The organism is Pseudoalteromonas denitrificans DSM 6059, from assembly GCF_900112265.1.
Taxonomy (GTDB): domain Bacteria; phylum Pseudomonadota; class Gammaproteobacteria; order Enterobacterales; family Alteromonadaceae; genus Pseudoalteromonas; species Pseudoalteromonas denitrificans.
The window spans coordinates 1-47,708 of sequence record NZ_FOLO01000044.1; the positions used below are offsets into that span (position 1 = coordinate 1).

40 protein-coding genes and 1 tRNA gene are annotated in these 47,708 nt (G+C 35.6%); 25 read left to right on the plus strand and 16 right to left on the minus strand.

The genetic code is table 11. The features are described from left to right. On the plus strand, window positions 1–328 hold a 328-nt coding region (locus tag BM088_RS19810; protein ID WP_143085119.1), incomplete at its 5' end, for a transposase. A 215-nt stretch (window positions 329–543) separates the two neighbouring features. Here BM088_RS19810 and cysB read toward each other — a convergent pair. Further along, window positions 544–1,521, minus strand: coding sequence for an HTH-type transcriptional regulator CysB (cysB, locus tag BM088_RS19815; protein WP_091988792.1), 978 nt, complete (start codon window positions 1,519–1,521; stop codon window positions 544–546). A 156-nt stretch (window positions 1,522–1,677) separates the two neighbouring features. On the opposite strand from cysB, the gene BM088_RS19820 reads away from it, so the two are divergent. The 3 genes from BM088_RS19820 (at window position 1,678) to BM088_RS19830 (ending at window position 4,835) form a co-directional block, all read left to right on the plus strand. Further along, a complete protein-coding gene (locus tag BM088_RS19820; protein WP_091988795.1) occupies window positions 1,678–3,288 on the plus strand; it encodes a tetratricopeptide repeat-containing response regulator in 1,611 nt (536 codons plus the stop codon). Beyond that, window positions 3,288–3,971 carry a sensor histidine kinase gene (locus tag BM088_RS19825; RefSeq protein ID WP_091988798.1) on the plus strand — a complete coding sequence of 228 codons (684 nt, stop codon included), beginning with the start codon at window positions 3,288–3,290 and terminating at the stop codon, window positions 3,969–3,971. The genes BM088_RS19820 and BM088_RS19825 overlap by 1 nt, the downstream gene beginning before the upstream one ends. 99 nt (window positions 3,972–4,070) lie before the next feature. Next, complete coding sequence (locus BM088_RS19830; RefSeq protein WP_091988801.1) at window positions 4,071–4,835, plus strand: hypothetical protein; 765 nt, start codon at window positions 4,071–4,073, stop codon at window positions 4,833–4,835. A 336-nt stretch (window positions 4,836–5,171) separates the two neighbouring features. Here the strand turns inward: BM088_RS19830 and topA are convergent, their stop codons facing one another. Then, on the minus strand, window positions 5,172–7,850 hold the full coding sequence (gene topA, locus BM088_RS19835; RefSeq protein ID WP_091988804.1) for a type I DNA topoisomerase: 2,679 nt from the start codon (window positions 7,848–7,850) through the stop codon (window positions 5,172–5,174). Window positions 7,851–8,099: 249 nt separating this feature from the next. After that, complete coding sequence (locus BM088_RS19840; protein WP_091988807.1) at window positions 8,100–12,308, minus strand: beta strand repeat-containing protein; 4,209 nt, start codon at window positions 12,306–12,308, stop codon at window positions 8,100–8,102. A 192-nt stretch (window positions 12,309–12,500) separates the two neighbouring features. On the opposite strand from BM088_RS19840, the gene BM088_RS19845 reads away from it, so the two are divergent. After that, the gene (locus BM088_RS19845; RefSeq protein WP_091988810.1) at window positions 12,501–13,844 is read left to right on the plus strand and encodes a dicarboxylate/amino acid:cation symporter; all 1,344 of its coding nucleotides are present in this window, start codon (window positions 12,501–12,503) and stop codon (window positions 13,842–13,844) included. 69 nt (window positions 13,845–13,913) lie between these two features. Here the strand turns inward: BM088_RS19845 and sohB are convergent, their stop codons facing one another. Next, on the minus strand, window positions 13,914–14,933 hold the full coding sequence (gene sohB, locus BM088_RS19850) for a protease SohB (protein WP_091988813.1): 1,020 nt from the start codon (window positions 14,931–14,933) through the stop codon (window positions 13,914–13,916). Between the two features lie 102 nt (window positions 14,934–15,035). Continuing rightward, the gene (locus BM088_RS19855) at window positions 15,036–17,558 is read right to left on the minus strand and encodes a VolA/Pla-1 family phospholipase (protein WP_091988816.1); all 2,523 of its coding nucleotides are present in this window, start codon (window positions 17,556–17,558) and stop codon (window positions 15,036–15,038) included. Between the two features lie 244 nt (window positions 17,559–17,802). On the opposite strand from BM088_RS19855, the gene BM088_RS19860 reads away from it, so the two are divergent. Continuing rightward, window positions 17,803–18,540: a YciK family oxidoreductase gene (locus BM088_RS19860; RefSeq protein WP_091988819.1), complete on the plus strand. Its 738-nt coding sequence runs from the start codon at window positions 17,803–17,805 to the stop codon at window positions 18,538–18,540. Window positions 18,541–18,643: 103 nt separating this feature from the next. Here the strand turns inward: BM088_RS19860 and rluB are convergent, their stop codons facing one another. The 5 genes from rluB to rnm form a co-directional block, all read right to left on the minus strand. Next, entirely contained in the window at window positions 18,644–19,531 is an 888-nt protein-coding gene (gene rluB, locus BM088_RS19865; RefSeq protein WP_091988821.1) for a 23S rRNA pseudouridine(2605) synthase RluB, read from the minus strand. Window positions 19,532–19,615: 84 nt separating this feature from the next. After that, window positions 19,616–20,185: an SMC-Scp complex subunit ScpB gene (scpB, locus tag BM088_RS19870; protein WP_091988824.1), complete on the minus strand. Its 570-nt coding sequence runs from the start codon at window positions 20,183–20,185 to the stop codon at window positions 19,616–19,618. Window positions 20,186–20,259: 74 nt separating this feature from the next. Next, a complete protein-coding gene (locus BM088_RS19875; RefSeq protein ID WP_091988898.1) occupies window positions 20,260–21,003 on the minus strand; it encodes a segregation and condensation protein A in 744 nt (247 codons plus the stop codon). 50 nt (window positions 21,004–21,053) lie between these two features. Then, window positions 21,054–21,674: an L-threonylcarbamoyladenylate synthase gene (locus BM088_RS19880; protein WP_091988827.1), complete on the minus strand. Its 621-nt coding sequence runs from the start codon at window positions 21,672–21,674 to the stop codon at window positions 21,054–21,056. A 53-nt stretch (window positions 21,675–21,727) separates the two neighbouring features. Beyond that, window positions 21,728–22,561 (minus strand): RNase RNM, encoded by an 834-nt coding sequence (rnm, locus tag BM088_RS19885; RefSeq protein WP_091988830.1) that lies wholly within the window; start codon window positions 22,559–22,561, stop codon window positions 21,728–21,730. A gap of 417 nt (window positions 22,562–22,978) precedes the next feature. On the opposite strand from rnm, the gene BM088_RS19890 reads away from it, so the two are divergent. The 7 genes from BM088_RS19890 (at window position 22,979) to BM088_RS19920 (ending at window position 30,714) form a co-directional block, all read left to right on the plus strand. Further along, window positions 22,979–24,562 carry an anthranilate synthase component 1 gene (locus tag BM088_RS19890; protein ID WP_091988834.1) on the plus strand — a complete coding sequence of 528 codons (1,584 nt, stop codon included), beginning with the start codon at window positions 22,979–22,981 and terminating at the stop codon, window positions 24,560–24,562. Beyond that, complete coding sequence (locus BM088_RS19895; protein ID WP_091988837.1) at window positions 24,555–25,178, plus strand: aminodeoxychorismate/anthranilate synthase component II; 624 nt, start codon at window positions 24,555–24,557, stop codon at window positions 25,176–25,178. Before BM088_RS19890 ends, BM088_RS19895 begins: the two co-directional genes overlap by 8 nt. Then, on the plus strand, window positions 25,175–26,197 hold the full coding sequence (trpD, locus tag BM088_RS19900; RefSeq protein ID WP_091988839.1) for an anthranilate phosphoribosyltransferase: 1,023 nt from the start codon (window positions 25,175–25,177) through the stop codon (window positions 26,195–26,197). Before BM088_RS19895 ends, trpD begins: the two co-directional genes overlap by 4 nt. Before the next feature lies 1 nt (window position 26,198). Further along, window positions 26,199–27,572, plus strand: a complete 1,374-nt coding sequence (trpCF, locus tag BM088_RS19905; RefSeq protein WP_091988842.1) for a bifunctional indole-3-glycerol-phosphate synthase TrpC/phosphoribosylanthranilate isomerase TrpF — start codon at window positions 26,199–26,201, stop codon at window positions 27,570–27,572. Window positions 27,573–27,637: 65 nt separating this feature from the next. Further along, window positions 27,638–28,846: a tryptophan synthase subunit beta gene (gene trpB, locus BM088_RS19910; RefSeq protein ID WP_281247182.1), complete on the plus strand. Its 1,209-nt coding sequence runs from the start codon at window positions 27,638–27,640 to the stop codon at window positions 28,844–28,846. Continuing rightward, the gene (trpA, locus tag BM088_RS19915; protein WP_425439327.1) at window positions 28,843–29,658 is read left to right on the plus strand and encodes a tryptophan synthase subunit alpha; all 816 of its coding nucleotides are present in this window, start codon (window positions 28,843–28,845) and stop codon (window positions 29,656–29,658) included. Before trpB ends, trpA begins: the two co-directional genes overlap by 4 nt. 270 nt (window positions 29,659–29,928) lie before the next feature. Then, the gene (locus BM088_RS19920; protein WP_091988847.1) at window positions 29,929–30,714 is read left to right on the plus strand and encodes an esterase/lipase family protein; all 786 of its coding nucleotides are present in this window, start codon (window positions 29,929–29,931) and stop codon (window positions 30,712–30,714) included. Between the two features lie 16 nt (window positions 30,715–30,730). On the opposite strand, the gene BM088_RS19925 is transcribed toward BM088_RS19920, so the two are convergent. Beyond that, window positions 30,731–31,663, minus strand: coding sequence for a 1-aminocyclopropane-1-carboxylate deaminase (locus BM088_RS19925; protein ID WP_091988850.1), 933 nt, complete (start codon window positions 31,661–31,663; stop codon window positions 30,731–30,733). A gap of 184 nt (window positions 31,664–31,847) precedes the next feature. On the opposite strand from BM088_RS19925, the gene BM088_RS19930 reads away from it, so the two are divergent. Then, a complete protein-coding gene (locus BM088_RS19930; RefSeq protein WP_091988853.1) occupies window positions 31,848–32,426 on the plus strand; it encodes an inner membrane-spanning protein YciB in 579 nt (192 codons plus the stop codon). Window positions 32,427–32,533: 107 nt separating this feature from the next. On the opposite strand, the gene BM088_RS19935 is transcribed toward BM088_RS19930, so the two are convergent. Then, window positions 32,534–33,469 (minus strand): LysR family transcriptional regulator, encoded by a 936-nt coding sequence (locus BM088_RS19935; RefSeq protein ID WP_091988856.1) that lies wholly within the window; start codon window positions 33,467–33,469, stop codon window positions 32,534–32,536. A gap of 126 nt (window positions 33,470–33,595) precedes the next feature. On the opposite strand from BM088_RS19935, the gene BM088_RS19940 reads away from it, so the two are divergent. Both BM088_RS19940 and BM088_RS19945 read left to right on the plus strand, forming a co-directional pair. Beyond that, window positions 33,596–34,621: a zinc-binding alcohol dehydrogenase family protein gene (locus tag BM088_RS19940; RefSeq protein ID WP_091988859.1), complete on the plus strand. Its 1,026-nt coding sequence runs from the start codon at window positions 33,596–33,598 to the stop codon at window positions 34,619–34,621. Between the two features lie 190 nt (window positions 34,622–34,811). Then, on the plus strand, window positions 34,812–35,102 hold the full coding sequence (locus BM088_RS19945; RefSeq protein ID WP_091988862.1) for a putative quinol monooxygenase: 291 nt from the start codon (window positions 34,812–34,814) through the stop codon (window positions 35,100–35,102). 183 nt (window positions 35,103–35,285) lie between these two features. Here the strand turns inward: BM088_RS19945 and BM088_RS19950 are convergent, their stop codons facing one another. After that, window positions 35,286–36,707 (minus strand): sodium-dependent transporter, encoded by a 1,422-nt coding sequence (locus tag BM088_RS19950; RefSeq protein ID WP_091988865.1) that lies wholly within the window; start codon window positions 36,705–36,707, stop codon window positions 35,286–35,288. Window positions 36,708–36,868: 161 nt separating this feature from the next. Between BM088_RS19950 and BM088_RS19955 the strand changes: the two genes are divergently transcribed. The 5 genes from BM088_RS19955 to BM088_RS19975 all read left to right on the plus strand — a co-directional run bounded on the left by BM088_RS19955 (window position 36,869) and on the right by BM088_RS19975 (window position 40,054). Continuing rightward, entirely contained in the window at window positions 36,869–37,168 is a 300-nt protein-coding gene (locus BM088_RS19955) for a YciI family protein (RefSeq protein ID WP_091988868.1), read from the plus strand. 235 nt (window positions 37,169–37,403) lie between these two features. Continuing rightward, on the plus strand, window positions 37,404–37,661 hold the full coding sequence (locus tag BM088_RS19960) for a PepSY domain-containing protein (RefSeq protein WP_091988871.1): 258 nt from the start codon (window positions 37,404–37,406) through the stop codon (window positions 37,659–37,661). Then, window positions 37,661–38,335, plus strand: coding sequence for a response regulator transcription factor (locus BM088_RS19965; RefSeq protein WP_091988874.1), 675 nt, complete (start codon window positions 37,661–37,663; stop codon window positions 38,333–38,335). The genes BM088_RS19960 and BM088_RS19965 overlap by 1 nt, the downstream gene beginning before the upstream one ends. After that, the gene (locus tag BM088_RS19970; protein ID WP_091988877.1) at window positions 38,329–39,675 is read left to right on the plus strand and encodes an ATP-binding protein; all 1,347 of its coding nucleotides are present in this window, start codon (window positions 38,329–38,331) and stop codon (window positions 39,673–39,675) included. Before BM088_RS19965 ends, BM088_RS19970 begins: the two co-directional genes overlap by 7 nt. Beyond that, window positions 39,647–40,054 (plus strand): hypothetical protein, encoded by a 408-nt coding sequence (locus BM088_RS19975; protein ID WP_091988880.1) that lies wholly within the window; start codon window positions 39,647–39,649, stop codon window positions 40,052–40,054. The genes BM088_RS19970 and BM088_RS19975 overlap by 29 nt, the downstream gene beginning before the upstream one ends. A 37-nt stretch (window positions 40,055–40,091) precedes the next feature. Here the strand turns inward: BM088_RS19975 and BM088_RS19980 are convergent, their stop codons facing one another. Continuing rightward, window positions 40,092–41,120 (minus strand): AI-2E family transporter, encoded by a 1,029-nt coding sequence (locus BM088_RS19980; protein WP_091988883.1) that lies wholly within the window; start codon window positions 41,118–41,120, stop codon window positions 40,092–40,094. 180 nt (window positions 41,121–41,300) lie between these two features. Between BM088_RS19980 and BM088_RS19985 the strand changes: the two genes are divergently transcribed. Beyond that, window positions 41,301–42,203 carry a TIGR01777 family oxidoreductase gene (locus BM088_RS19985; protein ID WP_091988886.1) on the plus strand — a complete coding sequence of 301 codons (903 nt, stop codon included), beginning with the start codon at window positions 41,301–41,303 and terminating at the stop codon, window positions 42,201–42,203. Here the strand turns inward: BM088_RS19985 and BM088_RS19990 are convergent. Together BM088_RS19990 and BM088_RS19995 are read right to left on the minus strand one after the other, a co-directional pair. Continuing rightward, entirely contained in the window at window positions 42,186–44,693 is a 2,508-nt protein-coding gene (locus BM088_RS19990; RefSeq protein WP_091988904.1) for an ABC transporter permease, read from the minus strand. The genes BM088_RS19985 and BM088_RS19990 overlap by 18 nt on opposite strands. 19 nt (window positions 44,694–44,712) lie before the next feature. After that, window positions 44,713–45,447: an ABC transporter ATP-binding protein gene (locus tag BM088_RS19995; RefSeq protein ID WP_091988889.1), complete on the minus strand. Its 735-nt coding sequence runs from the start codon at window positions 45,445–45,447 to the stop codon at window positions 44,713–44,715. On the opposite strand from BM088_RS19995, the gene BM088_RS20000 reads away from it, so the two are divergent. From BM088_RS20000 to BM088_RS20010, 3 genes are all read left to right on the plus strand, one after another. Continuing rightward, the gene (locus BM088_RS20000; RefSeq protein WP_091988892.1) at window positions 45,448–46,122 is read left to right on the plus strand and encodes an arylesterase; all 675 of its coding nucleotides are present in this window, start codon (window positions 45,448–45,450) and stop codon (window positions 46,120–46,122) included. A 285-nt stretch (window positions 46,123–46,407) separates the two neighbouring features. Then, window positions 46,408–46,484, plus strand: a tRNA-Pro gene (locus BM088_RS20005). A gap of 571 nt (window positions 46,485–47,055) precedes the next feature. Beyond that, window positions 47,056–47,505 (plus strand): hypothetical protein, encoded by a 450-nt coding sequence (locus tag BM088_RS20010; RefSeq protein ID WP_091988895.1) that lies wholly within the window; start codon window positions 47,056–47,058, stop codon window positions 47,503–47,505. Window positions 47,506–47,708 lie beyond the last annotated feature (203 nt).

The window sequence follows — 47,708 nt, forward strand, 5'->3', positions numbered from 1 at the left end:
AGGGAAGCTTTATGCCGATAAAGGTTATATCGGCAAAGAGTTAAATGAAAAACTAAAGGAACTCGATGTAGATTTGATTACAACAGTTCGAAAAAACATGAAGTCGAAAGCCATGTCAGCCTTCGATAGAGCCATGTTATCAAAGAGATACATCATTGAAACTATCAATAACCAGTTGAAAAATATATCTCAAATAGAACATAGCCGCCATCGCAGTGAAACAAGTTTCATGCTCAACTTGATATCTGGAATAGTGGCTTATTGCTTAAAGAAACAGAAGCCGTGTATAAAACTATCAGCAGATGTATTTGGTATGATGCCAGACTAATAAATAGCTCTGCTTAACCAGATCTCAGGTTATATACGATTATTTTTACAAAACATCAAAGAAAAGCACGACTAAAGTGCTGAATAAATAGAAATCGATGAAAAGTATTTTGCAAAGTTATTTAGAAGGTTTTATTTTCATAAAATAATTGCTAGCGTTTGCTCTCAAGAAGAAAACGCTAAAATGTAGACATAAAATATGAGATATAAATTTTATTATCTTTGAGGTAATTTGATATTGCTAAATAGCGTATCTACTTCGTCTTGATTTCGAAGCAAACTTGCTCTTTCTACTAATTCTTTTGTTAAATGTGGTGCAAACCTTTCAATAAAGTCATACATATAGGTTCTTAAAAAGGTACCTTTTCTAAAACCAATTTTTGTTGTACTTGCATCAAATAAGTGACTTGCATTAATACAAACAAGATCTGTATCAGCCATTTTATCAACAGCCATCGATGCAACCACACCCACGCCTAAACCTAAACGTACATAAGTTTTAATGACATCAGCATCTGTAGCAGTAAAAACAATATGAGGCTCTAACCCATGTTTATTAAAAGCTTTATCCAATTCTGATCGACCCGTAAAACCAAAGACATAAGTGATCAGTGGATATTTTGCGATATCTTCAATTGTTAAAGTATTTATTTTTTTGGCTAAAGGATGATTTTTTGCAACAACAATGCTGCGAGTCCAATGATAGCAAGGCAACATAACCAGATCTGAATACAAATGAAGTGCTTCTGTTGCAATTGCAAAATCAGCATCGCCTCTTGCTGCGGCTTCAGATATTTGTGTTGGCGTTCCCTGATGCATATGCAAAGATACTTTTGGAAATTTTTGCATAAAACCTTGGATCACTTGGGGCAAAGCATAACGTGCCTGAGTATGTGTTGTTGCAATATTAAGTTTACCTTGGTCTGGTAAGGTGTGCTCATTAGCAACAGCTTTAATACTTTCAACTTTGGCATGTATTTCACGCGCTAAATTAATAATATCTTTACCAGCAGGTGTAACATGAGTAAGGTGTTTTCCACTTCGGCCAAAAATTTGCACGCCTAACTCATCTTCTAGCATTCTAACTTGCTTAGAAATACCAGGTTGTGAGGTGTATAGGTTTTCAGCTGTCGCTGATACATTAAGGTTATTATTTAAAACCTCTACAATGTATTTTAGTTGCTGTAATTTCATTAGCTTTTAATTCTATTGTTATTACTCATAGTTATAATCCTTTGTGCTGGTTATTCCAAGTGCTTTTTATATTAATTTACAATTATTTTTCCAATTGCTTTAAAGTTACAGTAAAAGCACCTAAATTTAAGTTATATCGAACATTAATATAAATATATGAATAATCCGTTAAATAGATATGCTGAAATACCTTTTTTAATTATTGATGATTTTTCTGAATTTAGATTATCACTTAAGCAAATGGTTGAGAGTTTTGGAGCTCTTCAAGTTGATACTTGCACTAATGCAGATGATGCATTAGCATTATATGCTGAGCACTACCATAAAGTTATTTTAGTAGATTACAATTTAGGGGAAGGCCTAACAGGCTTACAACTTTTAGAAGAGCTCAATTATCGTAATTTATTACGGGCTGATACGATATTTGTGCTGATCACAGGTGAAACAGCAATGGACTTAGTCATGGGTGCGTTGGAATACCGACCCGATGATTACTTGGCTAAACCTTTTACACGCAATACCCTTAAGGCCAGACTCGATAAATTGATTAGACAAAACGAGTTATTACAACCTGTTTATAACAGTTTAATTAAAAACAAACCAAATCATGCCCTTGCCTTATGTGAAGTATTACCGTTAAAAAACAAAAGAACCTCAATGGACTGCCTTAAAATCAAAGGGGATATTTTTCTTAAATCAGGAGAATACGCAAAGGCAGCTAATGTATATCAAAGTGTAACAGAACAAAGAGAGTTGAACTGGGCCCTCATGGGGCTTGCAAAATCCTATGCAGGATTAAGCATGTTACCTAAAGTGAAAGACTTATGTGAGCGCATTATATGTAAAAATAAATATGCATTAGCAGCTTATGATTTGTTAACTGAAACCTTGTGTGATTTAGGTGATTTTGAGCAAGCATATGGATTATTAAAATCAGCCATTGAAATTTCACCTAATTCATTGATCAGACAACGTCAATTAGGACAACTCGCACTTAGATATTTAGAAATAGAAACTGCTTACACTGCTTTTAAAAAAGTGCTGCTTTTGGGGAAAAACTCAATAAAGATTCAACCTGATGATTATATAACAACTTTGCAAGTTATTTGCATGGTCCAATTTGGCTCTTACGGTGGGCTTTCAAGACGAGCACCTAAAGAATATACAGGAATTTATCGCACCATTTTAAAGAATTACCCTCATGATATACAACTCAATAATGCAGTTGAGTTACACAAGGTATTACTAAAATATTTATCTAATAAAAATGAATCGCAATTAGAAGAGATCACAACGCTATTAAATAAAATTTCAAAGTCACCCGATAAGCTAAAACCATTTTTAGTCTCCCAGATCAGCTTTATTGAACAATATATAGACAACCATGACATTAAAAAAGCAATTGAAAATACCATTAGCATCGAACAATCTGAATTACTAACACAGGAAAATGCTGAAAAATCTCAAAATTATAATCGTCAAGGTATGCTTAAATTTAAACAACATGACTATTTAGCTGCAAAAAGTGCATTTAAAACAGCCTTAGTTAATGCACCATCAAATGCAAATGTCGCACTAAACTTATTACAATGTTTGTATAAACTCACAATAGAAAATCATAACAAACAAGTAGAGCAAGCGACTCTTGTATTATGTGCCCGCTCTCTCGAGCATTTAGAACCCTCTGATCATCGCTATACACATAGCCAGAGTCTTTTTTGTCATATAAAAGCACAGCTCGCAAATAAAAATATAAAAGGAAAATAATGCAAGACTCAGAAATTGATTTTTCAACCGTACTTGGTGCCAGTATGCATGATATGAAAAACTCATTGTGTATGTTGCTTCAGTCTATAGATACTATCAATGATAAAATTGATCATGATGATCGTACTAGAGCTGAACTTGCTCAAATACATTATGAAATAGCCAGAGTGAACTCAAATCTATTACAGTTACTCGCCCTGTATAGAAATAATAATAAAAGCTTGCCGCTCAATGTTGAGGAACACTATTTAGATGAAATGATAGAAGAGCTCTGGGCCAAAAATGAAATGTACATAGATAATAAAGGCATATCATGTGAATATGAAATTGAAGAAGACTTGGCTTGGTTTTTTGATTTAGATTTAATAAGCAACCTACTTAATGATATTGTTGTGAATGCTTTGCGCTATACTCATACAAAAATACTCATAACAGCAAAAAAGATAAATAACATGCTCGAGATACAAATCCTCGATGATGGTAAAGGTTACCCGGAGCACATGCTGTTGCCAAATGTGGATAAAATGAATGCAGCTAGTTTATCTCAAAGTAGAACAGGTTTAGGTTTATATTTTGCAACCTTAATCGCTGATGCCCATACTAATAATAACTGTCATGGCAGTATTAACCTGAACAATGGTGGTAATTTAGGCGGTAGCATTTTCATCTTAAGGCTACCATAAAATGAAAATAAAAAATTTCAGCGTCTATGTTGGTATAAGTTACTATATTTATGTAATATTAAGCTTGATTACCGATTAAAATTAGAAAAGAGAGCATCTATGATAGTTTCTATCATCATTGTTTTGATTGTTGCCTTGGTTGTTGTTGCAGTATGGGTCAATGCAATGCAACAGCACAAAGAAAAACAAGAAGTTGAACGTCGACAAGAATTAGCAAAACATAAAAAAATAATTGAAGACACAGAAGCAATTCTGATGAATTCAAGCAATATTCCTATGTCTAAATTATTAATAGCTGTCATGCAAAAGCGAATACATGACTCTTTAAAGTCTATGGCTGAACTTTCTCCCACTTCAAAAGAAATAAAGAACCGATTACGTGAAGCTGCAGAAAAAGTCACTAACCCTCAAACAGCGGAAGGTTCAACATCAGAGAAAGTTGTACTACCTGACAATGAAAAACAAATTATAAGTTTAGTTCAAGGCATAAAAAAATTAAGAAACCTGCTGCGCTCCGAACATTCAAAAGGTCGAGTAGATACACAAATATTCTTATCTGAAGATAAAAGACTAGAAAAACTTCAACTAAGAATAAATATTGATAGTCAGGTAAAACGAGGCAATGCCGCTCGCTCCGCAAACATGCTTGGCTCAGCAAGACAATACTTTGAAAAAGCATTAAATACCCTCAACTCAGTTACACATACTGATGAGTATGTCACTGCTAAACGTGCAGAACTGGAAGATTCTCTTGAAGAAATAACAAAAGAATTAAAAGTAACAAATGCAACAGATGCGAAGAAAAAAGCTGCTGAAGAACAAAATGAGCTAGATGTATTATTTGCACCAAAGAAAAAGTGGTAAGTTTTCAAGTATATTAAATACCTAAGATGAGACTATCGTCTCATCTTTCTTACAACACTGTATAGGCCAAGTATATGGCCTATACATTTTCATTTTTCATTTTTCATTTTTAAAAACTGGCACATCAAGCTGCTCAGCATTACAAATTAATATTAATTGTCTTTATTTTATTAAACAACCTCTATCATTAACTTCGAACTCCATGTTATCAGCCATTAATACCCACTTAAATTTAAATAATAAGATATCTTTGAGTCTGTTGGCTTAGCCAACTTTCCGTAAAGTATAAAAAAACCGCATTAAAATGCGGTTTTTTATGAACTCAATAAAGTTTTATTAGCTTTCTTTTTTTGTTGCCTTCTTCTTTGCTGGTGCTTTTTTCTTTGCTGGTGTCTTTTTAGCTTCTTCTACCCATTTATCATCAACAAATTTAGCAGTCCAACCAGTCGCTTTCCCTTCAACTTCGGTCATAACATATTGAGACTTAGCTTTTCGACTAAAACGAATGATAGCTTCATTGCCATCAGGGTCTTGCGTTGGCGCATCAGCTAAATAATAAAATTTAGAAGAAATTCTATCTCTAAACCTCTTAAGCTCAGCAACTTTTGGTGCACGTGTTTCTCTTGATTTAGGAAAACTAGATGCGGCCATAAATATACCAGCTGCACCATCTCTCAATACAAAATAGGCATCAGATTTTTCACATGGTAATTCAGTTAAATGTACAGGATCTTCTTTCGGTGGTGCAGCTTCACCACTTTTGAGTAACTTACGCGTATTTTTACAGTCTTCATTAGTACAGCCAAAATACTTACCAAAGCGGCCTGACTTAAGTTGCATATCATTACTACACTTATCACACTCAATCAGCGGACCATCGTAGCCTTTTATTTTAAATGTACCCTGCTCAACAATAACACCATCGCACCCGGGATTATTACCACAAACATGCAATTTACGGGTTTCGTCAATCAAATATGAATCCATTGCGGTTTCACATTTAGAACAACGTTTCATTTGACGTAAACTTTCAGTTTCAGCGTCATCAGAATCAACAGCAATCGCTTCATCACCTGACACTAAATTCATAGTTTGTGTACAACGCTCTTTTGGCGGTAAACTATAGCCTGTACAACCAAGAAACACACCTGTAGAAGCCGTACGAATACCCATCTTTCGGTTACAGGTTGGGCAATCTATATCAGTCTCAACCATTTCATTAAGACGCATACCGCCTTCAGACTCTTCTTTGGTAGCGACCGTTAGCTGTTCAGAAAAGTTATCATAAAACTTATCTAAAACTTGTGTCCAAACACGTTCGCCTTCAGCGATATCATCAAGCCTACCTTCCATTTTTGCTGTAAAGTCAAAATTAAGTAAATCAGTGAAATTTTCAACTAGTCGATCATTTACAATTTCACCCATTTTTTCAGCAAAAAACCTGCGATTCTCTACTCTTACATATCCTCTATCTTGAATTGTAGATATGATGGATGCATAAGTCGATGGACGTCCAATCCCCCTTTTTTCTAATTCTTTTACTAGACTTGCCTCACCAAACCTTGGTGTTGGTTTTGTAAAATGCTGAAGGGGGTCTAAATGTGTTAAATCTAGCTTATCACCCACAAGCACTGCTGGTAGTGCTTGTTCTTCTTCATTCTTTTTACGAATAGCTGGTTGAACTTGGGTCCAGCCCGCAAACTTAAGTACACGGCCTTTAACCTTTAATTCATAACCAGCAGCTTCAACAGTGATAGTTGTTAAGTCATATTGCGCAGGTGTCATTTGACATGCCACAAATTGACGCCAAATAAGCTCATAGAGTTTTTTAGCATCAGCTTCCAAACCATCTAAATGGCCTGACAAAATTTCAACATTAGAAGGACGCACAGCTTCATGTGCTTCTTGCGCATTACCTTTAGAACTATAATTAATTGCTGACTCAGGTAAATAATTTGAACCGAAGTTTGATTCTATATAATCTCGACAAGTCGCAACCGCTTCTTGAGATAAATTTGTAGAGTCAGTACGCATATAAGTAATATGCCCAGCTTCGTACAGCCTTTGCGCCATCATCATGGTTTTCTTAACACCAAAACCTAAGCGAGTACTCGCAGCTTGCTGCATAGTTGAAGTAATAAAGGGGGCGCTAGGCTTGCTTTTACTTGGTTTCTTATCATTACCGCTAACGATAAACTCAGAATTTTGAAGGGCTGAAACCGCAACTTGCGTTTGTGCTTGCGTGACAGGTTTAAAAGCTTTTTCATTAAACTTAGATACAAGCAAACGAATTTTTTCATCTTTAGCTGTAACGTCAGCATGTAAATCCCAAAACTCTTCAGGTATAAATGCTTTGATTTCACGTTCACGTTCAACTAATAAGCGTACTGCTACAGATTGAACTCGCCCTGCAGAAAGTCCTCTTGCAACTTTTTGCCACAATAAAGGTGAAACCATGAATCCAACAACACGGTCTAAAAAGCGTCGAGCCTGTTGGGCATATACCATATCAGTATTGAGCTCACCAGGGGCTTCAAAAGCCTGTTGAATTGCATTTTTAGTAATTTCATTAAATACAACTCTTTTATACTTTTCAGGTTCACCACCAATTATTTCTTGAAGATGCCAAGCTATTGCTTCCCCTTCTCTATCCAAATCGGTTGCGAGATAGATAGTATCTGCGGTTTCTGCAAGTTTTTGTAATTCCTGTACTACCTTTTCTTTGCCAGGTAAGACTTCATAATGTGGCTTCCACCCCTTTTCAGGATCTATTCCCATTCTTGTAACTAAATTTTTATAATCTCTTTGTTTTTTATAGGCTGCTTTTTCTTCAGCGCCCATTTTGCGAACCTCAGCAGGTGTCTTTGTAGCAGTTGTTTTCTTTTTACCTGAACCTGAAGTAGGAAGATCGCGAACATGTCCAACACTGGACTTCACAACAAAGTTCTTACCTAAATATTTATTTATTGTTTTAGCCTTAGCTGGAGACTCTACAATTACTAACGATTTTCCCATGATAGCCTATATGTGAACAATAATTATTCAAAAGTTAAATTTATACCCTATTAGGGCTGTATTATTAAAGGTATATCCATAAAGTGCCAGTGTTACAAGCAAAATATATAAAAAAAATACTTAACAGGCTTAAATTGTTATTTTTTTGAACAATAAATACATTTATGAAGCATATCTCAGATCAATATATTTTTTATAATAAAAAAGGAAGCTAAGCTTCCTTTTTTTAAATTATTTCATAATGAAAAGTTATCTATCATCTAATACCGTAATTGATATTGCACTTTCAACTTTTTTCTTGGTTATAAACTCAAGTGTTATAGTTCCCGAAGTCTTTTTATTACCTGTGCCTTCTCTTGATATCGTGAAAGATGTCCTTCCAGGAATACGTGACGAAGTATTTGCAATTGAGAAGCCGCCACTACCTGATAACTCCCCATTTGATGCAGAAATACTCACATCTGTTTCAAATGGCGGTGGATTATTATATATATCACTATATATAACTGTAATAGGTAGTGCTGAAATTAACGCACTACTCGTGACACCATTGATGGCACTAGTTAAATCAACACCTGCCACATCACAAAAACCAGGTATATCAGAAGGCTCTAGCTGCAATAGGGTTACAATTGAATCATCAGCAGGGTCAGCAGCATCAGCACCAGTGTCAAGTACAGTATAAGATGCACACCCTGCTGTCACTTTAACGCCATCAATGGCTGTAACAGCACGAGCAAAAACAGCACTACCAGACATCACCATAGAAACATTACGGCGTACATGCACTAACTCTTTACTACAACCCCCTACAGCTTGTTGAGAAGCAGCATCTGTACATAATAAGCCATTATATTTACCATCTGCTAAATTATATTGCCCATCGCCATTTTTATCTTCGTATGTCTCAAACTCACCACCTGTTGAATTATCGGGGTTACAAGGATCTGAGGGGTCTGCACAACCCGTTCTATTAGCATTGTCGTACACATCATTTTCATTATGATCTTTAAATACTTCTGTTAAATCATAACCAGAGTAATATTCGCCAAAATCAAATAAACCATTATCATTCAAATCGATGAAACTTTCTTGCCCTTCAGCATAAGCGGTCACAGTAAATCGGCCGCCAAGAGGACGATCCCATTGAAAATCAGTACTATTAAATCTAGGTGTCGTACTTGAATAATCAATTACTATTTGAGCACCGTTTGAATCTAAATATTGAATATTTTTAGTTGTTGCAGGATTATCTAAAATAGCATTACCTTCTGCATCTCTTAATATATTACGAATACCTAAAGTACAAGGTGCTGAATTGTTAAACCAAGTATCACATTTAGCTGTAATCGTATTATTATATTTTGACTCTGTAAAAGGTCTTGGGTTTTGTGCACGCCATTGAAGTTTACAAGCACCATCTGTTGTGGAACAAGATAATTGCGGGTTAAACTGCTCGCCATCAATCGTACCTACGGCACCACCTTCGGTTGTCATGTTCACACTTGTACCATCAGGAACTGTATTATTAAAGCTATCCCCCATATAAACACTAATATCAACTAAATCGCCGTCATAATCTAATGTCTCTGAATTAAAGATTGCAGGAGACGCTGTAAAGCTATTGTTATCAGGTAAGCCTGTTGTGATTGTTAATAAACTTGAAACTGATAAAATTTGTTCGTCAACTGCTGATGCACCAGAACTTGGTACATATAACGCCTTAACAACTACTGAAGATGGAACATAACCAGAGCGTACAGTCGTTCTTGCCAAGCCTTCATTATCTGTAGAAACCATAATAGGCGCAATCGTTAAACCACCTGAGTCTGTTGATAATTCAAAGCTAATCTCTTTTTGTGTTACAGGGTTACCATTTTCATCAACCAGTTTAAAAGTTACTTCAGAAGTTTCTGTTCTCGTTTGGCCACCAGTGCCTTTTAATGCAAGTTCAGTAGCTGAAACGCTAACAAACTCGATTGAACCCACACTTGACTCTAAAACATCAATTGTCGTTGAAATAATTTTTGCATCACCCCCCGTAATAGCCGTAGCAGTGACAGTATCAACTCCAATACAACCATTAGCTCTGTATGTCGCCGTTGCGAGCCCTCCAATACTTGTTACTTTCTCATCAATAACTGATAAAGCTGGAGTGGTTGTTGCACACCCCGAAGTAAACTGTACTTCTAAAGGCGTTAAAAATAAATTATCTTGAGCATCTTTAATGGTTACAGTGACAACGGTTGTTGATCCTGCTGATAATTTAGTATTTTGTGTCAAGCCATTATCAATCGATAAGGAGATATCGGCTGCACCAATTTCAAAAGCGGTAGATGTAGTCGTATTTATTGCTGTAACAGATACCTGACCTGCACCAACATCATTACCCGCCAATAAACTTAATAAACCAATACCAAAATTATCAGTTAACGCAGTGCCAGATTCAGGTAAAACAGTCCCTAAAGTAGAAGCCCCAGCCACAATTAAGCCATTGAGTGGAATTGTCGAACCTTTTTTAGTTGTTTTTGAATAAATAATTGCCGGATCACCAGATGAAATACTGGTTACTTCTGTACAATCAGTAGGGTTTAACTCTGTAGTATTTCTATTCAGTTCCCAATTTACTGGACAATTAACTAATAACTTAACTGCAACATCGGCTTCAAGTTGCCCATCAACAATGACATCACCTTTAGTATAAAAGCCACTGGTAGATTTTGCAGAATCAAAACTAGCTGTTACCTCAGCTGCACCTTCAATCGTACCCGCAGTAAGTGTAATTATTGCAGTCCCTGTGCTATCAGTTAACGCAGTACCTGATTTTGGAATGAACTCTCCAAGTGTACTTGCAAATGTAACCACTCGTGCATTTACTGGGCTACCAGCTGCATCAGTGACTGTTGCAGCAATTGTTAAGGGTGAAGCAGCAGATACCTGAGTTGTAACTTTACCAGTACCATCCGTTAAATTTAATGCAATGCTTATATCAGTGCTACCACCATCAACAGGTGCATCGCCTGCAGACATAAAGTTATAAGAAGCTTCTAATAATAATCCATCTGTTGTTGTATATGTCGCTTTAGCAATACCTGCACCTTCTTGTGTAGAAGGTAATAAAGTAACTTTTGCTAAGCCATTAGCATCTGTTAATGCGGTTCCTAAGCTTGGATTGATAGTGCCTGTTTTTTCAGTAGAAAACTGAATTAATTTATTATCAAAGCCATCAAAAGGAGCATCATCTGTTGTTGTTATTTGCGCTTTTAGCTCGCCTGGTAGAGCTTGTGATACATTTATAATTGAAGTATCTGTATCTGGTGTCACTAAAGATAAAACTAAAGACAATGAAGGAGCTGTAACAGTATAACCTAATTCATTTGTTAAAGTTTCACCTGAAGGCGTGACAAAAGTAGCGGTTGCAGTACCCGAACCATTTTTATTTAATGGTGCTAATATCGCTTTTGCTGTCACACTTGTACCATCAAAAGTAAAAGGTGAAATGCCAGACATTGGCACTAAGACACCTTGATCACTCAAAGAATACTGTACAGCTAATTGATCACTTCTTAATCCATCACTTAAAAAATCAAATAAACGTGTTGTGATTGTTCCTGGGTTACTTGATGTTATTGCACCACTATTAGCAGTAGTAATTGATGTAACCATAGAAAAACCATCGCTAGAAATACCTGAACCACCACCTAAACTAGTGTATGGGATAGGAACGGACAACGTTTCACCTTCAATTGTTGTAAAAGTCGCAGTTAGAATGCCTGAGCCCGCACTTTTACCAGCCAGCATTTGAATAGTTGCAATACTTTTTGTGCCATCCTCAGATAAAACTGTAGGCACAGAACCATTTTGAGGGAACATTTCTCCTTCACCATCTAAAGAAAATGTAATTAGTTTATTTTGAGTTTCAGTACCTGAGCCTGACTTAGAAATCTCAGCTTGTACATTAGTTATTACATCTGCTTGTAATGTCACTGAAGTTGTAATCACTTTAATAAAATAAGCACTCGCTGTCGTGTCATCACCTTTACTATCAAAACTTAAGCTTTCAGTTAAAGAGCTACTGTCTGGCGATTGATAAGTGGCAGTAATAGTACCTGCTCCAGACTTAGAACCTGCAATTAATGATATTTTTGCATTACCATTTGCATCTGTGAGTGCTGTTGCTACTCCAGGAAACAATACACCAACATCATTTCCTAAGGAAAACGAAATCAATTGATTTGCTATTGCATTTGAATTTTTTGTCAACTGGATAGTAACAGTACCAGGCACTTCTTTTGACACTTCCGTAATAACAGTACCGTTACTACTTGTAAGGGAAATTGTTTCTATTTTATATGTATCATTAGAACCACCACCTGGACTTTCAAGACTACCACCACCGCCACAGGCAGTTATTGCTATGCTGATCAGCATGATGCAAAAAAATCGGATTAAAGGCATTTACCTCTCCCTCGCTTGTTATAATTAGAGTTGTTTACCATATATTAACCTATAAACTACAGATTTCCATTAAGTAAATTACACTAATTAGATTTAAATTGCGTATTTCTTAAAAACTTAACTATATTAACTGTAATAAATCTCATTGACTGGTAGTCTATATGGCTTTTAACACGATTGAGTTTTAACGACATGACAAATCAGGTACACAATAATAAGTCACTCTCTCTCACCTCACGTATTCTTATAGGCTTAGTTTTAGGTTTATTAGTCGGTTCTATTTTTAAATGGATCTTAGGTGGAGAAGAAGATGTTTATATTTCTTTAGGCTTTTTTGATTTAGCGATTAAAGGTTTTTTTGTAGATGGCATTTTAACTATTGGCGGCGCAATTTTTGTAGCCAGTTTAAAAATGTTAGTAGTCCCTTTAGTATTTGTTTCACTTGTATGTGGCACATGTAATTTAAGCGATCCAAGCAAATTAGGCCGTTTAGGCGGTAAATCAATTGGGCTTTACTTAATGACTACCGCTATCGCAATTAGTATTGCTATCGGTTTAGCATCAATAATTGGCTTTGACACAATAGCAGGCTTAAAAACATCATCTGAATATGCTGCAAAAGAAGCACCATCACTCGCTAGCGTGATTATAAACATGTTCCCGACAAACCCTATTGCCGCAATGGCTGAAGGGAACATGCTTCAAGTTATTGTATTTGCTCTGCTATTTGGCATAGCCATGACGTTAAGTGGTGAATCAGGTAAACGCTTAACAAATGTTTTCAACGACATGAATGATGTCATTTTAAAACTTGTTGCGATTTTAATGAATTTAGCGCCTATTGGTGTATTTTGCTTGATTGCAAAGTTATTCACATCAATAGATTACGATGCAATAAAAGAGCTTGGTAAATACTTCTTTGTGGTACTTGGCGCTTTATCAATGCATGCAATAATTGTTTACCCTACTTTATTAAAAACATTAACAGGATTAAGTCCTGTAATGTTTTTAACTAAAATGAAAGCCAATGCATTATTTGCTTTTAGTACTGCCAGCTCAAGCGCAACTATGCCTGTTACCCTTGAAACCGCAACTAAAAAAATGGGTGCCAAAAATTCAGTCGCCTCTTTTACTGTACCATTGGGAGCCACAATTAATATGGATGGCACCGCAATCATGCAAGGAGTAGCAACTGTATTTATTGCACAGATTTTTGCCGTTGATCTCACAACATCAGATTATTTAATGGTTATTTTAACTGCAACTTTAGCTTCTGTTGGTACAGCAGGTGTGCCAGGTGTGGGTTTGATCATGCTAGCAATGGTGCTTACACAGGTGGGGTTACCAGTTGAAGGCATCGCAATCATCATGGGTGTTGACAGACTGTTGGATATGACTAGAACAGCTGTAAATGTAACGGGTGACTGTATGGTAACTTGCATTGTTGCAAAATCAGAGGGTGAGTTAGATGAAACCATTTTTAACGACAGACATGCAGCAGAACAACTTGAAGAGTTAAACTTTAATAAGAAATAAAAATTGATATACGCGTATTCTTTCGTATAAATAAATTAAAGGCCTGATTTTTATAATCAGGCCTTTTTATTATTTTGAAATAAAAGAAGCTCTCACTTTTGAGTATAATGAGACAAATATTCGCTCAACAGAGCTGCTCAAGCCGATAGCGAACTTTTCACTTAATGGTTTTTTAATTGTAAATTTAACCTTATAGATTTGATTTTCTATATTATATTTTAATAAAACATCGTCACTGGTAGATAATTCATCAACTAAACCCTTTTCAAGTGCGGCAGTACCAAACCAGTGTTCACCTGTAGCAACTAAAGGCAAATCAAGAGAAGGCCTTTGTTCATTAATAAAGTTTTTAAACAAAACATGAGTCTCTTCAATTTCATCAGAAAACTTTTCCCGGGCTTTATCTGTATTTTCACCAAAGATAGTCAAAGTTCGTTTAAACTCACCAGCTGTTATTTGTTCAAAATCAATATCATTTTTCTTTAATATTTTATTAAAATTTGGAATTTGTGCAATCACACCAATAGAACCAATAATTGCAAAAGGTGCACTTATTAACTTATCCGCCACACATGCCATCATATAGCCACCACTGGCGGCAACTTTATCAACACAAACTGTTAAATTTATACCGGCATCTTTAATTCGCTGTAATTGGGATGCAGCTAAGCCATAACCATGAACAACACCACCTCCACTTTCTAATCTAAGTAACACTTTATCTTTTTCTGGGTTTGCTATGGTTAAAATCGCTGTTATTTCCTCTCTTAACTCTGATACTTCATGCGCATCCATGCTGCCATTAAAATCTAAAACATATAACTTAGACTTCTCTTTATCTTCACTTTCTTTCGCTATTCTTTTCTGTTCTTTATTATGTTTTTTTAAAGCATCTTTATTTAATGTACCTTGTAAGAAGCTCTCTTTAAAAGTGTCTAATTGCTCAGATATATCATCTAACTCAATTTCACCACGTTTAGGTTTAGGTTTATGTGCAGCACCTGCAATTAACGCAATTATTGCTCCTATGGCAATTACAAATGTCAGAGCCTTGGCTAAAAACAAGCCGTATTCATATAAAAATTCCAAAACTAAAATCCTATTGTTTAAATTAGGGTGAATTTACCATAAATCAAAACAAAAAAAAGCCGCTAAATAAGCGGCTTAATTAAATATGACTTCAAAACACTATTAATGAGTCAATATTTCACTGTCATTTATATATAACATTTTACCACGCGTTGCTAAGTACATAGACATTTGCAATTGCATTTCAGCGTTTGCTCTCATGCTTTCTTCCTCAGTAGCACCCGCACCAAGTCTTGGAGCCGCACTTAATAATGAACCGTGGTGTCCTTTTAAGAATTTAGCAACCCAGCTAGTAGGTTGTTCTGTTACTTGTGTTTCAGTAACTGACTCCATTCCTAATAAGTTAGCTAAAACTAATGGACCTGCTAATGGATTAATTGAAGTATAAGGCGGTATTACAGTATCCTTTTTATTACCACCTTCAATACCATCGCCAACAACAAAGCTTAAACGAATTGGCGTACCTGTCGCTTTTAAACTTGCAGCATAGTTGGTTGAATCAGCACCATCTAAACCTGTTTGTGCAGCAAAAATAAATTTGGAAAATACACTTTGAATATTTGCAAGCTTTGTTACTTCACCTTGTTGCTGTAAAGAAATCATAAATTCAGTATATGCACAGGCAGCAAATGCAGAAGGATCAGCTGCAAATTGAATACAGTTTTGCGGTACGCTTTGTACAAATGCAATATACTCAGCTGATTCTGCTATCCCTGCTGCAGATAAAACCGTTGCTTGTATAGAAGGGCCAAATTCATCTGACTCAAACAAGAAGCTTGCTACCCCCCCCCCACCACTCGAAAGTGATGCTGTATTTACTTTAAACATCGCATCAACTTGCGCATTACCTAAAGACTGATTGCTATGAGTCAAAAACATAGGTGCAACAACTGAGCCTAATGATTGACCAACAAAACTGACATCTAAACTATTAATGTTTGGAAAGTTAGCATTTGTTAAATTAATGAAGTTCAAGCCCATTCTAAGTGCTAATAAGTCTGCCGCAGACTGGCGCATGTTATCACGCGCAACTAATAAAGAAGAAAGGTTCATGTAATGCAGCACTGAACCACCTTGACCATCAGTAGCATTTAACTCATCAATACCATCATCATCAAAGTCTATTCCACGACTACCATGCATTGGATGATCTATTGCAATAGTAGCAAAGCCTTGTAACGATAAAGCTGCGGTTAACGCAAGAACATCTTTTTTATCGCGAGTTATACCATGTTGATAAATTACTACAGGCCAACCTGTTTCAGGCATAGCCATAGGTGGTAATTTACGTTGTGAGCGAACAAAGTTTAACAATGTCAAATCTGAATCTGGGGTTGTCATAATAACATCAACATTAGACATACTTTGCATTTTTGGTATTTTATTGTATTTTGTTAGATGTTTTTCTCTATCTAACCCTAAATCACGTAATTTACCGTCGCTTAATGCAGCACAAACACCATCACTTTGAGAAATCGGGTCTGAAGGATAAGCATCGCCTACAGCCGATTTATAGCCAGCGACAGTAACAGCATTATCACACATGCCTTTCCAGCGACTATTATTCAGTGATGCTTGTAAATACCCTGCTCTTTGTGACCCTTCAAGCGTCTCTAAAACGGCTAAATCTACTACAGGTTGTTGGTTATAAATAGGCAATGCAATTTTACCTTGATGGTAGTTTATTGCTGTGAAAATAGGATTAATATCTTGCATACCACCAAGAGCAAAGAAGTCAGCGACCGTCATATCAGGGCCGTCATTCATTACAACTTTAGGAACGGCATCCTGGTTTAATTGTAAATTTGCAGCCATAATACCTTTAACGGTAGATAAGCTAGTACCCACTGATTGTATTGTCATTGCTGCAGAATAAATAATTTCATCTTTTGTCACACTTCCAAGTGCAGTAACAACACCTTCATAACTGTTTACTGCAGCCTGTAATGCTAGCTGCGCATCTGTAACAAGTGGTAATGTAGTGATATCCTGACTTACCAAAGAATAACTAGATGAAGGAGTAACTGAGCGCCCTTCACTATCTTTAACGCCTTTCGTTAAAACATAAATATATGAAGCGCCACCTGTAAGTGGTTTCATTGGGACTACAGCAATATTGTTACCACTTGCCTTAGCAACAAAATCTTTAGTAGGGCCAAACTCAAGCTCTTTAACGGGTTTACACGCGATACCTGCTGGTACAGTAGAGCAAGTTTCATCTGTTAAGCTTGCTCCCATCACAACTTCAAAAATTCTTACTGAACCTGGCGTTTGAAGTGACGCCGCATCCAAAGAGACGTTTTGTGGAAAATCTAGCTCAATCACAAAAGGACTTTGTGTCGACCAACCATCTAATCCTCCTAAAGAGGTTTGAGGATCTGCATAATTGATAACATCTAATAAATTACCTTCTGAATCAACTTCTCCGGGCATATTTAATGTGCCATCAGTTGTACCACTAAACAATAAATCATTAGGTACCGACAATACACCATTTGATGGGTCAAAAACGACTGTAGACGCTGGAATAACAACTACAGATTCTTTTTTAACTTCCTCTAAACTTTCTCCACCACAACCAGCTAATGCAGCTGAGACTGCTATTCCAAGTAGCATTTTTTTCATTTTTAGCTCCGTTTACACTTTGTTCTTTTTATTTGATTTCTTTAAGTAACATTTGTAAAAATATTGTTTAAATTCATTAATGAGACATTAGACCAGTTAAAGTTAACGTAAACAATCATTTTTCGCTACTTAAATTTGAATAAAAACTTCAACTTCTCATATTATAACTAAATAGCTATGATAAAATGACCTTAATTTATTATTTTAATCTCTATCAAGAATTAGTTAAATCAAGGATTTATCAATGCAAAATTACCAAGCAAATATACACACGCTAAAAGAGAAAGTGATTTTAGTTACTGGTGCAGGTGATGGCATAGGCCGTGTTGCCGCTATTAACTTCGCAAAACATGGTGCAACAGTTATTTTGTTAGGTAAAACAGTTGATAAACTTGAATGTGTGTATGATGAAATTGTAGCTCTAGGTGGAGCAAAACCAGCAATTGTACCGCTTGATTTACAAGGTGCAAGCAAACAAAATTACCGTGATTTAGCTTCGACCATTGAAAATGAGTTTGGCCGATTAGATGGCCTATTAAATAATGCTGGAATACTTGGCTCTTTAGGTCCGCTTGAGTTTTTTTGTGTTTCTACTTTTGAAAAAATTATGAAAGTAAATGTAACCGCACAAGCCGTGCTTACAAAATATATGTTTCCTATTCTACGTAAATCTGACAATGCCTCTGTTATTTTTACCTCTTCGAGTGTTGGTCGTAAAGGTCGTGCGCATTGGGGGGCTTATGCAATATCTAAATTTGCAGTCGAAGGTATGATGCAAACATGGGCTGATGAAGTTGAAAAAACAAATATCCGTGTAAACTGTATTAACCCAGGTGCAACTCTAACAAAAATGAGAGACTCAGCTTACCCTGGTGAAGATAAAACAACTTTAGCGACTCCTGAATCTTTAATGCCAACTTACCTTTATATGATGAGCGATGATTCGGTTGATAAAAATGGTCAATCTGTAGACGCGCAATAGTTTTTAAAACCCTACTTTAATCTAAAGTCAAAACACAATTAAAAAGCCCATATCATAAAATGATATGGGCTTTTTAATTAATGCACTTAAAGCAATATATTTTCTATTTTTTCCTGTTTTTTTGCACTTGTTTTGTACGTGTTTGGTGCTTTTTAACCGATTTACGTATACGCTGATTTTTAGCACGTTTTTCACTACGCTTTTCTGGCATAACAGATAATTTAGTTTCAGTTTCACTTGGTAATTGAACAGACTTTCTAAAATAATTTACATCAGATAATGCAAGCTCTTCCCAACCACCTTGTGGTAATTTAGGATTAAGCACTAAACTGCCATAGCGTACACGTATTAAACGTGATACATCGACACCTTGAGATTGCCATAGGCGACGTACTTCACGGTTACGCCCTTCTGTTAATAATACATTATACCAACGGTTAATACCCTCTCCCGGGCGAGGCGTAATTTTTAAAAATTTGGCCATACCATCATCAAGTTCAACACCTGAAGTTAACGTTTTTAATGTGCTCGTGTCTACTTCACCAAAAACACGCACTGCATATTCACGTTCAATCTCATAACTTGGGCGCATTAAACGATTAGCTAACTCACCATCATTAGTAAAGAGTAACAATCCAGACGTATTAACATCCAATCTACCTACTGCAATCCAACGTTCACCATCTAGTCTTGGCAAACGATCAAAAACAGTGGGTCTACCTTCAGGGTCTTTACGTGTACATAACTCACCTTCAGGTTTGTTATACATCAATACACGGCAAATACGATCTTCTGCTGCTTCAATTTTGACTGTATGGCCATCAAGTCTAATTTGCTGATGAGGCCCAACACGGTCACCTAATCTTGAAACTTTGCCATCAACACTAACTCTGCCAGCATCAATCACCTTTTCCATTTCACGGCGAGATCCTTTGCCTGCTCGGGCTAATACTTTTTGTAATTTTTCATCACTTACAATTGATTCACTCATTTACATTCACTCTTTGCTTAATAGGCTTTAAACCTATTAGTTGTATCTTCTCAGATAGATTTATATGCCGTCATTATAACAAATTTATAATGACGATATCATTTGATTTATTTTACTTCCCTGCAAATCAGGTAAAGGGGGTAAACTATCTAAACCCGCTAAAGAAAAATAATCTAAAAAATCTTTTGTAGTGGCATACAACGCTGGACGCCCAGGCACTTCTTTATGGCCAACGGCTTTTATCCAATGCCTTTCTAATAATGATTTTATAATATGACTACTAACAGCCACACCTCTTACTTGCTCTATTTCCCCACGAGTAATGGGTTGTCTATATGCGATTAAGCTTAGCGTTTCCAATAGTGCTCTTGAATACTTTGGTGTTTTATCTTGAAATAGTTTACTTAACCAAGGGCTTAAATTTTTGCTTGCTTGAAACCTATAGCCTGATCCCACCTCAACAAGTTGTATGCCTCTTGTTGAATAATGAGCTTCAATGATCTCCAAACACTGCTTAATACGCTTAAGTGAAACATTAAACTCATCTAAAACAGTTTCTTTTAATATCATTCTTGATAAAGGTTTTCCTGCAACAAATATAGCAGCTTCAATAATTTCGACCAATTTCTCATCAGAAATCTGTTTATCTCCCACTAAAACACGCCTATTTATTACAAAAATATTAGCGCGGTATTATGGCCTAATTTATTGCAATAATCGAAGGTTATTTATCTAACAAGTTGAACATGTATTTGCATCGTGGGACTAGATTGCAAACATTCAATTAATTGCTCTTTTATCAACTCTAATATGGCAATAAACGTCACAACTACGCCTCCTCGCCCTTCATTTAATAGAAAAAGTTGCGTAAACTCGACAAATCCAGTTGCACTGTTTAATTGCTGTAATATTTTACTCATACGCTCACGCGTTGATAATGTTTCAGGGGAAATATGATGATGCGTATAATTTTTAGCCCTTGCCATGATATCTCCTAAAGCTAATAAAATATCTTTCATATCTACGTTCGGCATAAGAGATTCTGGCACTGTTTTCTCCCCTAAAAGTGCATTTGCAACAAAAATATCTCTCTGCACTCTTGGGATTTTATCTAAATTTTCAGATGCCGTTTTAAATTGTTCATATTCTTGCAAACGTTTGATTAATTCAACGCGAGGATCTGCTTCTTGCTCTTCTAGCTCTTTATGAACAGGTAGTAATAATCGAGATTTAATTTGTGTTAACAAGGCCGCCATCACCAAGTATTCCGCTGCTAACTCTAACTTTAAATCTTTCATCAACTCAACATATGATACATATTGCTTAGTAATTGTATGAACTGATAATTCTAGAATATCTAATTTATGTTTTTTGATTAAATAAAGTAATAAATCTAGTGGCCCTTCAAAAGTTTCTAAAATAACTTCCAGTGCATCAGGAGGAATATATAAATCAGCTGGTTTTTCTACCATAGCTTTACCATGTAAAAAAGCTAATGGTAATTTTTCTTCAAGCTCTGAGTTCACTCAAAAACACTCACATCACCTGAGCCTTCCCGAATGATATTCACTTCACCTTCAGAGAAATCGACCACGCTTGTAGCATGTTCAGATAGGAATCCACCATGAATAATTAAATCAACGTGTTTTTCTAATTTAGAACGAATTTCTTCAGGATCAGATTCAGTATGTTCTTGGCCTGGTAAAATTAATGAACAAGACATTAATGGTTCACCCAACTCTTCTAATAGCGCCAATGTAATAATACAGTCCGGTACACGTATACCAATTGTTTTTTTCTTATCATTTAATAAACGTTTTGGCACTTCTTTAGTACCTTTGAAAATAAAGGTATAAGGGCCTGGGGTATTATTTTTTATCACCCTAAACAGCTGATTATCAACTCTAGCGTAATTAGCAAGTTCAGATAAATCTCTGCACATCAAAGTAAAATTATGATGTTTTTCTAACCCCCTTATTTTTTCAATACGTTCCATCGCTTTTTTATTACCTATTGAACACCCAATAGCGTACCCTGAGTCGGTAGGATAAATAATAACACCACCTTGATGTATTATTTCTATTGCTTGGCGAACTAATCTTGCTTGTGGGTTTTCTGGATGTATATGAAAAAACTGACTCATAATATTCCTTATTATTTGTTAGTAAAGTGCTAAACAATCTAAAATTATCACTATTATATAGCCCAATTTTGCCAAACTGGCGTACAATCTTTAGGTAAATATAGGTTTTTCCCCAACTCTAACCAAGTCATTGGAAAATGAAAATCAGAACCCTGAGAACATAAAAGGTCATATTCACGACTTAACGCGCCAAGAAATTGCCGTTCGGTAGGTGCTTGTTGAGGTTGAGCAACTTCCATTGCGTCACCCCCATCAGCTTTAAAGTCTATCAATAATTGCCTTAACCATTTATTAGACATTTTATAACGCGCAGGGTGCGCAATAACTGCTTGCCCACCAGCCCCTTGTATTGCTTCAATGGCGGTTTTCATGTCACACCAAGTGCTTGGCGTATATCCAGTTTTCCCTCTTGCTAAATACTTTTTAAATACGCCTTGTATATTTTTAGCATGACCTAAATTGACTAGATGCTGTGCAAAATGCGCTCGTGTAATATGTGCCTCACCTGCCAGCGTTTTTGCACCTATATATGCGTCTACAATACCAGATTTTTCAAGCCGGCGACCAATTTCAACTGCTCGCTCATCTCGTTTTTGCTTTTGCGCTGAAACTAAATTTTGTAGTATCTCTGATTGAGGCTCAAAATTTAAACCAACTATATGAATTTCAAAACTATGCCAACGAGTTGAAATTTCTATACCATTAATTAATTGAATATTCAGATTATTATCTTTTATATAACTATGCGCAGTTGGTAAAGCATCTAAAGTATCGTGATCTGTGATCGCAAATACATCAATCTTTTTTTCAACAGCCCTATCTAATAATTCTTCAGGAGATAATCGACCATCTGAACATGTGGTATGGCTATGTAAATCGTACTTCATTTTAATGACTTTGTTATTAATGCCATATTTGGCGAGATATTATAAGTAAAGTATATCAATACACACACAATAAAACGAACAAGTCTCAAATTTAATATCTTTTATAACAATATCCAACTTGATTAAAAAAATAATTATAAGAGTTAAGATAAAATTCTTGACAAAAACATACCGTTTAAGCTCTACTAGAGCTACTTAAATTAAGGTACATTTTAATGATATATTCGGTTCATACATTTAAAGTAAATACACTAAATATTATTTGGTGGTGGCACTCGTAATTTACGGGTGATGAACTGTTGTACCAAACAGATTCTAAGACCCGCAGTTCGCGGGTTTTTTTATGTCCAAACCCGCACTTTAAATGCGGGTTTTTTGTTTTCTAAATAAAATACAAAATATTAGGGGAATGAGGTTTTGATATTTATACATATAACAAAAGCGCCAGGTGAGGTTTCAAGTATCACTTTGGCCCGGGATTATATTCCAAGTCCATTATCGCTATACGCAAAATTAGACAAAAAAAACAGCTTGTTATTAGAGTCTGCTGAAGTTGACTCTAAAGATAGTGTGAAAAGCCTTATTTTAGTGGATGCCGCACTGAGAATTGAATGCAATGGCAGTCAGGTTAAGCTAATAGCTTTATCAAATAATGGCTTGCAATTACTGCCATATTTACAAGAAAAAGTACTTAACTGTGATACACGATTAATCGGGAATTCATTAATACTTACTTATCAGGCTTATAAAGCTAATTTAGATGAGTTTTCCCGTTTAAAAGCAGATAATGCATTTAGCGCACTGCGCCATTGCATCAACAATATAAAGTGCACCAGTGATAATGCTTATTCATTATTTTTAGGCGGTGTTTTTGCCTATGATATGGTGGCAAATTTTGAACAATTACCACAAGTTAAAAATAAAGATAATACCTGTCCTGATTATGTTTTTTATCTTGCTGAAACATTAGTTATTATTGATCATCAAAAACAAACAACTGACTTAATTGGCAATGTTTTTAACGGCCCAGATGTTCACGCTAATTGTTTTGAAATTGGGCAAAAACTTGAAGATTTAAATCAATTATGTGAAGACATTACGCCTTATACGGGTGAGAAAGCCACATTTGATGCAACTCCTGAAGTTTGTGTTGATATTAGTGATGAGACATATTGTGAGCAGGTCTTAACACTTAAAAAAAACATAGTTGATGGTGATATCTTTCAGGTCGTGCCTTCGCGTAGTTTCAGCTTGCCCTGCCCAGATGCTTTATCTGCATACCAGCATTTAAAACAACAAAATCCAAGCCCTTACATGTTTTATATGAAAGATCAGGATTTTACTTTATTTGGTGCCTCACCTGAGTCGGCATTAAAATTTTGTGCACTAAGCCGCCAAGTTGAAGTTTATCCAATAGCCGGTACTCGCCCCCGCGGAAAAAATCCAGATGGCAGCATTAATCCAGACTTAGATAGCCGTATTGAGCTTAACTTACGAAATGACCAAAAAGAAAGAGCGGAACATTTAATGTTGGTCGATTTAGCGCGTAATGATGTCGCACGTATTTCTATCGCAGGCACTCGCCACGTTAAAGAATTATTAAAGGTAGACCGATACTCTCAAGTTATGCATTTAGTCTCTCGTGTTGTAGGTCAACTAAAACCCGAACTAGACGCGCTACATGCTTATCAAGCTTGCATGAATATGGGCACATTAGTAGGCGCACCAAAAGTAAAAGCAGCGCAACTTGTCAGAGAAACAGAACAAAAACGCCGTGGCAGTTATGGGGGAGCTGTGGGCTACTTAACGGGTGATGGCACTATGGATACTTGCATAGTGATCCGAAGTGCTTTTGTTAAAAATGACATTGCGTACGTACAGGCAGGTGCGGGTGTCGTACATGACTCAAACCCTCAAATGGAAGCTGATGAAACACGCGCTAAAGCGCAGGCTGTGCTTAAAGCCATTATTTCAAGCTACGGAGAGCAAACTCATGTCTAAGCAAACTCATTATAAAATTTATTTTTTAGATAACTTTGATTCTTTTAGTTATAACTTGGTTGATGAATTTGAACAGATGGGCGTTGAATTAGTTGTTTATCGTAACAACTTAAATGCTCAGTCGATATATGAAAAAATGTTAGCTGAAACTCAACCCATTATCTTAGTCCTTTCACCTGGTCCAGGCACACCAAAAAGTGCAGGCTGTTTAATGGCTTTAACTGAACTGTGCAAAGGTAGATTTCCAATATTAGGTATATGTTTAGGTCATCAGGCTCTCATTCAAAGTTATGGTGGTACGGTCGGCCATGCAGGTGAAACAGTCCATGGTAAATCATCCGATATACAACTCAAAAAACATATTATTTTTGAAGGTTTAGGTAATAATATGCCTGTCGCACGATATCATTCATTAATGGCAACCAAAGTACCTGAAGATTTGTTTATTATTGCCCATTATAAAGATATTCCAATGGCAATTTTAAATGAAGAAGACAAAATATTAGGCTTCCAATTTCACCCTGAGTCAATTTTAACCCCCGATGGCGCACAACTATTAAAACAAAGTTTAGCGTTTTTAAGTGATACTAAAAATTCAGAAGGAATTGAAAAATGAAAGAAATACTCGATATATTAATAGCACAAAATGATTTAGACCTATCACAATCAAAGCAATTATTTAGTAATGTGATGCAAGGTAAACTCAGTGAAATTGAACTGACGGCAGCATTAATTGCACTTAAAATTAAAGGCGAAACAGCTTCGGAAATTGCAGGTGCTGCAGCCGCTATGCGTAATCATGCAACTCCTTTTAATACGTCACTTGAAATTACCGCCGATAGCTGCGGTACAGGGGGGGATGGTTCAAATACCATAAATGTATCTACAACGGCTGCAATTGTTGCTGCAGCCTGTGGCATTAGTATGGTTAAACATGGCAATAAAAGCGTTTCTAGTAACTCAGGCTCGGCCGATTTACTTATCGCTCTTGGCATCAACGTCAATATGCCTGTAGCGCTTGCTCAAGAATGCTTAATACAAACCGGCTTTACATTTTTGTTTGCGCCAAATTACCATACAGGTGTGAAACATGCGATGCCTGTTCGTACTCAATTAAAAACACGTACCTTATTTAATATATTAGGTCCTCTGGCAAACCCTGCGGCGCCAAAGGTGCAATTACTAGGTGTATATGACCCTGAACTTTGCCTACCTATGGCACAAACTCTAAAAATGCTTGGCACACAGCGAGCATTAGTTGTGCATGGCTCTGGCACAGATGAAATTGCATTACATGGTACAACTAAAGTGATTGAGTTAAATAATGGTGAAATAAGTGATTATACTTTAGCGCCCTGTGATTTTGGCCTAGCGGAATATCCGCTTGAAGCCATTGAAGGTAAAGGACCTGAATACAATGCAAAGGCTACTTTAGCTATTTTAAAAGGTGAAGGGAAACCAGCTCATAATGCAGCCATTATCGCCAATGTTGCCGCTTTATTATATCTTACCAATAAAGCAGACAGCTTTGAACAGGGTGCCAAAATTGTTGCCGATATACTAGCATCTGGCCAAACGATAAATACGCTGAATAATATAATTAAAGTCAGCAATAAAAATGTTGCAGAGGTTTAAAATGGCTAACGTATTAGAAAAAATAGTGACAGATAAAGCCATTGAACTTGAAGAACGTAAACAACAACGCCCATTATCAAGTTTTATAGATACAGTAAAACCTTCTACAAGGAGCTTTTATCAGGCTTTGAGAAGGACAGATAATGGCGGTACACATTTTATTTTAGAATGCAAAAAAGCCTCTCCTTCAAAAGGACTTATTCGGGCTCATTTTGATTTAGATGAAATTACAGCCGTTTATAAAAACTATGCTACTTGCATTAGTGTATTGACCGATGAAAAATACTTTCAAGGTAGCTTTGATTATTTGCAAACGGTTAGAAATAATGTAGAGCAACCGTTGATAGGTAAAGATTTTTACATTGATGAATATCAAGTTTATTTTGCGCGATTACATGGTGCCGACGCTATTTTATTAATGCTGTCAGTATTAAGCAATCAAGAATACAAAAAACTAGCTCAAGTTGCACAGTCATTAAATATGAGCATCTTAACTGAAGTAAGCAATGAAACTGAAGTACATCGTGCACTTGAACTAGACGCTCAGATTATTGGCATTAATAACCGTGACTTACGTGACTTAAGTACAAACTTAGCGACGACCGAAAAACTGAGAGCACTGATCCCCCAAGATAAAATTGTAATTTCTGAGTCAGGAATTTACACCCATGATGACGTAAAACGATTATCTCCTCTATGTAATGGTTTTTTGGTTGGCAGCTCTATCATGGCACAAAATGATATGGAACAAGCCTGCCGAAAACTCATTTTAGGTGAAAATAAGGTCTGTGGTTTAACTCGATGTGACGATGCTATTGCGGCATATAATGCTGGTGCTGTATTTGGTGGATTAATTTTTTATTCTAAATCCCCTCGTTTTGTTGATTTAGATTGCGCAAAAGCCATCGTTGATAGCGCCCCTTTGTCTTTTGTAGGTGTTTTTGTCAATGCGAGTATTGAACATGTTGTTGAATATGCACATCAACTTAAACTCAATGTAGTGCAATTACATGGCTCTGAATCTGCGGACTATATAACTAAACTTAAAAATAAACTGCCTAAAAGCTGCAAAATTTGGCAAGCTTTTGCTATTAAAAATGAATTACCGCCAGTCACTAAAAATATTGATCGTTATTTGTTTGATACTCATAGCGATAGTTTACCAGGCGGAACAGGCCAAGTATTTGATTGGACATTATTAAAAGATTTTAATAACTCATATATGCTCGCTGGCGGTTTAAACAGTGACAATATACAGCAAGCAAGCCTTATTGGTGCAACAGGTTTAGATATCAACTCTGGAGTTGAAACAGAGCCCGGAAAAAAAAGCACTGACAAAATTAACGACGTATTTAAAAAATTAAGACAATACTAAATTAAAAATGTGCTAAAGACCTTGCTTTAGCACAAGATCAAACATCACAGAATGAGGAATGAGAAGTGACATCTTTTAACAATAATACAGATAACAAACCTGGTTACTTTGGCCAGTTTGGCGGTATGTTTGTACCTGAGCTATTAGTTCCGGCGCTGAAACAATTAGAGCAAGAATTCAATGACGCACAAAAAGATCCTGAATTTCAGGCTGAGTTTACTGCATTATTAAGTGAATATGCAGGTCGTCCTACACCCTTAACACTGACCCGAAATATGGTAAAAAATCCAAAAGTAAAACTTTACTTAAAACGTGAAGATTTATTGCACGGTGGTGCTCATAAAACAAATCAAGTTTTAGGTCAGGCATTATTGACCAAGCGTATGGGGAAAACAGAAGTTATCGCTGAAACAGGTGCAGGTCAGCATGGTGTGGCTACAGCCCTTGCCTGCGCACTTTTAGGTTTAAAGTGTAAAGTGTATATGGGCGCTAAAGATATTGAACGCCAACAACCTAATGTTTTTAGAATGAAATTAATGGGTGCAGAAGTCATTCCTGTTACAGCTGGCTCTGGTACGCTAAAGGATGCAGTCAACGAAGCCTTAAGAGACTGGTCTGCAAATTATGACAAAGCACACTACTTATTAGGTACAGCTGCAGGCCCTCACCCTTTCCCTACTATGGTTCGAGAATTTCAAAAAATGATCGGCGAAGAAGCCAAAGTGCAAATATTGGAAACCGAAGGTCGTCTACCCGATGTCGTAATTGCCTGTGTAGGGGGTGGTTCAAATGCTATTGGTATGTTTAATGATTTTATTGAAGATGAATCAGTCAAACTCATAGGCGTTGAGCCTGCCGGTAAAGGGCTTGATAGCAAAGAGCATGGTGCCACTTTATGTAAGGGCACTAAAGGATTATTACACGGGGCCTACACCTATATTATGCAAGATGACTTTGGTCAAATTGAAGAGTCATATTCAGTGTCTGCCGGGCTTGATTACCCAGCTGTGGGCCCGCAACATGCCCATTTACACGAAACAGGTCGAGCGCAATATGTTGGTATTGAAGATGACGAAGCTTTAGATGCTTTTCAAACATTAGCAAAAAATGAAGGCATTATTCCAGCACTTGAATCAAGCCACGCATTAGCCTACGCACTGAAATATGCTGAACAACAAACTCAAGAAACCATTTTAGTTGTTAATTTAAGTGGTCGTGGTGATAAAGACCTAGCCCATGTACAAACTGTACTAGCTGAAAAAGGAGCAAAATGATGAGCACGAATAATAGATATCAAACAAAGTTTGAAGCTCTTTTGGCCAATAAACAAGGTGCTTTTGTGCCATTTGTGACCATAGGTGATCCTAATGCAGAACTAAGTTTTGAGATAATAAAAAGCTTAATTGATGGAGGAGCCGATGCACTAGAATTAGGCATTCCTTTTTCAGATCCCGTTGCCGATGGTCCTGTGATCCAAAAAGCAAATATCCGTGCTCTTAAAGCAAATTCAAATACCGATGTGTGCTTTGAAATACTTAAAAAAGTTCGTGAATATAACAAAGACATCCCAATTGGCTTGCTGTTATATTCGAATTTAATATTTGCCCGAGGTTTAGATAAGTTTTATCTTGATGCTAAACAAGCTGGTGTAGATTCTGTACTCGTAGCAGACATACCACTTCATGAATCAAAATTATTTAGAGCCTCAGCTAAAATGGCTGGTATAGATCCAATTTTTATTGCTACACCAAATGCCAATAATGATACATTAAAAACATGCGCTTCATATGGCCGTGGTTATACCTATTTATTATCTCGTGCAGGTGTAACGGGAACTGATACACAAGCTGTTATGCCAGCGACATCCATTATTAGTAAATTAAATGAATATCATGCAGCACCTTCATTATTAGGATTTGGTATATCAACCCCTGAACATGTCAAATCCGCCCTTGATTCTGGTGCAGCAGGCGCAATTTCAGGTTCAGCTGTTGTTAAAATAATAGAAGATAACTTAGCAGAACCAATAACAATGCTATCTGAACTCAAAGATTTCACACAAAAAATGAAAGCTGCAACTTTGTAAACTCTGTATGTTAAGTGAAAAAATCATTGTAAGTAGATAATATTATTCAAACTTTTTGCCATAGGGATATGGCAAAAAAGTGCTTGAGCTTATACATCGAGCGTCTAAAAATGTTCCCTGAACATTATCAGTCTACAATTTTAATAATTATTTTTTAAGTTTTACCTTTAAACATCTGATTTAGCCTTTAATCACCTAACAAAAAAATCAAAATAAACGCCCTGTATTCTGTAAACATTGTTAATTTACAAAAATTAATTACGTCAAATAATGAATAAACTTAATATTTTCAACCGTAAAAACTGGTTTCTTAAAGGCATCATTTTAGTCATTATCAGTTTTTCTTTAATTGGCAAACCAGAAAAAACACATCAATTAGATAATATTGAAGAGTTAATCAGCCAACATAATAATGATGAATACATTATTCTACTTCATGGTATGTTTAGAAGTGCATTTGCAATGAAACCTGCTGAAATTTTTCTAAAAGAGAAAGGCTTTAACATTGTTAATATGAGTTACCCTTCTACACAATATGATATTGAAACTCTTGTGGCTGAACATTTACGTCCTTTGGTATTGTCACTTGAGCAACAAGGCGTCAAAAAGATTCATTTTGTCACACATTCAATGGGCGGTATTCTCGTAAGACAGTATTTAAAGAATTACCCTATGCCTTATTTAGGTCGGGTTGTCATGCTCAGCCCCCCAAATAAAGGCACTGAGCTTACCAATATATTTTCTGATACACAGTGGTTCAAAGATAATATTGGACCTGCAGGTACGCAACTCAATCCACACAGCACTAGCTGGGTGAATCAACTTGGAGATGTAAACTTTGAGTTAGGCATTATTGCTGGTAACTACAATGGAAATTGGCTCACAGCTTGGTTATTGCCAGGAGCAGATGATGGTGTAGTATCGGTTGATAGCATGAAAGTAACAGGGATGACTGACTTTTTATTAGTATCAGAAAAACATTTCAACTTAAGAAGGCTAATACCTGCATTGCAGCAAGCGGTTTATTTTATTGAGAATGGACAGTTTTATCAATAATACTAAATTGTTCTTCTTATGTGAGCTTAGCGTGATATTTACGCCGATAGCGTGGCAACATGGTTTCGTTACCTAATAAACCGCCTTGATGAATGTACAATACAGGTCGGTCTCTTTCTATCTGTTCGCGCTCTAAATGCTCAAGTAAAGTTAACCAGCCTAAGGGATCGTAAAGTAATTCAAACTCAATATTTGTTTCTAACTTTAGTTTTTGCCAAATTTCAAAAAACGCTTTATAAAGTTTCCCAAAATGATATTTTTTTGAACTGGATAATATTTTTGGATGTTGCGTTTCATCCAAACATAACTCTAAAAATTGTTGTTTTAAATATTCATCCCCACCTATACAGGCACAGGTGAGTACTTCAAAATCATATTTCTGTTGTTTAAAATATTGTTGCAAAAATAAAGCTGTTGTCCCAGTACCCGCAGGTAATGCAATTTTTAACTGGGTTATATTTTCATTTTCAGCCCAACAAATAATTTCTTGCGCTAATAAATCTATGCCCATTCTTGCATATTGACAACGCCCGCCTTCAGGCACAAATAAGTGGTTTTTCTCATTTGGAATTATTGTATTTTTAACATAAGACTCAAGCAGTTCTCCTGGCATTAAGTCACCAACTTCAATAATATTAGCGCCATTTTCTAGTGCAGCTCTATAATTCCCTTTCGGATTCTGTTTCATAAAGCTCGCGATATGTGATACATAAAAATCGAACTGCCACCCTTTTAATTTAGCCAATTCAGAAAAGGAAAATAAAGAATTAGCCTGTGCGGAACCATAGCTGATTAATTTATGACAGCCTGAGAAATCACCTTTTAAAAAAGAGTAAAATTTGCGAGCTTTATTTCCTGAAAAAGATTCATGTAATAAATCATCTCTTTTAATATAAAAGAGTCGATTATAAAAAGAGACCTGCTCAATTGGAGAGGAAGTTAAAAGCATATTTTCAAAATATAATTCTTAAAAAATTGTTGTATATTTTAACAATTCCACCCGTTATTTGATAATTAAATATGTATTTAAGTTAAATTTATAAAAAGATTATTTTTTATTTTTAGCCTTTTAAGCTTGTGCACCTTGCTTGTAACTGTTACAAAAGCGCATCTTTCAATATTTAAAGTAAACTATGCACGCATTAATCGAATATATTCCACTCATTTTATTTTTCGCAACTTTTAAGCTAGTTGATATCTTTTGGGCTACAGGTGTTTTAATCGGCACTTCAACTTTACAAGTTGCATTTTATTATTTTAAAGATGGGAAAGTAGCGACAAAAACTTGGGTATTTTTTGGTATTGCACTTGTATTAGGCTCTATGACTTTAATTTTTCATGATGAAGCTTTTATAAAATGGAAAGCAACTGTGATCTATTTTGCTTTTTTCTTAACATTATTAGTTTCACGTTACCTACTCAAGAAAAATTTAATGGAAAAAATGCTTACTTCCATTTTAAAGAATGCATCAGATACAGAGCAAGAACTTAATATTCCTAAAACCCTTTGGGATAAAATAAACTTAATGTGGGCTGCTATCACCTTATTTATCTCTGTATTAAATATTTATATTGCCTACAATTTCTCATTGGATTTTTGGGTAAACTTTAAAGTCTTTGGGTTGATGGGCATTACATTTGTATTTATCTTTATCACTATTATGATGTTATTTAAGTATTTGCCTGAAGAAGAGCCTGAAAAAAAGAAATAAACAGTTTAAATTAAACCGCTAAATTAACCTGTGGCTGTTACATTAAAAGTATGTAACAGCTTTTTTAAGTTCCATACTTAAAATTAATCATAATGGGCACTTATTAGCTACTCAATATCTGATTTAGTTAAAATCCCTTTACTAATTAGTTGATTCAAAACATCTGCACACTTAACTCTCAAATGTTCTCTTAACAGCCGAACTGCCGGCGTAATTGTTTGTCTACTTGGACAAATCAGCCACAACTCTGTCGACTTAGGAGCAAATTCAGATAGGATTGATACAACTTGTTCACTCATCAAATCATGAGACATATCTAAACTAGATTTTGCTGCAACCCCTTTACCACTCACACACCAACGTCTAACCAGTTCGGCATCATTTGAAGCACGATTACTCTGTATTTTCACCTTAATTGACTCCCCTTGATAAGAGAACTCCCAAACGTCATGGATTATGTCATGTAGTTGATATAAAAGTCCGTTATGAGAAGTCAAATCATTAGGATGTTGAGGCAAGCCATAGTTATTTAAGTACTCAGTTGTGGCGCAAATCACACGGGGCACATTACAAATTTTGAAACCATATAAATTGGCATCTTTTGGTGAGCCATAGCGCAATGCAATATCAACTGGATCACGATAAAAATCAATATTACTATCACTGATGTGTAATTTAACACTCACACCTGTATGCGTTTTCATAAATTCATCAAGCCAAGGTAAAATCAAGTTTCGACCTAAATCAGACGGTACTGAAATCCTTAATTCACCATCAATAATATCTAAATCATCTTTGACATTTTGTTGCGCTAAATTAAGCATTTGTAGCGCTTGTTCGCAATTGGGAATGTATCTTTCACCCGCAACAGATAACCTTAAATGTCGCGTCGTTCTTATAAAGAGTTCAACTCCAAGTGTCCGCTCAACTCTTTTGATTGCTGCGCTTGCTGTTGCTGTTCGCATATCTAAACTTTCTGCTGCCGCTGTGATGCTACGAAATTCAGCAACTTTTAAAATAACATTTAAGTCTTCTAATAACATTATTGTCAAAAAATATTTGATAAAGATTCAATTATTATGCTGTTTATCTCAAATCAATCAAGCTCTATTATTATCCCCAAGTTAACCACCATGCTTAACTAATCATCCAAACCACAGGACATAATCATGAAAGCAATTGGCTACAATCAATCACTCCCGATCAGTGAAAAAGCATCTTTAGTAGATATTGAATTACCACAGCCTAAAGCTTCAGGATATGATTTATTAGTGCGTGTTAAATCAATAGCTGTTAATCCAGTAGATTACAAAATTCGTCAAAACGTTAAACCTAAAGAGAATGAATACAAAGTACTCGGTTGGGATACAGCAGGGGAAGTGGTCGCTATAGGTGAGTCAGTGAGCAAGTTTAAACCCGGCGATATGGTATTTTATGCAGGAGATTTAAACCGCCAAGGCGGTAATGCCCAATATCAATCAGTTGATGAACGTATTGTTGGTCATAAGCCAAAAAGTTTATCGAATAGTGAAGCTGCAGCATTACCACTTACAGCTATTACCGCTTGGGAATTATTATTTGAGCGTTTAGCTATAAAACAGCAGCATCCTGATTCAAAAGAACGCTCAAAAGATGTCATTTTGATTGTTGGCGCAGCCGGCGGTGTCGGTTCAATTTTAGTTCAATTAGCAAATGTATTAACAGGTGCAACAGTTATCGCTACAGCCTCTCGTGAAAACTCTGCAAAGTGGGTTAAAACATTGGGGGCTGATTATGTTATTGATCATTCAAAGCCATTACAGAACCAAATTGAACAACTAAATATTGGACAGGTAACGCATATTGCCAGCTTAACACACACAGATTCATACCTAGATAGCTATGTTGCGTTGTTAGCCCCTATGGGAAAAATCGCCTTAATTGATGATCCTAAATCACTTGATATAAGCAAACTTAAACTTAAAAGTTTATCACTACATTGGGAGTTCATGTTTACTCGTTCAATGTTCAACACTTCAGATATCATAAAACAACATCATCTACTCAATAAAGTAAGTGATTTAATTGACCAAGGTTACATTCAAACGACTGTAGGTAAAAATTTAGGCACTATTAATGCAAAAAATTTAAAAGCTGCCCATGAAATACTTGAGTCAGGGAAATCTATTGGAAAAATTGTTTTACAAGGCTTTTAAACATCACAGCAAAACTTTTTTAATACACGACACTTCAGTAATAAAAGAACATGTCTATGGACATTCATAAACCAGTACGTGTCTAATTTAAATAAAGTATTGATAATGATTCAAATATTAAGCTGTTTTCACAAGAAGGAGATATTTTATTATCTGTTTCGTAAACACAAAACTCACCTGAGGAACTCACATGGCAAACTTAACCATAGTTGCAAACATTAAAGCTAATACAGACAAAATTGATTTAGTAAAAGCAGCGCTTTTAAAACTCATTGAAATTACTCGAACTGAAAAAGGCTGTATCAATTACGACTTACATCAAGATAATGAAAACCCTGCTCACTTCATGTTTTATGAAAACTGGCAAACTCGAGAATTATGGCAAGCACATATGGCTAATCAACATTTAGCTGACTATATGGCTGCGACTGAAGGTGCTGTTGCTGAGTTTACGTTAAATGAAATGTCTCTTATTTCTTAATTTCCTATAAAAATCTATCATTCAATTATTAAATGATAGCCTAGTTAAAAAGTTTACTCAGTGTTGAGAATCTCATTACTCAATGTTTTTTTATGATGTAAGTACTTTTCAGTTCAAGATAATTAAAGAAATAAAAAACCGCTTATTAAGCGGTTTTTTTATTTTAACGACACAATTTTAGCGCTAGCCAAAAAAGTGATAATCAAAATATATTCTCGCCACAGTATCGATAAAAATCACAGCAACAATAACAGGCACAAAAGTGCCTAAAGCGACATGTGTATATTTTGCTAGAAAAGTTTTACTAAACTCAGGATTACCAATGGATAATTCTTCATTCAAATTTTGACTTTTCCAGCGATAACTCACAAATAAACATATTAATAACCCATTTAATGGCAATATAGTGTCATAAAACATGTCATAAATAACATCAAATAATGATTTTGACTTACCGCCATAAGAAGTTAAAGAGGTTAAATAGTCAACCATTCCCGCTGATAATGTAGTTAATAATGCCAGTAAACCAGCCCATAAAAACATCGTGTTTAATGCTTTTTTACGCGTCTGCTTTTTTTCATCAATTAAATAAGCTACAGGCACTTCGATAATTGATACTAATGAAGTTAAAGCGGCAAAAAAGACCAATAAAAAGAAAATAACAGCAATTGTACTTGCAAAGAAATAACCAACCGATGTCTCCAGCGCTAAAAATATCTTAGGCAAATAGCTAAAAATTAACGACACACCACTATCACTTAATTCACTTGGGTTAATACTTGGATTAAATGAGAATATAGCTGGCAATACCATTAAACCCGCAATAAATGCAACGGATGTATCAGTGATCGCAACTAATTTGGCAGAGCCGGCAATATCTGTTTCTTTACTAATGTATGAACCATAAGTAATTAAGATACCCATACCTAAAGATAAAGAAAAGAAAGCTTGTGACAATGCGTTACTAATCACTTTTGGTGTTAGCTTGTCGATATCTGGAATTAAATAAAACTCAACACCAGCAAAAGCATTATCTAAAGTTAAAACAAATATCACTAATAAAATAAGCATAACAAATAATGCAGGCATCATCACTTTTGCCGCACGCTCAATACCGGCTTTGACGCCAGAGACAAGAATAAACCGAACTAAAGCAGCCACAACTATCATAGAAACAAATAAGTAAGGACTACTAATAACATCACCGAAGGCACTGGCACTGGCCATGTAATCGAGGTTACCTGAAACCGACAAAACTAAATAAACCAAGATCCATACAGTTAAAACAGTATAAAATATCGCTATCATAAAAGGAGTGATAACGCTCAGTAACCCAGCTAAACGCCATTTAGAATCATTGTCACTTAATTGAGCGTATGCCCCAACAGGATTTTTTGCAGTTTTACGACCTACTGCCATTTCAGCTATCATGACAGGGATGCAGATGACAACAACAAAAATTGCGTACATCAATAAAAATGCTCCACCACCATTTTTTGCAGCATTTACAGGAAACCCCACTAAATTACCAATACCAACAGCTGAACCTGCTGCCGCAAGAATAAACCCTAGACGTGAACTAAAATGCTCGCGATTAGCACTCATAAACAACCTTACTTTTATTATTGTTATATATATATCGCTTGATGCTATCAGCCTTACGCCTCCAGTTTCAAGCTTTTGACGTAAATCTTGTATCAGTATTCTCTAAAAGTGTCACAAAGATGTTACTATTTAGCACTCTTAATCACTTTTTTGGAATTTTTATGTGGTACATGATTTGCTCAACCGATGTTGAAAATAGTTTGGAATTAAGAAAACAAGTTCGTCCAGCTCATATTGCACGATTAGAAGAATTAAAAAATCAAGACAGATTATTTGCCGCAGGACCGCTTCCTGCGATTGATTCTGAAGATCCAGGTGAAGCTGGCTTTACAGGCTCCTTAGTTATCGCTCAATTTGATTCTTTAGAACAAGCCAGAGATTGGGCTGCCGCAGATCCATACGTTGAAGCCAACATATATAAAGAGTCCATAGTAAAACCATTTAAAAAAGTTTTACCTTAAATTAATTATGGCTCTCAGTATTAGAGCCATTCGATTCAGTTTAGATTCACACACAGCTGTTATTCTAAGTGATAAATAAGTCATCATAGTTTAAACTAAAATTTATAAGGTATTTATTTCCATTAGTTTGTATAATTTAAAAATAAAAATTTATTACAATAAATATCAAAAAGTTACTAAACAACAAGCTTAGTTTAAATATATTATTTGGAAGTTTTGTCCTGGAGAATAAGGCATGCATTATTTTAACATTATTTTTTTAGTCCTCATTCTTAGTTTTCCCTCTTTTACTGATGCGAATAATCGCGCTAAACAAAAAGCCATAGGTAAAAAACAAGCTGCAAGCCTAGTACAACAAAAATATCCAGGTAAGGTATTAAAAATAAAAGACTTCAAAAAACACTACAAAGTACGCGTATTACAACCTAAAGGTCGTGTATTAGATGTTACAGTTAATAAAAAAAGTGGTTTAGTAAAAAAAGGCAAAAATTGATGCGTATTTTAGTAATAGAAGATGATTTACATTTAGCCGATAACTTAAGAGCAGCATTAGAAAAAGAGCGCTATAGTGTTGATTTAGCTCATGATGGTGAGTCTGGTTTATTCCATTTAACTGAATACCCTTTAGATTTGGCAGTTATCGACTTAGGTTTGCCTAAAATGAATGGTATTGAAGTCATAAAAAAAGCACGAGAAGCTAATTTAGATATTCCAATCCTTATTTTAACGGCTCGAGATCGTTGGCAGGATAAAGTCGAAGGACTTGATGCTGGTGCCGATGACTACCTTACCAAACCCTTTCATTCAGAAGAGTTAATAGCCCGCTGTAATGCACTTATTCGTAGAAGTGCCGGCCAAGCAAATCCAGAAATGCTTGCAGGGCCTATTCGTCTTCATACGCGTTCCCAACAAGTCTGGGTTAATGATCAAGAACTAAGCTTAACTGCCTATGAATATAAAGTACTTGAGTATTTAATGGTTAACCCACAAAAAGTCATTTCAAAATCAGAACTAACGGAACATATTTACGATCAAGATTTTGATTTAGATTCAAATGTCATCGAAGTTTTTGTCTTACGATTGCGAAAAAAATTAGATCCCGAAAATGTATTTAAACCAATTGAGACCCTTCGAGGGCGAGGTTACAGGCTACAAAGCCAATGGTAACAGGTGAGATATCACTTAAAATTAGACAAGGCTCCACGCTCGTATTTTTATTAGTTATTGCCTTGCCTGTTTTATTTTTCTCTATCGGTAAAGCCTATTATGCATCTTTAGTTGAAGCCACTGAAAATACCTTAGAAGCTCATTTATATTCAATTCTTGCCGAAGTTGATTTCCAAGAAGAGGGTATTGGCATGCCCGCAATTTTATTAACACCTGAACTCAATAGACTTAACTCAGATACCTTTGCGTTTATTTACCTTAATAAAGATAAACAATGGCAATCAGAATCAGCACTAAACAGAGATATCCTGCCCAATATAACTTCTATTCATGCTGGTGAAACTCAATTTAAAGAAATTAATTTTGAAGGCAAAAGTTATTGGCAATTAAGTTTTTCGGTGATCAGTGAAATTAATGAAACATCACATAATGTCACTTTTTATCTATTAAAAGATGATATTGCGCTTCGTGACATGATGCTTGGTTTTCGAGATACATTAAAAAACTGGTTAATTATAATGGCTTTTGCCATTACATTATTATTAATTATCGGGTTTATTTGGAGTGCAAGGCCTCTTCAACGGCTAGATAAAGAAATTATTGCCATAGAATCAGGTAATAGTGATGAAATTAAAGGTCTGTATCCAGTTGAACTAAAAAAAATCACTCAAGACTTAAACCTTTTATTAAACTCACAACAAAGACAAAAAGATCGTTATCGCACCTCACTCAGTGATTTAGCACATGCATTAAAAACACCCTTAGCTGTTTTAAAGTCAAGTCCACTTGCGACAGATAAAGATGCAAACGAACAATTAGACCGCATCAACATTATGATTGAGCACCAGTTAAAGCGTGCTGCAACGGGTGGGACAGATACCTGGAAGAAACAAACAGCAATTAAACCTGTCGCAAACTCCATTGTAAATGCAATGAAAAAAGTATATCAAGATAAAAACATTCAATTTATCAGTAATATTCCATCTAAAAGTTACTTTTTAGGTGATAAAACTGATTTAATGGAATTAATGGGTAACTTAATCGATAATGCATGTAAAGCATGTGAAGCTTTAGTTCAAATTGAAATATCGATAAAAAAGTCATCAACAACACAGCTATTATCAATTAAAATTTCAGATGATGGACCAGGGGTCCCTTTAGAGTCTATTAAGCTCTTGACTCAAAGAGGTACTCGGTTAGATACATATGAAAAAGGTCATGGTGTTGGTATGGCAATTGTTAATGACTTGGTCGATTCATATCAAGGCAAGCTTAAAATATCAGATAGCGACCTAGGGGGCGCATTATTTAATGTTGAATTTAATTACAAACAAAACTAAAACAACCTTAATATTATTTTTGGGGTTTACCAGTTTTGTAAGTCACGCACAATTTAATGACGGCTGTGATAAAGAAAAAACGACAAATTTAAGTTATTTACGCTGCTTAGATAATAAAATTGTATTAGAGAAACGTACTGCTGATACTTGGATCACAAAAATTCAACTCGATTTAGAAAAAAAGCAAAATGAAACCGGAAATTTACAACTTCTTAGAGTTTTCAAACGTTCGGAGCAAGATTTTGAAAAATTTATTGAAGACAACTGCCGCTGGCGTTATTTAAATCGATTGCCAGATACAATAGCAGCAGCAATCGCCTATAAACGGTGTGAATTACTTTCCATTCAAAAACATATAGAGTTATTACAATTACAATAAATTAGCGGGATGTAAGTCCCGTTAATTTATAGCTTAACTATTCTTCTACATTACCTAATAAAACAGCCATCCAGCGTCCTTCATCACTTGCTTCAAGGGCAATTTTTACTATCATGGTCAAAGGCACTGATAATAACATGCCCACAGTGCCTAATAACCAACCCCAAAAAATTAATGATAAGAATACCACCAGTGTTGATAAGCCTAAACCTTTTCCCATAAACCTAGGTTCGACCACATTCCCCATAATAGTATTAATCGTGACATACCCAAGCACAACGATACCTGCAACCGCAGGACCTTGTAGCACCAAAGCAAGTAGAACAGCAGGTATAGCTGCAATCATAGAACCAATATTAGGGATGTAGTTAAGCATAAAAGCTAAAACACCCCATAAAACAAAATAATCAACACCCAAAACCCATAAGAGTATTGCAGCTAAAACACCCGTTGCTAAACTCACTAACGTTTTAATCGCTAAATAAGAGTTTACTGAGTCTAAGAAACGATCTATATGGTGCATTTTCATTTGCGGATCAGCCAATGCCAAATGTACTTTTTTACTGACTACCGGCGCTTCAAATAACATAAAAATAGCGGTTAAAACTATCAAAAATAAATTTGCCATCACCGAGCCTAAACCCGTGAGTGTATTTGTTGCAAAATCAATCACCTTGCCAGGATCAAAGAAAGATAATATCTGTTCTTTGTCTATCAAAATATTATATTTTGCTGCAATATCCACTAGCCAGATAAACTTCTCTTGTAATAAAATTTTATATTCTGGCAATTTTTGAGAAAAGTCATTTAATGACTGCCCTACTAATCCCGCTACCGACATACCAACAAGAATTATCAGCATAAATACAATAATAACTGCCAACCCTTTTGGCACTTTAAATTTAGCCAAATAGCTAATAAGTGGATTACAAATTATCGCGATAAAAACAGCTAACAGCATAGGTACAATAATGTCACTCGACATTTTTATACCTGCTAATATCACAACAAGTGCGGCAAGAATAACAAACCCTCTGCTTGCTCCCACTAATTTACCTTGTGTCATGTCATTCCTTATGTTCAAAATTCATGAAAAATAATTTATGACTATACTTATACTCAAAGGTTTTACGCAATACAATCAATTTTATTAAAGATCAATTAGTTCGCTCTTAGATGCCTACTTTACGAAATCCAAAAAAATGAATTTTATTAAAAGCCAATGTAAATAAAACAGGAGACAATGATGAATATTTTAATCACGGGTGGCACAGGGTTAATAGGCAGTGCATTGATCCCATTTTTAAATAATCATCATAAAATCACAGTATTAACCAGAAACCAAAACAAAGTATATATTAAGATAGGCTCACATATAAAAGCAATTTCTCAATTGTCAGAAATTGATTTTAACCAACTAGACATCATCATTAACTTAGCAGGTGAGGCAATCGTTGATAAACGTTGGGATCAAAAACAAAAACAAAAAATTGAACACAGTCGATGGCATTTAACACAACAAATAGTCGATGAAATAACAAAAGCTAAAAACCCACCTCATACCTTTATATCAGGCAGTGCAATTGGTTTTTATGGGCGTCAAAATGAACACCCTATTGATGAAACGTTTAATAATTGCACGCATGAATTTAGTCATACTTTATGTAAAAAATGGGAGTCTATTGCACTTGGCGCATGTTCAGAACATACACGAGTCTGCATTTTAAGAACCGGTATTGTATTATCATCTCAAGGTGGAGCGCTGTGTAAAATGTTACCTGCATATAAATATGCGTTAGGAGGACCTATTGCTAATGGTGAACAAATGATGTCCTGGATCCACATTGACGATATGTTAGGTTTAATTATTTATTTAATTGAAGAAACAAACTTACAAGGTATTTTTAATGCAACAGCACCTAACCCAGTTTCAAATGAGGAGTTTTCTCGATTATTAGCCGGTTCATTAAAAAGACCTCATTTTTTAAGAGTCCCCGCTAAAGTCTTAACTTTATTATTAGGTGAAATGGCTGAACTTTTGATTTATGGTCAAAATGTTCAGCCAAAGAACATTATAGCTGCGGGATATCGTTTTCATTACCCACAATTAAAAGAAGCATTTACACATTTATTAAGACAACACTCGTAATAAATCTGAGGTATTTTTCTTTAATGTTTTCGCTATCATGAAATAGCCTAAACTTGATACAAAACCAGCACCTATCAATGGTCCAACTAACCAGATCATAGGGTGCAACTTACCAGCTAATTCAAACATGTGTTGTTGTACAAGTAATAAAGCAATATCACTGAAAATAGCCGCAACCAAACCCGCTATTAATCCTAATAAGAAAAACTCATACAAGGTTGCTAATTTTATTAACCGACCCTTTGCACCTAATGTTCTTAATATAACGACTTCCTGCATACGCTCTTGCAAACTAGCTTGAACTTGAGAAATAAGTACTAGCCCACCACAAAACATCACGATCACTAATACAAATCCAATAGCAATAGAAACCTGAGAAATTGTAGAGCGTATTTGCTTAATAAAACTATCAACATCTATCATGGTAATTGTTGGATAGGTTTTCAATAATACATTCAGTGACTTTTTACTTTCTTTTGGTACATGTAAAGCCGAAATGTAAGTTGCAGGAAAACTGCTTAATAAATCAGGGCTTAAAATGATGAAAAAGTTAGGTTTTAAGCTTGACCAGTTTACTTTACGAAAGCTGGTGACTTTTGCATTAAAGCGCTCAGAACCAATCAATATCTCTATACTGTCGCCTATTTTTAACTCCAGTCGTTCAGCCAAACCTTCTTCCACCGATGCCTCACCCGTTACACCTGTATCAAACCATTTTCCTTGCGTAATTTCATTTTGTGATGGCACTTCTGTCAACCAGGTTAAATTTAGCTCTCGTCCTATACCAGACTTAGCTTCTTCATCCTTTTTTTCATTATCTTGTTCAGAGTAATCTCGCGCTAATAATTCATCATTAACTGCATTTAATCGACCTCTCACCGTAGGATAAAACCCCGTTGTGCTTATACCTTTTGCAGATAACATGTTTTCTATTGGATCTAGCTGTTCATGCGTCACATTCACTAGAAATGCATTAGGTGCATCCACTGGTAGCTGTGACTGCCAATCGTTTATAATGTCATTTTTTAAAACCAATAAAAACAATAACAGCTTAATTGCTAAAGCAAAGCTAACTAGCTGAACTGAATTAGCACTGGCACGTTTTTGCAATGATGCAATCGCCAATGACCAGCTAGAACCAGGGCTTAACCCTATGCCCCTGCCCGCTTTAAATAATAATCTGCTAATGCCATATAAGATACCAACCAATGCCGCTGATGATAAAAATAAAATACTTGAAATCATCCACTGACCACTGAATAACAACATTAAAGAAAAAATTGTCAAGGCAGATAATAAAAGGTGTAACTTACTGACAGCAATTGAATCGCCTAAACTACGACGTAAAACACGAAGTGGTGGAATATCAAATAAATCGAGTAAAGGTTTAAGTGAAAACATCAAGGCACAGGTTGCTCCAGTAGCAATAGCAATAAACCACGGTCTTATACTTGCCTCAGGTAGTGCTTGATCCATACTTTGGGATAAATAATCTACGGCTATTAATTGCAAAGCAAAACCAAATAACAAACCAATAGCAATCGCAAAAATGGTTACTAAAGATAAATGTAATACAAATATTTTTCGCACATTTGAACGACTTCCGCCTAAGGTTTTCATCATGGCAACAGGGTCGTATTGATTTTCACAATACCTTTTTGCCGAAACGGCAATGGCGACAGCAGCAAGCATAATGCCTAATAATCCTGCCAATAATAAGAATTTTTCAGCGCGATTTACCGAACCCGATAACCAAGACTGTTTATCTTTAACGCCCCACCAGCTTTGATTTTCAGATAATTTAGGTTTAAGCCATTTATAATAAGAGACGATATTATCTTCATCGCCTGCAAAAAGCATTGCATAATAAACACGGCTACCCGGTTGTATCACCTGTGTAGCAGGAACATCTTCTATATTAATTAATACTCTGCGACTGGCCGAAAATATATTAAAAGGTGCATCAGGCTCTTCTACCAAAACTTTTTGTGCAATCAAGTTCATTGCACCTAGCTCAACTTTATCACCAATTTTAATATCTAGTGCGTAAAGTACTGACTCACTAAGCCAAATATTGCCCGGCGTTGGTCCCGTTTTAACTGCATAATCATTTGCCTGTTCAGTTAAATCATCTTTTATGATCAGCTCACCGCGCAGTGGATATTCTTTTGAAACTGCTTTAACCGAACTTAACTGCAAATTATCATTTGCAAATAACATGGTATCAAAAAAGATTTGATCTGCAGTTTTCAGCAAATATTCTTTTGATTTTGTTTTATATTCATCTGGTAAAGGGTGTGCGCTGCCAAGTTTTCTATCTGCGGCAATAAAAGTATTACTTTTTTGCTCAATTGATTGACCAATACGGTCTGTAACAGATGAAAGCGTTAATACAGTCAAAACAGCCAATGCAATAGCTGCTGTAATAATCGTTAACTCGCCTCTTTTTAGTTCACGAAAAAACAATCTAAAAGCCAGTTTCACCCACAAAGCTTGAGGCGTTATATTTTTATCCTGCATATGCACGCGTCCCGCTGCTATCTTTTATCAATTCACCGCCATCAATATGTAAAATACGATTACAACGCTGCGCCAAATGTTCATCGTGCGTCACCAATAATAAGGTTGTGCCTTTTTCTTGATTCAATTCAAATAATAAAGACTCTATCAAATGACCATTTTTGGTATCTAAATTAGCAGAAGGTTCATCGGCAAATAATATTTTAGGAGAGCCCACAAATGCACGTGCGATTGCAACACGTTGTTGCTCCCCTCCAGATAACTGTGATGGAAAATGATCTAATCTATGTTCTAAACCTACTTTAGTTAACAAGCTCATGGCTTGTTGTTTTGCATCTGTATGCCCTGCAAGCTCTGCCGGTAACATCACATTTTCCAGCGCAGTTAAACTTTGAACTAACATAAATGATTGAAATACAAAACCAATTGATTTAGCCCTCAAAGCAGCTCTTTGCTCTTCGTCTAACTGATGCAAAGGCTCACCATCCAGATGAATTTCACCTTCACTGGTCGCATCCAGTCCAGCTAATAAACCTAACAAAGTCGATTTACCAGATCCTGATGCGCCAACGATGGCAACCGACTCTCCAGACTTGACATTAAAGCTAATGTCGCTAAGGATAGGTAACTCGCCAGCAAGGGTATTTACTTTTTTAGATAAATTCCTTACTTGAATAATAGGCTTAACAGTCTGATTAATATTTATTTGTGAAAGCTCTGTCATATGATTTACTCAAAATTCCATCGTTTTTATAGTCGATTTTTAGTTCGTATTCTGTGTGTTTTCTGCCTTAGCGCAGTGAGTACTCAGTCATTTGCAATATCAAAAGTACTTATACTAGGTGATAGCTTAAGTGCAGGGTATGGTTTAAAGCAAGAACAAGGTTGGGTGCATTTGTTACAACTTGCGTATAAAGATAAAAAACAGCCCATTGAACTCATAAATGCCAGCATTAGTGGCGAAACAAGTGGCGGTGCTTTAAGGCGTTTAGATGCAATTTTAAAAGCGCAGCAGCCCGATTATGTATTGATTGAAATAGGGGGTAACGATGGTTTAAGAGGGTTTCCTATTAAATCACTACAAAATAATTTATTACAATTAATTGAGAACACCCGAAAATTTGGTGCTATTCCTGGCGTAATGACAATTCAGATCCCACCCAATTATGGCCCCAGGTACGCAAATATGTTCAGTGGTACCTTTAAAAAAGTAACGCAACAAAGTAATACAAAGCTATTGCCATTTTTCATGGATAATATCGCGATAGATAAAGAGTTTATGCAAGCTGATGGCATACATCCAAACGAAGCTGCTCAACCTTTTATTCGTGATAAAATGGAAACTGAAATTAATAATTGGATCAATACACCTAAAAGCCAACCAAAGGATAGCGAATAAAGTTCATATTAAACAAATCACTTTAGATCAGACTTGCTGTAAATACATCCTTATACGCTCGAGTGCTACAGCCATGTCGTAAAAAGGTCTGTTCTAAAGTTATCTGTATTCCCATAATAAATTTACAATACAAAACAGTAAACATCGAGATGTGCTTACTTTATCAGCAAACAAATTCGTATATGCGTTAATATGTTGATTTTCAGCATAAGATGAGTAATATAGCGCCCAGATGTCGGCATCACCCAATGCTAAAGGTTATATTTAAAACATCTAATTTAAAGTCGGGGTATAGCGCAGTTTGGTAGCGCACTTGTCTGGGGGACAAGGGGTCACAGGTTCAAATCCTGTTACTCCGACCATTTCAAAAGTGTTTTACACACTCAAAATCATCCATTATTTAAATCTTTATATTTCTTAAAAATCCCCTTTTCAGATTTACAACTCAAATAAGTTTAATTTTATTTTCTGAGCGATGAAATGCTCCTGTTTAAGGGTTTTTCTATGCGTTTTAATAGCAGTAAATGTAAGTTCACATTTAGCAGATAACGCCGCTTGCTTTTGAATACAAATTTCATCTCATATAAATAGTTTCTATGAGTCCAATAATTAATACAACGATTTATTTAGGGTAAAAATAATTGTAGCTAAGGTATCTAACAAACCTCGCACTAAATTCCTGTTAACAATTGATTGCAATGTAAATAAAAAGCGAAAACCGATGAAATCCAAGCCTTTATTACTACCATAACAGAAATAGTTTGAATAACTATAAATGTTTCAAATTTGTTTCATAACTAAAGAGATTACCCTATTAAAACTAAAAAGGTTACACCTTGATTTTAAAAACATTTTACCGTACCTTACTCAGGAATTTAAAAATATAATATGACTCATCCATCACACGATCTTAAATAAAATAAGGAAATCTAAATGATTAATACTCATAAAAAAATAGTGCGTACCGTAGCTTTTATTACCTTAGCCGGAATAGTTGCTCCTACAGTGGCAGATGTGTTAGATTTTGATCGAACAGCTGGTTTTCATCAACAAAAAACTTCCTCACCTCATGCAATATTAAAAGTTGCTTTCGATAAGCAAGTCTTTAATGTTGGTGAAGAAGTAAAAATTCACTGGAAATTTTATGAACGTAATGACTCTAACTCCTCAAGGAAATCAACTGTAACCAATGTGAGTTGTGATGTTCGCAGTCAGTGGGGTATTCAATTTAACGAAAAAGGTTTATCAGCTGAAGGCGTCATAACATCAATCCCCTATACCTCTATCGATGGAAGTGTAAGTTGTTGGTTTGATTTTGAGTATGAAGGTAGAATGCTAAGGAGCGTTATTAACGCTGAAGTTAGAACTATTACGAGTGACTAGGTAGTCATAATTACCTTATGTAAAAATTTGTGACACCTACACTTACTTAATTGATATTATTTAATCTATTTAATAAATATTATTTAGCTAGGGGCTGTTGATCTTTGTTTGAATTTTGTGCGTAAGTGACAATCTCGTATAATTCACTTCGCCAAAACCAAACTAAACGAGATTGTCATGCCCCGATTAATGCTCACTGATGA

What these genes read in the sequence shown, in the direction of transcription:
- cysB (WP_091988792.1), bottom strand. Translation starts at nt 1,521, where the DNA reads ATGAAATTACAGCAACTAAAATACATTGTAGAGGTTTTAAATAATAAC.
- BM088_RS19820 (WP_091988795.1), top strand. Translation starts at nt 1,678, where the DNA reads ATGAATAATCCGTTAAATAGATATGCTGAAATACCTTTTTTAATTATT.
- BM088_RS19825 (WP_091988798.1), top strand. Translation starts at nt 3,288, where the DNA reads ATGCAAGACTCAGAAATTGATTTTTCAACCGTACTTGGTGCCAGTATG.
- BM088_RS19830 (WP_091988801.1), top strand. Translation starts at nt 4,071, where the DNA reads ATGATAGTTTCTATCATCATTGTTTTGATTGTTGCCTTGGTTGTTGTT.
- topA (WP_091988804.1), bottom strand. Translation starts at nt 7,850, where the DNA reads ATGGGAAAATCGTTAGTAATTGTAGAGTCTCCAGCTAAGGCTAAAACA.
- BM088_RS19840 (WP_091988807.1), bottom strand. Translation starts at nt 12,308, where the DNA reads ATGCCTTTAATCCGATTTTTTTGCATCATGCTGATCAGCATAGCAATA.
- BM088_RS19845 (WP_091988810.1), top strand. Translation starts at nt 12,501, where the DNA reads ATGACAAATCAGGTACACAATAATAAGTCACTCTCTCTCACCTCACGT.
- BM088_RS19855 (WP_091988816.1), bottom strand. Translation starts at nt 17,558, where the DNA reads ATGAAAAAAATGCTACTTGGAATAGCAGTCTCAGCTGCATTAGCTGGT.
- BM088_RS19860 (WP_091988819.1), top strand. Translation starts at nt 17,803, where the DNA reads ATGCAAAATTACCAAGCAAATATACACACGCTAAAAGAGAAAGTGATT.
- rluB (WP_091988821.1), bottom strand. Translation starts at nt 19,531, where the DNA reads ATGAGTGAATCAATTGTAAGTGATGAAAAATTACAAAAAGTATTAGCC.
- BM088_RS19875 (WP_091988898.1), bottom strand. Translation starts at nt 21,003, where the DNA reads ATGGTAGAAAAACCAGCTGATTTATATATTCCTCCTGATGCACTGGAA.
- BM088_RS19880 (WP_091988827.1), bottom strand. Translation starts at nt 21,674, where the DNA reads ATGAGTCAGTTTTTTCATATACATCCAGAAAACCCACAAGCAAGATTA.
- rnm (WP_091988830.1), bottom strand. Translation starts at nt 22,561, where the DNA reads ATGAAGTACGATTTACATAGCCATACCACATGTTCAGATGGTCGATTA.
- BM088_RS19895 (WP_091988837.1), top strand. Translation starts at nt 24,555, where the DNA reads ATGTCTAAGCAAACTCATTATAAAATTTATTTTTTAGATAACTTTGAT.
- trpD (WP_091988839.1), top strand. Translation starts at nt 25,175, where the DNA reads ATGAAAGAAATACTCGATATATTAATAGCACAAAATGATTTAGACCTA.
- trpCF (WP_091988842.1), top strand. Translation starts at nt 26,199, where the DNA reads ATGGCTAACGTATTAGAAAAAATAGTGACAGATAAAGCCATTGAACTT.
- trpA (WP_425439327.1), top strand. Translation starts at nt 28,843, where the DNA reads ATGATGAGCACGAATAATAGATATCAAACAAAGTTTGAAGCTCTTTTG.
- BM088_RS19920 (WP_091988847.1), top strand. Translation starts at nt 29,929, where the DNA reads ATGAATAAACTTAATATTTTCAACCGTAAAAACTGGTTTCTTAAAGGC.
- BM088_RS19925 (WP_091988850.1), bottom strand. Translation starts at nt 31,663, where the DNA reads ATGCTTTTAACTTCCTCTCCAATTGAGCAGGTCTCTTTTTATAATCGA.
- BM088_RS19930 (WP_091988853.1), top strand. Translation starts at nt 31,848, where the DNA reads ATGCACGCATTAATCGAATATATTCCACTCATTTTATTTTTCGCAACT.
- BM088_RS19935 (WP_091988856.1), bottom strand. Translation starts at nt 33,469, where the DNA reads ATGTTATTAGAAGACTTAAATGTTATTTTAAAAGTTGCTGAATTTCGT.
- BM088_RS19940 (WP_091988859.1), top strand. Translation starts at nt 33,596, where the DNA reads ATGAAAGCAATTGGCTACAATCAATCACTCCCGATCAGTGAAAAAGCA.
- BM088_RS19945 (WP_091988862.1), top strand. Translation starts at nt 34,812, where the DNA reads ATGGCAAACTTAACCATAGTTGCAAACATTAAAGCTAATACAGACAAA.
- BM088_RS19950 (WP_091988865.1), bottom strand. Translation starts at nt 36,707, where the DNA reads ATGAGTGCTAATCGCGAGCATTTTAGTTCACGTCTAGGGTTTATTCTT.
- BM088_RS19955 (WP_091988868.1), top strand. Translation starts at nt 36,869, where the DNA reads ATGTGGTACATGATTTGCTCAACCGATGTTGAAAATAGTTTGGAATTA.
- BM088_RS19960 (WP_091988871.1), top strand. Translation starts at nt 37,404, where the DNA reads ATGCATTATTTTAACATTATTTTTTTAGTCCTCATTCTTAGTTTTCCC.
- BM088_RS19965 (WP_091988874.1), top strand. Translation starts at nt 37,661, where the DNA reads ATGCGTATTTTAGTAATAGAAGATGATTTACATTTAGCCGATAACTTA.
- BM088_RS19970 (WP_091988877.1), top strand. Translation starts at nt 38,329, where the DNA reads ATGGTAACAGGTGAGATATCACTTAAAATTAGACAAGGCTCCACGCTC.
- BM088_RS19975 (WP_091988880.1), top strand. Translation starts at nt 39,647, where the DNA reads ATGTTGAATTTAATTACAAACAAAACTAAAACAACCTTAATATTATTT.
- BM088_RS19980 (WP_091988883.1), bottom strand. Translation starts at nt 41,120, where the DNA reads ATGACACAAGGTAAATTAGTGGGAGCAAGCAGAGGGTTTGTTATTCTT.
- BM088_RS19985 (WP_091988886.1), top strand. Translation starts at nt 41,301, where the DNA reads ATGAATATTTTAATCACGGGTGGCACAGGGTTAATAGGCAGTGCATTG.
- BM088_RS19995 (WP_091988889.1), bottom strand. Translation starts at nt 45,447, where the DNA reads ATGACAGAGCTTTCACAAATAAATATTAATCAGACTGTTAAGCCTATT.
- BM088_RS20000 (WP_091988892.1), top strand. Translation starts at nt 45,448, where the DNA reads ATGATTTACTCAAAATTCCATCGTTTTTATAGTCGATTTTTAGTTCGT.
- BM088_RS20010 (WP_091988895.1), top strand. Translation starts at nt 47,056, where the DNA reads ATGATTAATACTCATAAAAAAATAGTGCGTACCGTAGCTTTTATTACC.